The sequence below is a fragment of the Bradyrhizobium sp. OAE829 genome, assembly GCF_040546575.1.
In the GTDB taxonomy this organism is placed as follows: domain Bacteria; phylum Pseudomonadota; class Alphaproteobacteria; order Rhizobiales; family Xanthobacteraceae; genus Bradyrhizobium.
This window is the reverse complement of sequence record NZ_JBEPOE010000001.1, coordinates 8,342,367-8,400,037: the sequence shown is the minus strand read 5'-3', so window position 1 is coordinate 8,400,037 and position 57,671 is coordinate 8,342,367. Positions and strand designations below refer to the sequence as shown.

Genomic DNA, 57,671 nt, shown 5'->3' with positions numbered 1-57,671 from the left:
CCGGTGGCTCCAGTCAGACCCGTGGCACCCGTGGCTCCGGTCAGGCCGGTCGCGCCGGTGGCTCCAGTCAGACCGGTCGCACCCGTGGCTCCGGTCAGACCCGTGGCGCCGGTGGCTCCAGTCAGACCCGTGGCTCCAGTCAGACCGGTGGCACCCGTGGCTCCGGTCAGACCTGTCGCGCCGGTGGCTCCCGTCAGGCCGGTCGCACCCGTGGCTCCGGTCAGACCCGTGGCGCCGGTGGCTCCGGTCAGACCCGTGGCGCCGGTGGCTCCGGTCAGACCGGTCGCACCCGTGGCTCCGGTCAGACCCGTGGCGCCGGTGGCTCCCGTCAGGCCGGTCGCACCCGTGGCTCCAGTCAGACCCGTGGCGCCGGTGGCTCCAGTCAGACCCGTGGCGCCGGTGGCTCCGGTCAGACCCGTGGCGCCGGTGGCTCCAGTCAGACCGGTGGCACCCGTGGCTCCGGTCAGACCCGTGGCACCGGTGGCTCCGGTCAGACCGGTGGCACCCGTGGCTCCGGTCAGACCCGTGGCGCCGGTGGCTCCGGTCAGACCGGTCGCACCCGTGGCTCCGGTCAGACCCGTGGCGCCGGTGGCTCCCGTCAGGCCGGTCGCACCCGTGGCTCCAGTCAAACCGGTCGCACCGGTGGCTCCCGTCAGGCCGGTCGCACCCGTGGCTCCCGTCAGGCCGGTCGCACCCGTGGCTCCAGTCAGACCCGTGGCACCCGTGGCTCCCGTCAGGCCGGTCGCACCCGTCAAGCCGGTCGCACCTGTCGCACCCGTCAGACCCGTGGCGCCGGTGGCTCCCGTCAAGCCGGTCGCACCCGTGGCTCCAGTCAGACCCGTGGCACCCGTGGCTCCAGTCAGACCCGTGGCACCCGTAGCTCCCGTCAGGCCGGTCGCACCCGTCAGACCCGTGGCGCCGGTGGCTCCAGTCAGACCGGTCGCACCCGTGGCTCCAGTCAGACCTGTGGCGCCGGTGGCTCCAGTCAGACCGGTCGCACCCGTGGCTCCGGTCAGACCTGTGGCGCCGGTGGCTCCAGTCAGACCCGTGGCGCCGGTGGCTCCCGTCAGGCCGGTCGCACCCGTGGCTCCCGTCAAGCCGGTCGCACCCGTGGCTCCAGTCAGACCTGTGGCGCCGGTGGCTCCAGTCAGACCCGTGGCACCCGTGGCTCCGGTCAGGCCGGTCGCACCCGTGGCTCCAGTCAGACCGGTCGCACCCGTGGCTCCGGTCAGACCGGTCGCACCGGTGGCTCCAGTCAGACCCGTGGCTCCAGTCAGACCGGTGGCACCCGTGGCTCCGGTCAGACCTGTCGCGCCGGTGGCTCCGGTCAGACCGGTCGCACCCGTGGCTCCGGTCAGACCCGTGGCGCCGGTGGCTCCAGTCAGACCGGTCGCACCCGTGGCTCCGGTCAGACCCGTGGCGCCGGTGGCTCCAGTCAGACCGGTCGCACCGGTGGCTCCAGTCAGACCCGTGGCGCCGGTGGCTCCGGTCAGACCTGTGGCTCCGGTCAGACCTGTGGCGCCGGTGGCTCCAGTCAGACCCGTGGCACCCGTGGCTCCGGTCAGACCTGTGGCGCCGGTGGCTCCAGTCAGACCCGTGGCGCCGGTGGCTCCGGTCAGACCCGTGGCGCCGGTGGCTCCGGTCAGACCGGTCGCACCCGTGGCTCCGGTCAGACCTGTGGCGCCGGTGGCTCCGGTCAGACCGGTCGCACCCGTGGCTCCGGTCAGACCCGTGGCGCCGGTGGCTCCAGTCAGACCCGTGGCGCCGGTGGCTCCAGTCAGACCCGTGGCTCCGGTCAGACCTGTCGCACCCGTGGCTCCAGTCAGACCCGTGGCGCCGGTTGCGCCGGTATCACCGGTCGCACCCGTGGCTCCGGTCAAACCTGTGACGCCGGTGGCTCCAGTCAGACCCGTGGCGCCGGTTGCGCCGGTATCGCCGGTCGCACCCGTGGCTCCGGTCAAACCTGTGGCGCCGGTGGCTCCAGTCAGACCCGTGGCGCCGGTTGCGCCGGTATCGCCGGTCGCACCCGTGGCTCCGGTCAAACCTGTGGCGCCGGTGGCTCCAGTCAGACCCGTGGCGCCGGTTGCGCCGGTATCGCCGGTCGCACCCGTGGCTCCGGTCAAACCTGTGGCGCCGGTGGCTCCAGTCAGACCCGTGGCGCCGGTTGCGCCGGTATCGCCGGTCGCACCCGTGGCTCCGGTCAAACCTGTGGCGCCGGTGGCTCCAGTCAGACCCGTGGCGCCGGTTGCGCCGGTATCACCCGTGGCTCCAGTCAGACCTGTGGCGCCGGTGGCTCCAGTCAGACCTGTGGCTCCAGTCAGACCTGTGGCTCCGGTTGCACCGGTATCACCAGTCGCACCCGTGGAGCCAGTCGCGCCCGTTGCACCTGTCGAGGCAGTTGCACCCGTCGAGCCAGTCGCACCTGTGGCGCCCGTGGCACCTGTCGCGCCGGTGGCACCTGTCGCGCCCGTTGCCCCCGGGGGACCACTCGCAATACTTACGGTTACGCCTTCAGACACGTAGTACGACCTGTTTCCAGAAGACGACCCTGCCGCAAAGCTAGTGACGGTCGCGCCACTGCTATCGGTAATTTGCAAAGCCGTCAGATTTGAGCCCGTCGCTTCCGCGACGGCAAAGTCCCAGGTGCCTGCGGGGAGAGCTACCGTGAAGGCGAAATCCTGATCCCCGTCTGTATTCAGCGGATCACCAGATGCCTCTGGTTGTGTTGATCCAAGTAAGATCCAGCTGGTCGTGTTGGTACCACTGATGCTGGCATCCCTGTAATAAATATAAACGGCCTGATTGCTGGTTCCGTTAATGGTGCCAGTAATGGTAATAACGCCAAGGGGATCTGCCATTGCTCTAACTCTCTTGACTGGGGTTCCGCAACAGTTACGCAACGTTCAATTAGGGTATGCGACGACAGACCCTGCAAGGCTGCCGTTAGCAAGGCGTGAGGAGAAGCTCGTGCCTGCGGAGGATATTCTTGCTTCGAGGGAGTGTTTCTGGCCCGAAACCAGATCCATCTGAAACAAGTTAAATGCTCAATGACGTAAGTCCCCCTCAGATGGTGCTGTTAACGCGATGTTTGGGACAGCGGCGCAACCGACAAAACCTTACCTACCGACCTGAGACGCCGCCGTTATCGTTACATCGTGAGCAACGAAACGCCCGTTACCGGCGCTCTCTGATTTGAAAGAGTATTTCTTGGCCGACACCAGGTCCGTCAGTGACAAGTTAGACGCTGCTTCTGGTGATGAGTTCTGAAGCCGGACCTCAATCGCGTAAGTTCCGGGTTGGATGCTTGTTCTAAAAGCGAAACTGTTGCTCGCATCCGGGGTCGCCTTCGGTTGCAGGAACGGATCCGTAGGCGGTAGAGCAGTCGTCGTCCCCAAGATGGCGAATTCACCTTCGCCGCGCCGAATCCTGATTTCGACGTTGCTGCTTGCCTGAGCTCGCCCGACGACCTCTACGAAACCGTAGCCCCCCACCGGTCCTTTCGCTCCTCCATCGCTATGGCTCGCCTCATCCAACGAGGCCGACCCGTAGCGCTCACCGGTGGCATTAACATTTGTGATATTCGGCTCGGGCATTGATCCTCCAGCAAACTAGGATCCTTCAGCGAAGGATCCTTCAGCGAACTAACAATTTCGAACCAGCAATTTCGCAACACATAAATTGATGCGCAAATTAAAACACATAAATTGATGCGCAAATTCCTTGTACCGCCTTATGCGCAGAGTCAATTACATCGCCGCCAGCACGACAGATGTGCGCGCATGTTCCGCAACAGCCAACGGCAACCTCACTGGCAACTGCCCGCGTTGGTTTGTCTGTAACGCTTCGGAAACAACAATTTACTTTCTCCTTGCCTCGACTGTTTCAATTGGCGAACTTTGAGCGATGCAGACCGATTGAACTGCCTTCGCCTGTTCCCATGGCATCAATCGACGAACGCGCCGGTGCCTTCGGTTCCACGACATACCCCTTTCGAGTTACCTCGAAATGTCTTCGCTGGATGGTGCGCCTGCCCGACGCCTCTTAAGACATTGCGTAAGCCCTTGCGGCGGCCTCGAGGTGGCAAACTAGGGTGTTCTTGCTCTCGGTATTATCGAAGGAACCGAAGATGAGGTAGGCGCAGACCGAATTTGAATGTAGTGTGGTTATGCTGCTTGCGCCCAGATGATAAGCAGCGGTGTCGCTGCCGTATCGTCCAGACTTGAGAGATGCATCGAGAGTAGGCCTTCGCGTGAACCCTAAGCCTCACATCCAACATCCGGACGCGCGCCTCGGGGCAAAGAGCACGTCCAGTGCCACAATGCCGGACGGGCAAGTCAGGCATGACGCAGCTAAGGCGCGCGTGGATGCGCTCGCCGTTGTTGCCCAGCACCACGGCGTCGAACTAGATCGCAAAGCGCTACGCGTTTCCCCCGGCGAGGTACCCTCTCCCGCGGCTCTCGTCACTTGGGCGCGCGAGGGCGGACTTTGGGCAAAGGCGACGCGCCTGCGATGGCGCCACCTGATCCGCATGCAGTCGGACGCCCCAGTTGTGCTCTTGTTTTCCGACGGTGGTGCGGGCGTCCTCGTCTCGCGCGACGCCAATGCTGGCACCATATACTTACGGGATCCGAGCCGTCCCGGTGAAGAGCCCGTCGCCATCGATGAGCTTCGCCTCGCAAACGTCTGGCATGGGGATGTATTGCTCCTGCGGCGTGAGCGAGGCACATCTGCCGATGAGGAGCCATTCTCGTTCTCTTGGATGATGGGTCGCGTTCTGGAAGAGCGCCGCAATCTGCGCGAGATCGCCGCCGCCTCAATTAGCTTGAGTGTCCTGCAGATCGTGCCGCCTTTCCTTATCATGGTCGCCATCGATCGGGTGATTACGCATCAGGCCATGGCGACGCTGGGCATGATCTCGCTGATACTGATCCTCATCACGGCCTACGACACGCTGCTTGGGTACGCGCGTCGCGAGATCATCGAGGTCACCGCGACGCGGATTGACGCGCGCTTGGGTATGCACGTTTTCCGGCGATTGCTGGCACTGCCAATGGACTTTTTCGAGCGCCATCCGACCGGCGAAACGGCCCGCAAAGTCGGCCAAATCTTCAACATCCGCAGCTTCTTCACCGGCAAGCTTGTTAGCACGTTTCTCGACGTATTCACCCTGATCGCTCTTCTGCCATTCCTGTTCTGGATGAGTGCGACGCTCGCCTGGATGGTGCTCGTAGCATCTGCCCTCGTTGCCCTCGTGGTATTCGCATTTTTACCTGCGATAAGGCAAGTTTTTGCGCGCCTTGTGATAGCTGAAAACCGTAAGAATTCGGTGCTGGTCGAGACCGTGTATGGCATGCGAACCGTCAAGTCGCTCGCCATCGAGAAGGTGCGTAACGAGGAGTGGGACGCGCGCGTGGCTGAGGCAGGCCAAGCGCGTCTCGACGCCGGTCGCATCTCGAACGTCGCGCAGACCATCGTGAGCCCAATCGAAGCGTTCATCAATCGCGGCGTTCTGCTCGTTGGCTGCTACATCCTCATTTCTTCGCCTCCCGGGAGCACCGCGATTACCGGCGGTGCCCTCATCGCGTTCTTAATGCTCGGCGCACGAGTAGCAAGCCCGCTGATTGGTCTGGCAAAGCTCATGCAGGATATCGAAGAAGTTCGCCTTTCGGTGAGCGAGGTGGCGGATGTACTCAACCATCCGACAGAAGCCGCGGCGATGCGGACCGGTCTTCGGCCGAAATTTGAAGGTGCGATTGCGTTCCAGGACCTCACCTTCACCTATCCTGGGTCAACCGTGCCGGCGCTTGACCGCATCTCGTTCGAAATTCCAGCGGGAACCATGCTCGGCCTCGTCGGTCGCAGCGGCTCGGGGAAATCGACGATCGCGCGCCTCCTTCAGGGTATCAACCGCGAATATAGCGGTTACCTTAAGATCGACGGCACCGATCTACGGGAGATCAATCTAACGCACCTGCGCAGCAGCTTTGGGGTAGTGATGCAGGACAACTTCCTGTTTCGCGGCACTGTGCGCGATAACATCATTGCCAGCCGACCTGGCTTGACGCTTGAGCATGCTGTTCAGGCAGCCCGTCTTGCGGGTGCCGAGGAGTTTATCGAGCGGCTGCCACGCGGGTACGAGACTTGGCTCGAGGAAACCTCGTCCAACCTGTCCGGGGGACAGCGCCAGCGTCTTGCCATCGCGCGCGCGCTCGTCTCCGATCCGCGCCTTATGATCTTGGACGAGGCGACGAGCGCGCTCGATCCCGAGAGTGAGGCCCTTGTCAACGCGAACCTTTTGCGCATCGCCAAGGGTCGGACGATGATCATCGTCTCGCACCGGTTGTCCTCGCTGGTCGACTGCGACCAGATCCTCATCCTTGACAAGGGTAAGGTCGTCGATATCGGCCCACACGAGGAAGTGCTTGAGCGCTGCGCCGTTTATCGACAACTGTGGCAGCAGCAACACCGGCATTTGGAGGGCGGGCGCCCACGTCCGCTTAAGTCCGCCACGACGCGAGAGTGACGATTATGGCCAGGCGCTCGGTCACCACTCGCGGATTGTCGCCAAACCCAAGGAAGCGCGGGCCCACGCAACCGATACTGGCGGCGCTCTTCGAATTTCAGGCCGAGGTCCACCTGTTTACGTCGCGAGCTTCTTTGAATGGTTTACCAAGCAAGGCCATAGAATGAGTTTCGTTGATCGTCTGATCGCGCCAGTCTCAATATCGGCCCGCGCCCGGCGCGGAATTGAGCTCCTCGAGTCCGGCCGCGCGGCTGAAGGCTTCCATCAACTCGCCTACGCCGCCCGCGGCGGCTGTATTGAGGCGCAGTATCGAGTCGGGCGATGCTATCACGAGGGCACCGGCGTGCCACAAGCGACCACAGAGGCGGTACGCTGGCTCCAACGTGCTGCGGAAGCCGATTCAGCGGACGCCCAGTTTTATCTCGCGCTTCTGTATGTTCAGGGCGTGATCATCCCTGAGCAGTCGAGTGCGGCTCTCTTTGCCGTCGACAATGAAAGTGGCGGCCCAGATTTCTTCACGGCACTTAACTGGGCGCGCCGCGCCGCCGAGGGCAACTCGGCCGAGGGCCAGGCGCTTCTGGGATATATCCTAACTTCCGGCCCCGATACCATGACCGATGAGCTGGAAGCTGAGCGCTGGTACGCGCGTTCGGCGGAAGCCGGCTGTCCTCAGGGGTCTCTTGGCCTTGGGCTCGCCCTGCTTCGCCGGGCACAGGACGAGCGGACACAGAAGGAAGCAGCTGAACAGATCGCGAAAGCGTCAACGGCCGGCATTCCGACGGCACTCTATCTCATCGCTGTGCTCACGGAATTTGGCATAGGCGTGGGCGGCGAACTCACTCGAGCCGTCGAGCTTTATCGTCTCGCTGCCGACAAAGGCGTGTGCCTAGCGCAAAGGCGTTTGGGCGTGGCCCTAATCAATGGTCACGGTATCGAGCGCAACCTGGTCGAAGGCGAAACCTGGCTGCGCCGTGCCGCACTTGCCGGCGACGCAGAGGCGGCCGCTCGGGTCGGCCTTCTCTACGCTCGCGGAGGCGAATTGCCACCTAACTATGTCGAAGCCGTAGCATGGCTCGAGCGTGCCGCCGAAGGAGGCTACGCGCCAGCTGCGAGGACTTTGGGTCAGCTCTACTCGATCGGCACCGCCGTCGGCCGCGATCTGGACCTCGCAAACTTCTGGCTGGAGCGTGCAGCCGAACTCGGTAACGAGGCGTCGAAAGCCGACTTTGCTAATCTCGTGCTCCGCGGCGGCGGCAAATCCGGCGATCAGGCCAAGACTCGTCATTGGTTTCAAGAGGCCGCCGAGACGGGCGACCTCATAGCCGCCTTCAACTTCGCCGTCTGCTTCGCCGAAGGAATCGGGATCGAGCGCGATGAGACCGCGGCGGCGCTGTGGCTTCGCCGCGCGGCAGTAGGCGTCCCGACTGCCCAGTATTGGTACGGTCGGATCTTGATCGAAGGCCGTGGCGTCCCAGAAAACACAGTCGAAGGTCGAATGTGGCTGAGACGCGCCGCGGACGCCGGGATCGTCGATGCGCAAGTTCTTCTCGGCGAGATGCTTGTAAACGGCCGAGGCGGAGCGCCCGACCATCGTGGGGCCCGCGCGCTATTCGAAAGGGCTACTAGTCAGGGCCACGTTGGGGCGATGTTCGCGCTCGGTGCGCTTTATCATGGCGGTCATGATATCGTGGCAGATCCTGGTCTGGCGCAGCGCTGGTTCCGCGAGGCGGCGCAGCGCGGCCATCCACGGGCGCAACTGATGCTCGGCCGATATCTCCTCGGCGGTGCTGCGGGCCGGACTGATCTTGCCGAAGCACGGCAATGGTTCGAGGCGGCTGAAGCCCAAGGGGTGACTGAAGCCGCGCTCGAGTTAACACGTCTTGCTAAAGAACCGGGCGGAGAGGCTCGCAATTTGAAAGGAAGTGCCTCGGCCGCGTAGTCAACAGGAAGGTATGGGGGATCAGAAATGGATTTCTCGCGTGTGGTGGCGCAAGCTAGCAAAGCCTGAACCTGTGCGGCGCGGAGGCACTGGCTAACCTAAAAAGCGTTCGGCGAAAGCTTTAATCCAATATGGTATAGAATGACCAAGTACTACCCGCTCATTGATAAGGCTGTCACCACGCTGGCGCTCAATACCGGCGAGGCTCGGCGTGAGCTTTATGAGCGCACTCGCTCCGCCTTCATCCGGCATTCGGGCAACCAAAATCCGCCGCTCACGAAAACAGAGCTGATATGTGAGCATCTCGCCCTTGAGGAGGCGATCCAGAGGGTAGAGGCCGCCCGCAGCCGCACGGACCCGCCCAGCGGCGAAGCCTTTTCGGCGGCGCCGGTTGGGCAGATTCCAAACGGCGCTCGCTCCCCGGCTCTGCAACCAGTTGCTCTGCAACCAGTATCGGCCGCGGTTACTTTACTCAGCCGCGAGCCTGTCCAACCGCCACAGCGTGAGCAGCCTGTCGTCACGCGCCGCGAGCAAGCAGAAGCATTCCCCCGTACAACGGTGTTCCCTGCCAACATTGAAACAGCGTCGGCTGCAACCCAACCTGCGGATCCGCCGCGGGCGTCATCGCCTCTGCGCAAGCGCTTCCGTTTGTTTTTCAGTCGCAAGCAGGAAACGCCGTCGGTACCGCCGCCGCTTGAGCTCAAGTCTTCGAGCACCGCGCGAAAAGTTCTAGCCAAGCCTGCGGCCGGAAGAATTCGTTGGCCCTCTATCCCCACAGTCCCTGCCATAAAACGATTGTTCAGCGATCGTAATAAAGTCGATGCGCAACCGTCGTCGCTCCTCGAATTCGAGTCCCCGACGGCAGCGCTTGTTGAAGCACCGATCAAGCCCGCGGCGCGAAGCATGCTCTGGACGGTTGTCTCGGCGATCCTAGCCTCGATGGCGGTGGCTGCGCTGTTTCCTATTGATATGGTCGTGACCGGTTCGGGACGTGTCGTGTCGCTTCAGGCAACCAATGTCGTGCAGCCGCTTGAGACGGCTATTGTGCGCGCGATCAACGTGCGCGAGGGCCAAACCGTGCGCGCCGGAGAGCTGCTGGCGCGCCTCGACCCGACCTTCTCCGCGGCCGACGTAAGCGCCCTGCAGACACAGGTGAAAAGCTTTCAGGCAGAGGTCGACCGGCTCACGGCGGAAGCTTCCGGGACGCCGTACCAGCCGACGAGCGCGGATACCTCCACGGTCCTGCAAGTTGCGATGTATGGCCAGCGCCAGGCGCAGTATCGGTTTCAGATTGAGAGCTACAACCAGAAACTCAGCGGGCTTCAAGCGCAGATAACCCGCGCTGAGCACGACGTCGCGGCATTTGGCCAACGCCACCGGATCGCGAGCGTGCTCGAGTCAAAGCGCCGGGAACTCGAGCGGTTGCAGGTCGGCAGCCAAGTGAACCGCTTAATCGCGGAAGACCAAGCCATCGAGATGCAACGCAACTTGACGGACGCGACGGGCGCAGCCGAGCGCGCCCGCCGCGACCTCGACCAGTTGGTGGCCGAGCGTGACGGCTACGAACAGCAGTGGAAGGCGAAGATCAGCGAGGAACTCACGTTGCGCAGACGCAGCCTGAGCGATGCAACTGAAAGCCTGCGCAAGGCGACGCTACGGCGCGAACTCGTTGACTTACGCGCCGACCAGGACGCAGTGGTCCTCAGTGTGGCTAAGGTCTCCGTCGGCTCGGTGATGCAATCCGGCGAGCAGCTGATCACGCTCGTGCCAACCGATGCGCCGCTCGAGGTGGAAATGCGTATCGCCACCGCCGACGCCGGCTACGTCCACGCCGGACAGAAGGTCGCGATCAAATTCGACACTTTCCCGTTCGTCCAATACGGCATGGCCGAGGGGACAGTCCGATTTATCAGCCCCGATAGCTTCGGCGGTGGGCAAGATACGCAGCGTGGAACCGTCGTCAGCCAAGGCGATAGCTCTGCGGTCTTTTACAAGGCCCGCGCGGCCATTGATGAGCTCAAGATGCACGGTGTGCCTGGCGGCTTCCAGCTCAAGCCGGGCATGACCGTTACTGCCGACGTCAAGGCGGGCAAGCGGACCTTGCTGACTTATTTGTTCGCCCGGGTACTGCCAGTGGGCCTTGAGGGAATGCGCGAACCTTGATTTTGAATGGTTCACCAAGCAAAGCCGAAGATTATGCTGTCGCAGCGCTTGTTTCGTAGGCAACGCAGTGCGGCTATCGTGCTCGTCCCATCTCCTGGGCGTCGCTGCGGCCCGAACAGCCGGACGATTTGGAACGAACGTCCGCCGAGCGTAAAGCTCGAAGCGCGCGATCTTTCGTAGCCCCGACACGGTGCAAAAAGTATCGGTGCCAGTTTTGCCGTTTTGCCTCTAGAGTACTTTCCCCAAAAAGCGAGCCGGACAGGAATGATAAAATTGCCGACGACCGTCAAGTTTACTACTGCTATCGGTTATGCCGACAAAATAAGCGCCGGCTGTCTGCCCGGAAGGCAAGGAACCATAGAGAACCGGGGTTACGGCTTCCACCAATCAGATTCGTGCTATCGCGACCGATGCACCCGTCGCGAGAGAAAGAGCATCAACAAAGGGGCGTCCCCGGGCGCCTTCGGCCGCGCGGCAGCTTCACAACAACAGATCGCCATTCGGTCCTAGAGTGTCACCGATGGCTGCGAGATTATCTATGCCGCGACTTGAAGGGTTCAGATCTCGTACAAATCATACGAAGCCCCGCTGCATCGGAGGGGCTGATCGTTCGATGGGCGCTGGATGGAAAGAAATTCGCTTGGCCTACTAATCGCCATTCGGCGAGATGCCGATCCCCTAGCCGCTCGCCGCACGAGCAACTTTCAAATGCACACTGAAAATAAGCCGGCGAAAATTTGCCTTTCCGTTCGCAGTTAACGGCGATAGCGGTCCGTTGCGCTGACGTCGCAATCTGAATTCAACTTAAAATCGCGCTTAGTCCCGATACTAATGGAACCAAAACACCGTGCGGGTAGCCTTGTGACTAAACAAATTTTAGGGAATAATTGGTCGAATTTTTTTAATCGCTAGCATACCCCGATTCCGTTGCGAAGCCCCAAGCTGCAATGGACGGTTAGCATTGGTGAGCTTTCGGGTCCCATCCGCGCGGATCGATCGCAAATATACGAGCATTGAAGGGCTGACTGACTGGCCAGAGGAGGTTAATGCGCTGCCCCCGTTTTCAAAAAGGGCTCAGGTGTCATGATCGTTCAGTGACAGTGTCGAGCTATGCTTAATCATGATTCGGCAAGAATGCGATGATGAATTTAAAGCGCTGTCTCCCTGACTATATCGATTGCTGGGTCAAGATGGATGCTGGCCCGACCGCTCAACAAAATTATCCGGGTCACTACTCATGAATAAGCGCCGCATTTGTCTTTCCATGATCGTCAAAAACGAAACGCCCGTCATCCAGCGTTGCCTCGCATCGGTATTGCCGATTATCGATACTTGGGTGATTTGCGATACCGGTTCCACGGACGGAACTCAGCAAATCATCAAAGATTTTTTTGCCCAGCACGGTATTCCAGGCGAATTGCACAATCGTCGCTGGCAGGATTTCGCTCACAATCGCAGCGAAGCTCTAGCACTCGCCAGGGGCAAGGCCGATTACATCTTCATCATTGATGCCGACGACGAGCTGGAACTGCCGGACGACTACCGTATGCCGCCCCTCAATGTCGATTCCTATACGATCGAGATCCAGCATAAAGAGCTCCGCCACGATCGCACGCAGCTCGTCCGCGCCGCGCTCCCTTGGCGCTACGAAGGTGTATTGCACGAGTTTCTTAGCTGCGGTCGAAACGCAAAGGGAAAACGCATCTTTCCCGAGAACCGCAGCCAAGGGACGCTACCGAACGTGCGCATCCGAATGCACGACGACGGCGCAAGAAGGCGCCAGGCCGACAGCGAACGTTACAGTCGAGATGCAACAATTTTAGCTGCAGCACTTGCGGCAGAAACCGATCCATTCCTTAAATCACGCTATTCATTTTACCTTGCGCAAAGCTATGAGAACTCAGGCGACCCCGACCGCGCATGTGAATATTATTCGAAGCGCGCTCTGCTTGGTTTCTGGCGCCAAGAGATCTTCATTAGCCTCTATCGTTTGGCAAAACTTAAGGCTCAGCTCGGCCATCACAGCGTCGAAGTCATCGATGCATTTGTTGCTGCGGCCCGGATCGATCCCAGGCGCATGGAAGCCCTGCATGGCGCAGCGCGCTACTGCAGGGAGCACGAACGTTATCAAGAGGGATACGATTTTGCGAAGCGCGCGCTCAATGTATGGCCTCGGCCACCTGCAGAGGCGCTTTTCCATGAACAATGGATCTACGATTACGGTGCACTCGACGAGTATTGCGTGTGCGCAAGCCAAATAGACCTATACGAAGACAGCCTCCAAGCGAGCCGACGGCTGTTAGCTGGGGGCAAATCCATTCCAGCTGAAGACAGGCAACGCATGGAAGCTAACGCTCGATTTGCATTCCAGAAAATTGCAGAGAAAGGCATCGCCCATCAGGAAGGTGTGGGGGCAATGACCACGAAGTCGATTGGCCTTTGCATGATTGTCAAAAACGAGGCAAGCGTCATCGTCCGCTGTCTCGACAGTGTACGACCGATGATCGACTATGTCTTGATTGAGGACACAGGCTCAACCGACGGAACGCAGGAAATCATACGAAATTGGCTCACAAAAAATGGCATTGCCGGCGCCGTCGTCGAAGAACCATGGCAGGATTTTGCATACAATCGATCCCATGCGCTGGCCTGCCTTCGGAAAGCGGAGCATATCGACTACGCGTTCATCATAGACGCCGACGACACGCTCACTCTCGATCCCGGGTTCGACGTCGCCGCATTCAAGACAACTATGGATGCAGACTTTTACGATGTCCCGATCAATCACGGCGCAATCAGGCATTACAGGCCGCAAATTTGCAGCAACAGAAAAGATTTTTATTTTCGCGGTGTTTTGCACGAGTTTCTCGAAACCCCACCCGGCTCTCATAGCCGTGTGACTGCCTCGGGCTTTTCCATCCAGATCCACGGAGGCGGTGCGCGCAGTCAGGATCCACAGAAATTCCGAAAAGACGCCGAGTTGTTAGAACGCGCGTTGCAAAACGAGACAGACGCGTTTCTCCGCTCCCGCTACACATTTTATCTCGCTCAAAGCTATCGCGATTTCGGCGAGAAACAGAAAGCGCTCGACCTATACCTGTCTCGAGCCGAGATGGGCTTTTGGCAGGAAGAGATCTATGTAGCACTATTGGGCGCAGCACGTCTGAAAGAGGAACTCGAGTTTCCTGAGGACGATGTCATCGCTGCGTATCAGCAAGCCACTGAATCGCAGCCTGCAAGAACGGAAGCATTGCACGGTGCGAGCCGTTACTGTCGGTACAAAGGCAGAAACCAGTTAGGCGCCGAAATCGCTCGTCGCGGAATAGACTTGCCGTTACCTCCCGGCGCTCTCTTTTCTGAAGGCTGGATCTATGAATGGGGCCTTCTCGACGAGCATGCCATCAACGCCTATTGGGCGGGCGATTACCACAGCTGCATCGCCGATTGTCTGCGCATTCTCGAACGCGCGAAAATAGACGAAGCTACGAGAACGCGCGTCATCGCTAACGCCCGTTTCGCGCAGGATAAACTTCGGGAAGTCAAACCCTCGTCGTTTCTTGATGCAAGCAAGGCACCATTCGCAACACCTCCTCCCCCAAAAGTGCTGATCGCAATTCTGGCAAAGAGTAAGGCCGGCCACTTGCCTTTGTTTTTGGAGTGCATCGAGGCGCTGGACTACCCGCCGGAATATATCTCGCTGCACATCAGGACCAACAACAATAAAGATGCGACCGCAGAAATCCTGCGCGATTGGGTAGCTCGGGTTGGCGCGCGCTATGCGCATGTCGAGTTCGATGACAGCGACGTCGCGGAGCGCGTTCAAGACTTCGACGACCACGAATGGAACACTACGCGCTTTTCGGTATTAGGTCGAATCCGCCAGCACAGCATGGGTCAGTCCTTAGCGCTGGGTTGCGACTTCTATTTCGTTGTCGACGTCGACAATTATCTGCGTCCCCTCACCTTACGAAATCTAGTAGACCTTAACCTGCCGATCGTAGCGCCGCTTCTCAGATGCGTCGATACCGACAGACCCAACTATTCCAACTATCACCAGATCGTCGATGCGAACGGGTATTTTCTAGACAGCGTCGAGTACCACAAGATTCTCGAGCGCGCCTCACCGGGTCTCCATGAGGTTGCGCTTGTCCACTGCACCTATCTAATCCGGGCCGATACGATACCTCGCCTGACTTACGATGACGCGTCGTACCGCTATGAATATGTGATCTTTTCTGCCAGCGCGCGAAAAGAGGCCATATCGCAGGTGCTCGACAACCGCGAAGTCTATGGATGGATGACCTTCGGCTCCGATGGCGAAGCAATAAGGCCGCTGCTCGCGGCCGAGCTCGCCCAACAGTCGCTCAAGAAAGCGCTCGCGAATACGCCTCATCCACCATCGCAGAACGCAGAGCGAACCATACGATTGAAGGAATATCCGCCTCTCGCATCGATTTACAACACGCCGTCGGACGACTACGTCAAAGGCCGCCGGCACGCACTCGGGCAAAAGCCCTACCTGCTCGAGACCGATGCGCTAGGCTTTATTCGCGGAACCAACTCGCCCACGAAATCAACACACACGCTCGTGGTCTTGGGCGACAGCGTTGTCGAATGCATGTATCTCGACCCGGATGACAGGTTCTGCGCAAAGCTCGAAACACTTGCGCGCGGGGAATTCGGCGTAGATGTGGCGGTCAAAAATGGCGGCTACAGCGGAGCCACCACGCTTCACATGCTGAACGTCTTTATCAATAAAGTTATTCCCATGAAGCCTGACCTGGTTATCTTGATGACCGGTATTGTCGATGTCGATGTCGCCCACGTTCCGGCCAGCTTTTGGAGTCGGGACTGCTGGATCGAACCGATCGTCGAACTCAGCAAAGACAATCGATGGCGCGACAATAATAACCTCCCCGCACCTTCGTTTGCCGATCGCCGGCGGTTGCTTGACCTTTTTTCGGCCGCTGCTCGCGCGTTTGGCATTGAACTTTGGTTTGCAACAATTCCACATCGTCGCGGTAATGGTGTCGACCCGGGCAAAACTCGAGCTCGACTTTCCATCAACGAAGTCACCCGCGCTGCCGCGCGCGCAGGAGCACTTACCTTATGCGATCTCGAGGTCGAACTGGCAGAACGCTACGACATGTTCCAGGACGACTTCCATCTCAACCAGGCCGGCAGCGAAACTGTCGCACGTTCCCTGCTCGCAAGGTGCGTTGAGTTTCTTCAGCCTTCCACCACAAAAATTGCCGCCAAAGCAAAGCCCGTTCAATCAATCGGCGAAACGAATGTCATAAATTTGGATCGCAGCACCAAACGCTGGGAACTTTTCAAGGATCGCAACAAAAACCTTGGCCCATACACGCGCTATTCGGCGGTTGATGGCCACATGGTCGATCGGTCGTCTTTGGAAACTGAAGGCATAATTGCACCGGGGCTGGACTATAGTCCTGGAGCCTTGGGTGCCGCCCTCTCCCATATTCGGCTTTGGCAGAAGGCTGTCGATCGAAATGAACCCGTGACAATATTTGAGGACGACGCTTATAGCCATCCCGCATTTAATGAGCATCGACGCACCGTCGCCGCACAACTTCCAGATGATTGGGATGTGTTGTTTTGGGGTTATATTTACGATCCGCTGTTTATTTGGATCGACTTGGGCTTCTCATCGGCTGAAATCCAGTTCTACGATCGAGCGCCGGCATTCACGTGGAACGACACAGCGAACGGACGTTCGATTTACTCGCCTGTGAGATTGAAACACGCTTTTGGCTTACAAGCATACTCAATCAGCCCACGTGGAGCGAAACGGTTCTTAACCGCCCTCTTGCCTCTAAAGAAGCAAGTTATCCCATTTCCCGGGACGTCAATCGTAAACCAGGGCCAAGGCATCGATGGCGCCATGAACTTAGTGTATCCGAAAACTCAGAGTTACATATGCATTCCTCCGCTTGTGATCCACCGAGACGATGGCATGAGCGATCGATTGAAGGGGCTCGATGCAGACTTCCGTCCACTGCTAGATGAGCCCATTTCTCATTGATTGCATTCAGAAGATGACTGCGGCTGCGATACAGATGGCGGACATGAAGGCAGAGGCCCAGGGTCGTAGCGGGTTGCGATAAGCCGCCAATTCTTGAGCCTGCGGAACAGGTTTCGATCTTGTGGCGCTGGCGATAGAGATGGGATCACGTTCGACTAGGTTTGTGCGGTTAGACCTCGATGGGATGCAGCCCACGATGCCGGGTTCGGCAAGAGATGCAGCCATATGCCCTTGTCAATGGCGCCGAGTAACTGGTTCGCGGACGGCAGGTATCGAGGAAAAAGCCGCGCCCTCCCAACAATCCGGAGAGGATGATTTTTTTCCTTGGAGGATTTCGGTTTCTTTGCACCGATTCGGTGTAGGGTGTCTGAGCGGACCGCACCCTGGTGTCGGGACATGAGCCATCCAACGCCGAGGACAGCCGTTGCTTATAAAACGATTGTGCGAAAGGCTGGATTCAGGAAGGACTTTGATCCAGCCATCCTTGTCGACCGTTTCTCGACCGTTTCGCAGCAGCTCGGCTTAAAAGTTGTACGAGCGAGCGGTAATAACTCGAGGAATTAAAGCGCAAATGTCATCGGCTCCCCCGCCCCTCCTTATCGCCCCCATCGAGCTCGCCGGCGATTGGGGCCACATGATCCCCGACGCGGCTATGCATGTGGTTCAGCGAATGCGTTCGGCTTGCTTTGATGGTTTGCGGCTTGTCTCGGACGACCAGCCGGATCGCCTGCGGGTTGAGGAGCGCACTTCAGGCGGTCCCGCCGTTTGGCTGCATCCGGATGGAACCACTACGGGTTGGATCATTGTGGCTATCGGCGAGCGGGACTGGTCTAGGCTTGCCTATCAGTTTGGCCACGAGCTCGGTCATGTGGCGGCCAACTCATGGCGCCCCGACGCCAAACCCGCAGCGCCCAGCCAATGGTTTGAAGAGGCCATGGTCGAGGCATTTTCGCTGCGCGGCTTGGGGCTCCTGGCAGATAGCTGGTCAAAGGATCCGCCGTTCAAGGACGATAGCGGGTTCGGGGCAGCCCTGGCCACCTACCGGCAAAACATCGTCGAGCGCTACGGCAAGCTCGCGATCGAACAAGGCAATCCAAATAAGCTCAGCATGTGGTTTAAGCAACATCGCCAGGCAATGGAAGGGCAGCCGGGTCTGAATGCTTTCGCACAGGCAGCATCGCTCACCATCCTCGCGGAGTATGAACGCAACCCCGCCGGCATCGAGGCGCTTGGGGCGCTGAACAGATGGGAAGGCCGCAGCGCGCTACCGATGGAGAAGTATTTTGAGGCCTGGAAGGCAAGCTGCAAGGACTTGAAAGCCTCGGCGGAGTTGCCTGATCGGCTTCAGGGACTGCTTGAGAGCTAGGGCACCGCGAAACGATCGGGAATTTAAGCCGGCCCATTTGAATTCCAGTGTGCTTTGAGGTGGCCGACCGATTTTTGAAAGGGTGGCTTGCCCGGGTAAGAAGATGTCCAGCCTAGGGCCGCGAGGCCAGCGCACGCTCGACTACGCTACATCGCCCAGTAACGTGGTCGGTCAAATGCACCATGATCGTTCAGCCACTCGATAGCAGTAACCTATCTGAGACCGAGGCCGTCGCATGATCGAGAGTGCGAACAATCCTGGAGAGTTCTTTCGGCGCGCGAAATCGATTTGGAGCTTGCGCCTTCGGACAGGGAACCAGCATCCAATCTCGCCTTTGCGCAACGACCTTCATTCTCGCTGAGATGCCCTCACCGAGATCAACCAGTGCGAAGCCCGCCGGCGCGAACCGGCGAGCGCGATAATCAGAGTCCGGTTTGGCTTATGGCTTTCGCAGGCACAAACCAACGGTCGGGGCCGTCCCGCATTTGGCGCCATCAGCGGTACCGCCACCTGGGCAGAACACCGACACCAACATTTCCGTCGATTCGCAGCTTACCGACCCGTCGGCCTGAACGGCTCGAACGGCGACGCCTGCGTCGCCCTTGTCGCCCTTGGGACCCTTGTCACCGGTGTCACCCTTGGGGCCCGCTTCACCCTTGGGGCCGAGCTCGCCCTTTGGACCCGCCTCGCCCTTGGGACCCGGCGCGCCCTGCGGGCCTTGGGGCCCTTGTGCGCCGGGCTGGCCCTGCGCTCCCGCGATACCCTGCACGCCTTGCGCCCCTTGAGGGCCGGCCGGACCCTGCGGACCTGCATCGCCCTTAGGCCCAGGATCCTTGCCGCATGCGCCAAGTGCCAGAGCCATACCAATCGCGAGTATCGGGAAAATCCTCATGCGACGCCCCCCTGTTATTTCCGCCGTCAATGGCGGTTGCCAACAATATGCCTCCAACCATGTCGAAGCTCCAGAGAGTTGACGACCGTCCAAAGGTCGAATGAACGCCGCAGCACACGGATGGCGCGTGTCGCCCTATCTTACCGCGATCGCCCTGATGAACAGCGCGCAGGCCGCAGTGGATGCAATCGTCCGGACATGATTCCTCAACGTCCAGTCGGTCAGAGTGCGCGCCCGTAGCGGCGCGGCCTCGGTACTTGCGGATGGACGGCGGCCAGCGCGTTGTTCAAGGGCACGTTGACGACGGCTGTGCACACGAACATGCCGATCACATAGAGCACGCCGCCGGCCAGCATCGCCGTCGCGCCCGGCTCGCCCCACCGAAGCCCGCCTGCAACCGCCAGCAGCAGGCTCGCAACCGTTGTGCCCAGGAAGAGCGGGATGAACAGCGAATGCACGATCACGGCGTTGATCGCGTTCATCGCCGTGATGCCTGCCACCTGCCTTGCTGACCTATTTGTTCGCCCGGGGTACTGCCGGTTGGCCTCGAGGGAATGCGCGAACCTTGATTTTGAATGGTTCACCCTAAGAAAGCCAAAGACGGTCCGAGCTAGGCGGGTGAATATCTCCTCGGCCGCGCCGCGGGTCGTACAGCCGCAGAGTTTTGTCCCCGATCAGGAGGGATAATTGGCTTCCATGCCCGGCGGCGCGGCGTTGGTGAACTCGCTCGAGGGGCAGCGCGGTTCTAACCTCCGAACGAGTCCGCTCGGGTGGCTGCTTCATGACCGCCGCTTAGTCGGTCACGGCAACACTACGGGCGCGGGAGTGCGCATAGCTTGTTGCCTCGAGAATTGAACGACCAAGCCTTCGTTGATTAGGCTTGATCCTACATCCATGCCACTCGGAGTGTGCTGCAACGACGGCCGAAGTTGCAACAGCCCTGCCTTCCATCCCCGGCGGACAAGAACAAGATGAAAGTCTGACCGGCCAGCGTGAGCAAATCGCCTGGACGTGGCATGATAGGACCGTGGGTCTCGTCGTAATCTTGGTGGCGGTCTTTCCCATCATTGGGAGCGCGCAGGTGAACTGCGAAGCAATACCTCACGGACCCGTGCGCACCGATTGCTACCTGGCGCACAGTATCGTCGTCGAAACCAAGCAGAGTGTTGTCGGTCGCATGATTGCGACTTCGTGGTTCAGCGCAAGTAATCGCACCGCCTCGCGGCTCTCCGAACTCAATTTGGAGAACCGCAAGGAAATTAGATCGCGCCAACCCGCTCGATGGGTGGCCTAACCCATCAAGCCAACTAGTCTCACGACCCAGCGGATTGCTAGGACGGTTCGGCACGCAATTTGATTGCCTCGATCTGGTTCGCATTAACAGATTTGGCAACATAAAACCTTTTATATTCTTTGACTGCCACCAGGCGTTTCAAGACCTTCTCGATACGTCTGTCGATTTCCGCCTGAATCTTCAATTCCTTTTCCATGATATGCGGTTGGCAAGCGCGCTCGATCTGATCAAGTTTCAGTTTTTCAGCGGCCTGAAGCGATGGAACGATGAAGCCTGAGCCGACGAGGTTCAGCTCTTTCGCCAACACGGTTAGCTTATCGAAATCAACGGCCTGATTGACAGTCTGGCTGTCGGCTTTCGCTTCGACGGGCCCATAAATTTGCTCTAGGTGTCTCTGAACGATCTTGCAGACACTCTGCACGGCTTCGGACTGCGACTTCACGGCAGGACCCAAATCCAAACCGGCGATTTTGGCGTCAAAGTCCCGCTGCGCCTGGAGTGCCTGCCGTAATCCAGCCTCGAGACGGCGCTTTTTCCAGTACAGGCTAACCAGGTCAAATATCGCTGCTTCTTCTGAGATGCCATCGGGACAATATTCGTCCCGATAGGCTTGCAGTAGATCGTCGAATTCCTGCTTATTTTCCTCGGGTAAAACCACGTCAGTGGAGTAAACACCGTGCGTGAGAGCATTTTTGGAAGTATTAGAGTTGGACATTATAATCTCCTAGTGAGTTTTTGTGAAAAATTAGGTGCGAATACCAAAATAATATTAAATCTATATTTCAGTAATTAAGAGTATAATATAATATTATTACTTAGCAATTATTGCGTAAAAGAATTTTTAGTCTTGGAAATGACCAAGCGCAACTATTGCGAGCATTAGCCATAAAACTCGCAAAAGTTGCATCTTTCAAAAACGACGTCCGTTGGGCTCGGCTCGATGGCGCCTCGGCCAGGTCTTGCCAATTTGCAAAACGAAGCCAATTTGACGGCCTTAAAACGGATCTGAATAGCCTCACCGAGGATATCGACTTTGCCGAGTTGCGAGCGCGCTGAAAGGTGCGGGATCGCATCCAAGGCCCCGTTATTTCTTCGGCAATGCAGATGGCTTTGTGGCCGCGCACCAGCGGCGCTTATCTCGCCGGTCTGCTCGACGAGGCGCTGCGGCTGATCGCGCCGAACGCGCCCTCTCCTGCGCTCGCGTCGTTTTCGCAGCTGGTCATGACGCTGATTGCAGCCCGTGCGCCACGCGATCGCGCTGGAGCCGAAGCAAGCCGCGCGCATGCTGACGCTATTCAAGCGGATGCTGCCGAAGAATTTGGCGGCGCTGGAGATGTGAGTGCCGATCACGCCCAACTCAGCAAGAACAAGTCGGCAAGAGCAAGTCAGCAAGAGCAAGTCAGCAATAGCAAGTCAGCGATAGCCGGTCACGTCGGCGGGCCGGCCGGCGTCCTGGACCTCGACGACGTATCGCCACGCATCGGGCCGGCTGCCGTCGAGATCGGTAAACCCATAGATGGCTGCCAGTTCGCCGCTCGACAGCGATTTTCCGTTCCAGCGTGCAACGTCGGGATCGCCGGCAAGTGCGGCGACGGCGCGGCCCACGAAGGCCGGGCTCTCCGAGATCGCAAAATGCGGCTGGACCTTGGTAGCGTCGCGCCAGTTCGCTTCAGTGACGCGGTAGGCATCGAGCATGGCTTCCGAGCGCAGCCAGCCCGGCGTCAGCGCAACAGCCGTTCCGCCGTGCGGCGCCAGTTCATGGGCCAAAGCGAAGGCCATGCGATTCACCGCGGCCTTGGCCAGATCATAGAAGAACGAGACCCGGTAGTTCGTGGCGTTGTAGGCGCCGGTACCGTCGGTCATCTCGACCACCAATCCGCCGCGTGTCTTGATCAGCAAGGGCGCGGCGAAATGGCTGGTGATGGCGTGGGTATCGATGGCGAGGCGGAGCATACGCAGGCCATAGTCGAGAGAGGATTCCCAGACCGGCTTGTTCCACTCCATCCGGGTGGCGCCCCAGATGTCGTTGACCAGGATATGCAAGGCGCCCTGCTCGAATGCGATGCGATCGACCAGGCCCTGCACCTGTGCGGGTTCGAGATGATCGACCTGAACCGCGATGCCATGGCCACCGGCCGCATTCACCAGATCGGCGGTTTCCTCGATCGTCTCCGGCCGGTTCATCTCCGACGGCGCCTGTCGCGTCGTGCGTCCGGTCACGTAGACCGTCGCTCCGGCCGCCCCCAATTGTACGGCAATGCCGCGGCCGGCGCCGCGGGTGGCGCCTGCGACCAGCGCGACCTTGCCCGCAAGCGGGCCCTTCAATCCAGTGGCTTTCATGGACGGCATCGCTCCCTGAATGCGAAGTCATCGCATCTAAGGAAATAATCCCACTTCGTAAAGAGAACGGGCGTCGCGCCCTGGGGGCCGGTGCAGCAGCTGGCTACTGCTCGAACACCGCCGCACATGCCGGGCTCAGGCTTCCCTTCTGCCGGCGCAGGCAGGCGGTGATGGCGCGCGCGTTGGGGATTTCGCCGGCGCACAGGCGGTAGACGTCGGGCGTGCAGGCCCGGCGTTGCTCGGGCGTGCCCTGTTGGGCGTTAGCCGACCCTGCTGCGAACAGCGCGAGGAGCAGACCGACCATCGAAGCGCGGCGGACCCGGCTGCGTACCGCTCCTGCTCGCGCCACGTGCGTCTTCATGTCCGCATCTCCCTGGTCGAGCCCGGCTTGACAGCACGGACGTCATCCGACCGAATACGCGGAACAATTTTTGTGGAATGTGATTTTTCTCACACTTTTTGCCAGGCGTTCGGGTCTACCGTGCCCCTCGGGGAATCAACCATTTAGTAACCACGCTTGCCGCGATTGGCCGATCGATAAAATTGGATCGATCCGTTCAATCTGGAAACAAACCGGTTTTGAGAACGTGCGCTCTGCAACCCCGGAGAGCGCGATGAGCGAAGTTGAGTTCGACCTATTGCTGGACGCCGTGAAAACGGCCATTGCGCCCATACCGGAGGATGATTTCGTGGCCCAGACCCTGCCCTTTCGTCGAACGCCGCGCCCCGCCAACGACAACCGCGCCCCCTGGCCGCTGGTTCCGTTTCCTGAAGGCTGGTACGCCTCCTGCTAAGCGCCTGGACCTGACGACGGGCTGAAGTTCGTCCGGCCTCTCATATAATCGACCTAAGTTATTGATTATATGGATGGAGGCCACGACCAGAATTGAACTGGTGTACACGGTTTTGCAGACCGTTGCGTAACCACTCCGCCACGTGGCCCCATCGGGGCGGATCAATACAGCCCGCCAATGGGTTAGGCAACCTTCCTCGTTTCCCCATCGACAAAGTTCTGCAACTCCAAATCCGTGGATTTCCGAAACGCGCGATCCGCCTCGCTGTTCGATCAGTCGAGCTCGAACGCATTCTTGTAGTCGAGCTTCAGCGACGCCGGCTGGTCTTCCTTGAGCAGGAAGCAATTGCCGACCACCAGCACTTCGACATCGCTGCCCATGAAGCAGCGGAAGGCGTCTTCCGGCGTGCACACGATCGGCTCGCCGCGGACATTGAAGCTGGTGTTGACCAGCACCGGACACCCGGTTTCGGCCTTGAAGGCCGTCAGCAGCGCATGAAAGCGCGCATTGGTGTCGGCATGCACGGTCTGTATCCGCGCCGAATAATCCACGTGCGTGACGGCCGGAATGTCCGAGCGCGGGACGTTGAGCCGCTCGATGCCGAACAGCTTTTCATCACCGGGATCGGCGGGCCGGCGGTGCTTCTCCAGCACATCGGCGACGATCTGCATGTACGGACTGTCGCCGTCGAGTTCGAACCATTCGGCGACATCCTCGCGCAGCACGGCCGGTGCGAAGGGACGAAAACTTTCGCGGAACTTGACCCGCAGGTTGAGCGAGCTCTGCATCCTCGGTGACCGGGGATCGCCGAGGATCGACCGCGCCCCAAGCGCGCGCGGGCCGAATTCCATCCGTCCCTGGAACCAGCCGACTGCTTTCTCCGCAACCAGCGCTTTGACGGTGCTTTCGATCAGCGCGGCATCGGTGAGCGCCGTGAACACCGCCCCCGCCTGCACCAAGCGCTGCTCGATCTCGGCTTGTGCGAATGACGGCCCGAGATAGCCGCCCGCCATGGCATCGCCGGCGGGTGTCGCCCGCGGCTTGCCGGCAAATTGATAATACGCCGCCAACGCCGCGCCGACCGCGCCGCCGGCGTCGCCCGCGGCGGGCTGCACCCAGAGGTTCTTGAAGGTGCGCTCACGCAGGATTTTTCCGTTGGCGACGCAGTTCAGCGCCACGCCGCCGGCCAGGCACAGATTCTGCGATTGCCCCTCGCGGGCCAGACTGCGGGTCAGCCGCAGCACGATCTCTTCCGTCACCTGCTGCACGGAAGCGGCCAGATCCATGTGGCGCTGGTCGAGGCGCTCGGACGGCTCGCGCGGTTTGCCGCCGAACAGCTTGTCGAACCGCCCGTTGGTCATGGTCAGGCCGGTGCAATAATCGAAATACTGCAGATCGAGCCGGAAGCTGCCGTCGTCCTTGAGATCGACGAGATGGTCGAGGATCAGTTTGGTATATTTCGGCTCGCCATAGGGCGCGAGGCCCATCACCTTGTACTCGCCGGAATTGACCCTGAAGCCGGTGTAATAGGTGAAGGCCGAATAAAGCAGCCCCACCGAGTGCGGGAAATTGATCTCGCGCGTCAGGTCGAGCGCATTGTCCCTGCCGTAGCCGGCCGACGTCGTCGTCCATTCGCCGACGCCGTCCAGCGTCAGGATCGCGGACTCGGCAAACGGCGAGGCAAAGAACGCCGAAGCCGCGTGGCTCTGGTGATGATCGGCGAACAGCAGTTTCGCTTCCCAATCGATGCCGCCGTCGATCTCCAGGAGATGGTCGCGGAGCACGCGTTTTTGGAACAGCTTCTCCTTTAGCCAGACCGGTATCGCCTTCCGGAACGACTGAAAGCCGCGCGGAGCGAATGCCAGGTAGGTCTCGAGCAGGCGTTCGAATTTGAGAAACGGTTTTTCGTAGAACACCACGTGGTCGAGTTCGCTTGCGCTGATGCCCGCCGCCGACAGGCAATAACGGATCGCGGCAGCCGGAAAATTCGGGTCGTGCTTCCTGCGCGTGAAGCGCTCTTCCTGTGCGGCGGCGACGATCTTGCCGTCCACCAGCAGAGCCGCGGCGCTGTCGTGGTAGAATGCCGAGATGCCGAGGATGCGCACGTCGCCACTCAAAACACGGTGCAGACGAACGGCGTCAGCGCTGAGCCGTTGCTCACGGCCGGCAATCCTTCCATACGGGCATCACGCGAACCAAAAAGCGTTCCCGGACAGGCAAATGGCTCGCGCAGGCACGAAATCATGCGGACCCTAGAACTGCTGCCGCATGGATTGCGATGGTGGTCGCGGATCGGAGCGCGGCAGCCAATAGGTCGGCGATGAACGATCCCTTGCGAGATTGAGGAAATCCTTGCCGAACAAGCGCATGGCCAGCCCAATCGGCAGGATCGTGCCAAAGAAAAGCAAGGCCATGATGACGGGGTTGACTACGCGGTACATCAGAAGCCCGAGCTTCAGCCATGCCCGGTTGGCGGGGTTCAGGGTCTGCGGGCGCCACAGGGTCAGGCCCGCAAACACCACGGCGGCGCCCAGCCAGAACGGCGCATGAGACGAACCCGCATACAGACCGTAACCGCCGATCAGCGCAAAAACCGCGGCCATCGTGAACCCGAAATTGCGGTCGCTTGGCCCGACGACAACCTCGTCATGTTGTGACTCAAGCGATTGCATCGGTACTTTCCACTGACGTTTTCGGCTTTGGCGACAGGCAACCGGGCGCTTCGACCGATCGCTCGCAAGCCTCGCTAGCATTATTTGGCGCGGGCTTTAACCCCCTTGCGGCGGCGGTAATCGCGCTTCTTCGGCTTGGGTGCGAGTTCCGGCATGGTGGTCTGAACCTCGCGATATCGCGTCAGCAGCCGTTCGAAACTGCCGTTGAGCGTCTCGGCGATATCGGGCCGCTTCTCCAGCCCTGCCAGCAGCATCGCCGCGGCCTCGATCGTGGAGAGCCCGTCGGCACGCGGCTCCTTGCGGAGCTTTCCATAGCGCGAGGCGCGCTTGGGCCCAAGAATCACCCGCTGGCATTTCAGCATCCACGCGTTGCGCCACCACAGCGCCTTGGCTTGGCTCCATGTGCCGTCGAGTAGCACGATGCCCTCGATATCGCCGAGGATGGCGCGCTGATGCGGTTCAATCTCGCCCTTGCGGTTGATCGCGACGATTTCGTTCTCGGTGTCGAGTTCGCTGACCTTGGCGGAACCAAGATACAGCACCGCCCAGCGCGAGGGATCGTCAACCGGCCGCCCCAACGCCTTGGAAAGGCTCGGCCAGGACAATCCGATCTTGAGCACGGCGTCGCCAAAATGGAGCGCCGTCAGGCGCGCCGTACCCAGCGTCCGGTCCTGCTCCTGCGGATGCTGCAGGATCAGGAGAGAAACCTTGTTCTCGATCGGCGTGATGCTGTCACAGATGCACAGAGGCAGCGGTTTGCCGCAATCGGCGCACTCCGGCACTTCTTCTGCATCGGGTGTGGCTTTGGCTTCGGATTGTTTTGACATCCGCCCGCTATACGCTGCGCCGCCCACCCCATCAACAATTCAGGGCCGATCCTTCCTATTATTCCGCCGGCGCCTGGATTGCGGCCGGTTCGGACCACCGCCGCCGCAACCGGTCGATCAGGAGGTAGATCACGGGTGTCGTGTACAAAGTGAGGATCTGGGACACGAACAATCCCCCGATGATGGTGATTCCGAGCGGCCGGCGCAGCTCGGTGCCCGGGCCGGTCGCGATGACAAGGGGAATGCCCGCGAACAGCGCCGCCAGCGTCGTCATCAGGATCGGCCGGAACCGGGCGGTGCAGGCCTCGAAGATCGCGTCCGCCGACGACAGGCCGCGGTGGCGCTCGGCGTCGAGCGCGAAATCCACCATCATGATGCCGTTCTTCTTGACGATCCCGATCAGCAGAATGATGCCGACAAAGGCGATCACGGTCAGCGGCGTGTTGGTCATCTGCAGCGCGAGCAGCGCGCCGAGCCCCGCCGAAGGCAGCGTTGAGATGATGGTCAGGGGATGGGCCAGGCTCTCATAGAGCACGCCGAGCACGATATACATCGCCAATAGCGCGCCGAGGATCAGCAGCGGCTGCCGGCCGCTGGTCTTGTTGAAGTCGCCGGCATTGCCGTCGAAACTGCCGCGGATGCCCTCCGGCATATGCAGCTCGTCGACCGCGCGCTGGATGTTGGTGGTCGCGACCTCGAGCGGCACGTTGGGCAGCAGGTTGAACGACACCGTCGTCGAGGGGAACGACTGCGAGTGATAGACCGCCAGCGGCGACAGGCCGCGCTGATAACGCACGACGGCCGATAGCGGCACCTGCGCGTCGTTGGCGCCGGCGACGAAAATGCGTTCGAGGTTCGACGGATCGGCCTGGGAATTTCGGGTCGATCTCCAGCACCACCATGTACTGGTTGCGCTGGGTGTAGATGATCGAAATCTGCCGCTGCGCGAACGCGTTGTTCAAGGCGTTGTCGATGTCCTGGACGCGAACACCCAAGCTCGACGCCGTCTTGCGGTCGATCACCAATGACAATTGCAACCCGCCGGGATCGCGGTCTGAGGACACGTCGGTGATGCCCTCGACGGTCTCCATGCGCTTGCCGACGATGGGGGCCCATTTCTGCAGCAGATCGAGGTCGGTGCTCGACAGCGTGTACTGATAGTCGGAATCGCTCTGCCGCCCGCCGGTCCGGATATCCTGGGCGGCAAACATGAACAGGCGGATGCCCGCGACGCGGTAGAGCGCCCGGCGCAGGCGATCGATCACGTCGGCAGTCGACTGCCCCGCCCGCTCCTCCGGCGGCTTCAGGCTGATGAACATGGTGCCGCGGTTGGAGCCGCCGCCACCGGGACCGCCGCCGCTGCCAAGCGAGGAGCCGATCCCGGCGACCGCAGGGTCGGCCATGACGATATCGGCCAATTGCTGTTGCAGGCCGAGCATGGCCTGAAACGAGATGTCGGGGGATGCACGGGTCGATCCAATGATGAAGCCGCTGTCATCGGTCGGGAAATAGCCCTTCGGCGTCTTGATGTAGAGCGTCACCGTCAAGGCGATGGTGGCAAAGAAGACGACCAGGGTAAGATACGGAAACTCCAGCACCCGCCGCAGCGTCCAGGTGTAGAACGACACGGTGCGCGACAGCGTGCCCTCGACCAGCCGGTCGAACCAGGTGGCGCGATTGGAAGTCGCCTCCTTGATGAAATGCGCGCAGATCATCGGGGTGACCGTAAGCGAGACCACGGTCGACACCACGATGGCAAAGGTCAGTGTCAGCGAGAATTCGCGCAGCAGCCGCCCGACGATCCCGTCCATGAAGATCAGCGGCGTGAAGGCCGCGATCAGCGACAGGCTGATCGACAGCACGGTAAAGCCGATCTGCTTGGCGCCTTCCAGTGCCGCGGCGAGCGGCGCCATGCCCTGCTCGAGATTGCGGTACATGTTCTCGATCATCACGATGGCGTCGTCGACCACGAAGCCGACCGAAATCGCCAGCGCCATCAGCGACAGATTGTCGATCGAGAAACCGGCAAGCCACATCCCGGCGCAGGTACCGGCCAGTGCCAACGGCACCGAGACGCCGGCGGCAATCGTCGGCGTCAACCGCCGCAGGAACGCGAACACCACCACCATGACCAGGAACGCGGTCGCCAGCAGCGTAAATTGCATATCGAGTACGCTGGCGCGGATGGTGCCGGTGCGGTCGACCAGCGTGGAAATCTCGATGCCGCCCGGCAGCCATTGCTGCAATTCCGGCAGCAGCGCCCTCACCCGGTCGACGGTATCGATGACGTTGGCGTCGCCCTGTTTGGTGATCTGGATCAGCACCGCCGGCTGCTTGTTGAACCAGGCGATCGAGCGGCTGTTGCGCACGGAGTCTTCGACGTCGGCCACGTCGGAGAGGCGGACGAAATTGCCGCCCGAGCTCTTGATGATGATGTCGCGGAATTCGGCCGCCGTGCGCATCTGCTTGTTGGTCGAGATCGTCTCGCTCTGGCGGCCGCCGTTGAAGATCCCGACCGGGCCAAGCGGGTTGGAATTGACGATCGCCAGCCGGACGTCGTCGGTCGCGATCCCGGCGTTGGATAGCGCGACCGGGTTGAGCGCGATCCGTACCGCGGGCTGATCCGCGCCGCTGACGGTGACTTCGCCTACTCCAGGCACCTGCGAGATACGCTGCGCGATCACGGTGTCGGCGACGTCGTACATCGCGCTCGTCGTCAGCGTCTTCGAGGTCAGCGCCAGCACGAACACGGGCGCCGCCGACGGATTGGCCTTGCGGAACCGCGGCAGTGACGGCAGGTCGCTCGGCAGATCCGCCAGCGAGGCGTTGATCGCCGCCTGCACGTCACGCGCGGCGCGGTCGATGTTGCGACCGATCGCGAACTGCAGCTGGATGCTGGTGGTGCCGAGCGAACTGGTCGAGGTGATCTGGTCGATGCCCGAGATTTGCCCGAGCCGCCGCTCCAACGGGGCCGCAACCGTCGACGCCATGATCGAAGGGTCGGCGCCCGGGCGCGTGGCGGAAACCCGGATCGACGGAAAGTCGACGTTGGGAACCGCCGACACCGGCAGAAACACGTAGGCGACGACCCCGACCAGAAAGAGCCCGATCGCCAGCAGCGTGGTGCCTACCGGCCTGCGGATGAAGGGCTCCGAGATCGAGATCGATGCCATTACTGCATCCCCTCGGTAGCGCCGGCGACCGGCGGCCCGGCAGGCCCCGGCTTCGGCACCGCCTTGTCCATTTTGCGGTTGAGGCGGTCGAGCGCCAGATAGATCACGGGCGTGGTGTAGAGCGTCAGCAACTGGCTCAGCAGCAACCCGCCGATGATCGAGACGCCGAGCGGGAAACGCAATTCCGCGCCGGTGCCGCTTTCGAGCGCCAGCGGCAGCGCGCCGAACAAGGCGGCCAGCGTCGTCATCATGATCGGGCGGAAGCGCAACAGGCAGGCCTGCACGATCGCTTCGTTCGCGGACATGCCCTTGTGGCGCTCCGCTTCGAGGGCAAAGTCGATCATCATGATCGCGTTTTTCTTGACGATGCCCATCAACAGGATGATGCCGATCAGGCCGATCACCGACAGGTCCTGGCCGCACAGCATCAGCGCCAGGATGGCGCCGATGCCGGCCGAGGGCAGCGTCGAGAGAATGGTGATCGGGTGGATGTAGCTCTCATAGAGCACGCCGAGCACGATGTAGATGGTGACCAGCGCGGCCAGGATCAGCCATGGCTGCCCGGCCAGCGACTTTGCAAATTCGGCCGCATCACCTGCATAGACGCCGACGATGCTGCCGGGCATGCCGATCCGGGTTTCAATCGACTTGACCGCCTCGACGGCGTCGCCGAGCGCTTCGCCCGGCGCCAGGTTGAAGCTGAGCGAGATGGCGGGGAATTGTGCGTGATGCGAAATCGCCAGCGGCGCGGTGGTGCGCGTCAGCGTCGCGATCGCCGAGATCGGCACCTGCCCGGCCGGGCTTCCCGGCGTCGCCGACGCGCCCGGCACGTAGAGCTTAGAGAGGATCGAAGGATCGCGCTGATACATCGGCATCGCTTCCAGCACCACGCGGTACTGGTTGGCCTGGCCGTAGATGGTCGATATCTGCCGCTGCGCAAAGGCGTCGTTCAGCGTATCGGTCACGACCTGCAGGCTGACGCCGAGCTGGCCGGCGCGCTGGCGGTCGATGTCGAGCGCGGCGCGCAAGCCGCCCTCCTGCGCTTCCGACGAGACGTCGCGGAACAGCGGATCCTGCCGCATTTCGGCGACGAGCCTGTTGGCCCATTTGGTCACTTCGGCGGAATCGGTGCCGGTCAGCGTGTACTGGTATTGCGAGCGGCTCGACTGGGTCGAGATCTGCACATCCTGCACCGGCTGGAAATAGATGGTCATGCCGGGGATCGAGGCCGTGCGCTGCTTCAGCCGGTTGACCACGACCAGGATGTCGTCATGCCGCTCGCCGCGCGGGCGCAGCGTCATCACCAGCCGCCCGACATTGGTGGTCGGATTGACCGAGCCTGCGCCGATCACGGAGACCACGCCGACGACATCCGGATCGGCCTGGATAGCGGCGGCGGCCGCCATCTGCCGGCTTTGCATCTCGGCAAAGGAAACGTCGGGCCCGGCCTCGGTCACCGCCGTGATCGAAGCGGTGTCCTGCAGCGGCAGAAAGCCCTTTGGCGCGACCACGTACATGACCAGGGTCGCGACGATGGTGAGGAACGTCACGGCGAGCGTGGCGCGCTGGCGCTGCAGCACCCACAGCAGCGTGCGGTGATAGAGTTCAACCGTGCGATCGATGAAGCGGCTGACGGCGGCCAGCCCAGGAACGGCGTATTCCTCGTGGACGTTCTTGAGCAGCCGCGAGCACATCATCGGCGTCAGCGTCAGCGAGACGACCGCCGACGTCACCACCGCGATCGTCAGCGTCAGCGCGAACTCGCGGAACATGCGGCCGACCAGGCCGGACATGAACAATAGCGGGATGAACACCGCGATCAGCGACACCGTCAGCGAAATCACGGTGAAGCCGATCTCGCTGGCGCCCTTCAGCGAGGCCTCCATGACCGACTCGCCGTCCTCCATGTGGCGGACGATGTTCTCGATCATCACGATGGCATCGTCGACCACGAAGCCGGTGCCGATCGTGAGCGCCATCAGCGACAGATTGTCGAGGCTGAAGCCCGCGAAATACATGATGCCGAAGCTCGTGATCAGCGACAACGGCAGCGCCACGCCCGCAATCAGCGTGGCGCGCAGCGAGCGCAGGAACAGCAGCACGACCAGGGTTACCAGCACCACTGAAAGGATCAGCGTGAACTGCACGTCATGGACGGAGGCGCGGATGGTGACGGTGCGGTCGCTGACGATGGTCAGCTTGACGCCCGCCGGGATCGCGCGCTGCACCTTTGGAATTTCCTCGCGGATCTGGCGCACCACCTCGATCACATTGGCGCCGGGCTGCCGCTGGATGTCGATGATGACGGCCGGCGTGCCCTGATACCAGCCGCCGGTGCGGTCGTTCTCCAGCCCGTCGATGATGATGGCGACGTCACCGATCGTGACCGGCGCGCCGTTGCGATAGGCGATGATGATCGGCTTGTAGGCCTCCGCCGCCGCGATCTGGTCGTTGGCGGCGATGGTGTAGGATTGCTGCGCGCCGTCCAGCGATCCCTTCGGGCCCGAGACGTTGGCCCCGGCAATGGCGGCGCGCAGGTCCTCCATCGCAATGCCGTAGGCGGCGAGCCGCGCAAGGTCGGCCTGCACCCGGATTGCAGGCTTCAATCCGCCGAGCACCGCGACGCGGCCGACGCCGGAAATCTGGCTGAGCCGCTGCCCCAAAATCGTGTCGGCGATATCGCTCATCGCGCGCAGCGAAATCGTCTCCGACGTCAGCGCCAGCGTCAAGACCGGCGCATCGGCCGGGTTGACCTTGGCATAGGTCGGTGGGTACGGCAGGTTTTTCGGCAGGATGCCGGCCGCCGCGTTGATCGCGGCCTGCACGTCCTGGGTGGCGCCGTCGATGTCGCGGTTGAGATCGAACTGCAGCGATATCTGGCTGACGCCGAACGAGCTGGTCGATTGCATCGACGACAGCGACGGGATCTGGCCGAGCTGACGCTCCAGCGGCGCCGTGATCAGCGACGCCACCACGTCGGGGCTGGCGCCGGGCAGTTGCGTCGTGACCTGCACGGTCGGGAAATCAACCTGCGGCAGCGCCGACACCGGCAGCGCCCAATAGCCGAGCGCGCCGCCGATCAACAGCGCGATCCCGAGCAACGAGGTCGCGATCGGCCGGCGGATGAACGGTTCGGAGACGCTCATGGTTGCGTCCTCATGGCTGCGATTTCGCAGGCCCGCCCGACTGTTGGCCGGCCGGTGCAGGCCCGGTCTGTCCTTTTTGATCGCCCTCGCCGCGTTCGCGCCTGCCGCGGTGTTCGCTGTCTTTGGCTTGTCCTTCCTTGGCCTGGCCTTCTTTTGCTTGGCCGCCCTGACCGCCCTTGCCGTCGGGGCTGCGGCTGCGCTTGCGCGGCGCGAGGTCGGCGGTCGGCGCCCGGTCATCGGTGCCGATCAGAACCTTGGCGCCATCGGACAGATTGGCAAAGCCCGTGGTGACCACGCGGTCGGAGGTCGAAAGCCCGCTCGCGATCACGGCATCGTGCTCGTTCTGCTGCGTCACCACCACCGGCTTGGCGGTTGCGATATCGCCAGGGCCGATCACGTAGCTGAACGTCCCGGCGGGACCGCGCTGGACCGCCGAAGTCGGCACCACGATCGCCTTGTCGAGCGTTTCGACCTTCAGGCGCACATTTACGAATTGGCCCGGCCAGAGCTGGAATTTGGCGTTGGGAAATTCCGCCTTGAGTTTCAGCGTTCCCGTGGTCGGGTCGACTTGGTTGTCGATGCCCTTCAATGTGCCGGTGTCGACCACGGTGACGCCGTCATTGCCGAAGACGTCGACGGCGAGTGCGCCCTTGGCCGCGGCGGCATTGACCCGCACGATCTGTTGCTGCGGCAGGCTGAACTGTACCGCGATCGGCTGCAGCTGGGTGATGATGACAAGGCCGGTCGCGTCCGCCGCCTTGATGATGTTGCCCTGGTCGACCTGGCGCAGGCCGGCGCGACCCGACAGGGGTGCGATGATCTTGGTGTAGCCGAGCGTTGCCGCCGCATTGTCGATCGCGGCCTGGTCGGCCTTCACCAGCGCTTCCTGCTGGGCCACCAAGGCGCGCTGCGTATCGGCCTGCTGCTTCGATCCGGCGTTGGACGCCGCGAGCTGCTGGTAGCGCGCGAGGTCGAGTTTCTGGTTGGCGAGCTGGGCTTCGTCCTGCGCCTTCTTGGCAACCGCCTGATCATATTGCGCCTGGTAGATCACCGGATCGATTTCGCCCAGCACGTCGCCCTTCTTGACGTCCTGGCCTTCGGTGAAGTTGACCGAGATCAACTTGCCATCGACCTGGGCGCGCACGAGAACGTTGTTCAGCGCGCGGACAGAGCCGACGCCATCGAGATAGACCGGCACGTCCTGGATGCGTGGCGTCGCCGCCAGCACCGGCACCGGAAGATCGAGGCGCGCGCCGCCGCGACCACCGCCGCCGCCGTTCGGTTTGGGCTGAAACGCGTACCAGCCGATGTAAGCCAGACCGCCGAGGATCACGAGCGTCACGGCCAAAGAGACCATGCGCTTGAGCACGCGCGACCAGAAACTCGGCTTGCGCACTTCCGGGGGTTTGGTGTCTTCCTCTGACTCCGGCTTAAAGAGCATCGACCGGCCTTTCCATCCTAGGCTCCCAGCCGCCCCCCAGCGCCTGATACAGGCTGACGATCGCGAGAAGCCGGGCCAATTGGGCCTGCGACAGCGAATCTTCCGCCTGGAATAACGTCAATTGCGTATTTAGCACAGTTACGATGTCGGCAGTTCCGGCCCGCAATTGCTGCTCGGACAGCTGAAACGCCCGCCGCGAGGACGCCACCACCTCGCGCTGCAACCGTAGCCGCTCCGTGGTCTGGCGGATCGACATCAACGCATTGTCGACATCGGCAAAGGCCTGCACCACCGTCTTGCGGTAGGTCTGCAGCAGTTCATCCTGCCGGGCCTTGGTGAGTTCGAAATTGCCCAGAATCCTGCCTCCGTCGAAGATCGGCTGGGTCAGGCTGCCGACCATGCTGAAGAACGCGGCGTGCGGCTGAAACAGCGACGTCAGCGCGGAGCTCTGATAGCCACCCTGCCCGGTCAGCTGAATGCTCGGGAAAAACTGCGCACGGGCGTTGCCGACATTGGCGGTGGCGGACGCCAGCTGCGCTTCCTGGCGCCTGATGTCGGGGCGTTGCGTCAGGAGCTCCGACGGCAGTCCGGGCGTGACGCGGGGCGAGGCTATCTGGTTCAGCGTGCCGCCGATGACGCGCACCGATTCCGGCGGCCGCGACACCAGCGTCGCCAGCGCATTGATGTTCTGGTCGAGCGTTTGCCGCAGCGGCGGCACCAGCGCGCGTTGGTTGGCCACGACGGTTTCCTGCTGGGCGACGTCGAGGTCGTTTCCAGTGCCGGCCTGCAGCCGCTGCTTGATCGCATCGAGGATGCGGATCGCGCTGGCGATATTGCGCTCTGCGGTGCGAATCCGGTCCTGCGCCGCGAGCACCTGGAAATAGGCGTTGGCAACCGTGGTCAGCGTGGTCAATGCGATGACGTCGCGGTCGAAGCGGTTGGCAACGGCGGTCTCTTCCGCCGCCTGGGCGGCGTCGCGATTCTTGCCCCAGAAATCGAGTTCATAGCTGGCGCTGAGCGAGGACGAATAATTGACGACCTCGCGGCCGCCATTGGTCAGGCCGCTCGCGCTCGAGCCGGAGGTTCGGGAATAGCTTTCCGAACCGGAGCCGCTCAGATTCGGCAGCAACGCCGCGCCGGTAATCCGGGCCTGCGCGTCGGCCTGCACGAAGCGCGCGGTGGCGGCGGCGATGTCCAGATTGACGGTCTGGGCCTCTTCCATCAGCGTCGTCAGTTCCCGCGAGCGGAAACCGCGCCACCAGTCGAGCGTCGGCGGTGCGTCCTGCGGCTTGGTCAGGCGGGCGGCCTTGTAGCCTTCGGGGACGTCGAGCGCGGGATCAGGCAGATCCTTGGTCAGGATGCAGCCCGCCGAACTGGCGACCAGCCCTACGACCGCGAACGACCGCGCCAACCGGCTTACACCTGGAAACCGCATTCGCCAGCCTTCAACCACAGCCCCCGGGATTCGCTGGGTCACACTCGTTCTCCACCGGGCAAATCCCGGCGTGGCTCGCGATGAACGCTTGTTTGACTGGTCTGCGACCCGTTCACGGGGTGATGCTTTCCGTTGGAACCGAGCCGTCATACTACCCTTGCGATCAGGGCGCGGACAGTCCTGCCTACCGCTCGGCCCAAGTTTGAAAACGAAGGCTTGGCGCAGAGAGAAAATGCTACTTTCCCTTATTTTATCGGCCTTACTGCGATTCCAGACCGGGGACTTCCTGGAAATCTTACGAAGATTTCATGGGGATTTCCCGGTCTAATAGTTCCAATACCGTCGCGCGCGAGCGCGCCAGCGCCGGGTCCTAAGTCGGTCGATGATCCAAGGCAGGTTTTGAGTCGTTAAACTAGGCGGCATCCGCCGGCGCCGCTCCGTCGATTTCTGCATGAGTGCTCGATGATGATATACTTCACAGCCTACTTTACGACATTGGCCATCTTCATGCTTTGCGACATGGCGTGGCTTGGAACGATGGCCAGCCGCCTCTACCGCCCGACGCTCGGCGATATCATGCTCGCGGATGTGAACCTGCCTGCCGCGATCGCCTTCTATCTGATCTACCCGATCGGGCTCGTCATCTTCGCCGTCCTTCCGGCGCTGAAGTCGGGAGGCGTTGCGCAGGCGATGCTGTACGGCGCGCTGTTCGGCTTCTTCACCTACGCGACCTACGACCTGACCAATCAGGCGACGCTGCGGAACTGGACCACCCAGCTCACCTTGATTGACGCGGGTTGGGGGACCTTGCTTGGGGCGATTGCCGCAGCGGCAGGTTTCTGGGTGACAATGAAATTCGCCGTCTGATCCGGGATTACCCCTTGGGAAACGGAAAGAACGGTCGCGTGCGCGCCTGAAGCGCTCGAAATTGCTCGCCACGCGAGCGCAACATGTGTTGTTCCAGCGGCGGAATGCCCGAGACATAAACCAGCACCCAATACATGCAAGCGGGCGCCAGCAGCGCAATCCAACCAAAGGGGTTCGCGCCCGACAGGTCGATCGCGATCAGGGGATAAGCGAGCCAGCAGAGCCATTCGAAGAAGTAGTTCGGATGGCGCGACAGGCTCCAAAGTCCTTCCTCACATATCTGCCCGCGATTGCCCGGATCAGATTTGAAGCGCCGCAATTGCCAGTCTGACACGGCCTCGCCGGCGAGAGCGCCGACAAGAAGCGCAATGCCCAGCAAATCCACCGTACCGAGACCCGGCCGGGGATTATGTGCCGCAAGTGCAACCGACAACGTCAGGATCAGGCCAACCGCCGCCTGTGACTGCAGTTGCAAGAACATCCGCAGATCTGCGGTGGTCCCCCATTGCCTGATCAATTCGCGATAGCGCGGGTCGTCCCCGGCTTTCCGGGTGCGCGCCAGAATATGGCCGCCCAGACGCAGTGACCAAAATGCGATCAGGACCGCGACCACGATTTGCCGCGCGCTTGGCGCGTGAGTTCCCGACAGCGGGATCAGGCATGCGACGACCGCCGTGCCCCCGACGCCGAACGTCCAGAATACGTCGATCCAGCCGGTATGGCCCGTTGTCCGCTGCACTTGCCAGGCTGCCGACATAATCGCCGATAACGCGAGGCCCATCGCGGCAGCAAGGAAGACCAGCTGGAGCAAACTCATCGCACGGCTTTCCCAAGGACGGACGCGATTACATCCTGATAAGCGGCTGAAGCAGACGGCCGAGGATGCCGTTCAGTTTCAGTTTACCCTGCATCGCGACCAGACAGATGCAGGCCTCCGCGGAGTCGATCATCACCTCGTGGTCGGTCGAACCGTCACCAAAATCAAAATCGCCGGGCCCAAAACGTCCGCCGGCGTGAACGAAGCTCCCTGACAACACGCACGTCATCTCAAAGCCACTATGGGTGTGCTCGATCATCCTGGTACCCGGCTGCGACTTCAAAAGAAAAACCCTGGTCGCGCTCGCGTCCGGCAACCGGACAGGACGCAGATGCACCTTGGGTGCTATCCACTGCCACGAACTTGAAGGGTAGTCGCGCACGAACGGAGGGAGCCCGGGCACGTCATCGAATCCCGCGACCACTTTCCTCGCCCCGGTCGCGACCGCAGAAGCGAGCCCGTCCAGCTGTGCCTCAATGGCGGCGAAGGCACCTGGCGACATAGGGGTCGCCGGCAGGTCGGATAGTACCGTCCCCCCCACGTGTTCCATCGCATGCACGACGCGGCGGCAATGCGGACAACCGGTCAGATGGGTTGCAACGGCGACATGCTGTCCAAGGTCGAGCGTACCGGCCGCAAACGCCGTCAACAGTTCATCCGAAGGATGGTGAGCAATCGTCATAACAAATCACCCAACAGGCCGCGCAACCGGTTCATCGCCAGCCGCAACCTCGATTTGACCGTCCCAAGCGGAATCTGGAGTGACTGGGCGATTTCCGCATGCGCCTTCTCGTCGAAGAAGGATAATTCGATCACCCGCAGCTGATCGTCCGGCAGCGTGGCCAAGGCGTTGCGGACCCGCGATTCCGTTTGTGCCGCAGCCAGTCCGGCATCCGGCGATGGGCCATCGTCGACCTGAAACTCAAGATCGATGTCGTCCGTACCTGTAGTTCGTGTGCGCTTTTCGCGGCGTAGCGCGTCGATGCGCAGATTGCGCGCGATGGTGAATATCCATGCGGAGGCACCAACGCTGTTGGGATCGAAAAGATTGGCCTTTGTCCAAACCGCCAGCAGAGCATCCTGCGCGAGTTCGTCGGCACTTTGCTCGCTGGCACCGGAACGGCGCATGAAGGTCTTTATCCGCGGCGCAAAATGCGTGAACAGGCGCGCGAAGGCTTCGCGATCCTTTTCCCTGGCGACAGCTGCGATCAGGGCAGCCCATCCAGCTGCGTCCGACATCGCGTCGTCCGGTTTGTCATTCAGCATGCAGCGCGAACGCTCCCATTCGCAGACAGGTCTGCGGGGTGAGTACCGGATCGCGGGCGCGCTGGCCAGAGCGCTCTTCCGCCGAGGAAATAGTGCGGCAGCAGACATAGTGTCGAAACGGACCGGCGGCGGGTTTGGATCACCGGTGATCCAAACTCGTCCTCGGTTCGTTTTGCTTACAGGGGCTAGCTATGCGGTCCGTTGAATAGCTGTTTGCGGAGTGTAACGGTGCAGGATGTCCGTTTGAGAGTGGCCGTGGTCGGAACCGGAATTTCCGGCCTGGCGGCTGCATGGCTGCTCAGCCAAAGACATGACGTAACCGTGTATGAGCAGTCCGACCGGATTGGTGGGCATTCAAACACGGTGATCGCCTCAATCGACGGGAGGCAAGTCCCCGTCGATACCGGCTTTATCGTGTTCAACCGCGCCACCTACCCGAACCTTGTCGCCCTCTTTGACCATCTTTCGGTTCCGACCAAACCTTCCGAGATGTCGCTTGCCGTGTCGCTTGGAGACGGCGAGCTGGAATATTCCGGCGACGGGATTGGCGGCCTGTTTGCACAGCGGAGCAACTTTTTCCGACCCCGCTTCTGGTCGATGTTGCGCGACCTCGTGAGATTCTACCACCAGGCGACACGCGATGCGGATCTCCTGACGGACGAATCAATCAGCCTCGGCGAATACCTCGCAGCGAACGGATATAGCGAAGCGTTCCGGAACGACCATTTGTTACCAATGGCGAGTGCGATCTGGTCGGCAACGCCAGACGAAATCCTGGCCTTTCCTGTCGCAACATTCATCCGCTTTCATCGCAATCACGGCTTGCTACAACTGACGCGGCGGCCGCAATGGGAAACTGTGGATGGTGGCAGCAGGGTTTATGTGGAGCGCCTCACCCGGTCGTTTGCGGAAGGTATCAGGCTCGATACCGGTGTCGTTGCCGTGCGGCGTAAGAGCGATGGCGTGGAAGTGGCGGACTGCCGTGGCGAAACAGAACGGTACGACCACGTCGTCATGGCGACGCACGCCGACCAGGCGCTCTCGACCATCGCCGATCCGACTGCCGACGAGGTCAAGCTGCTGGGCGCCTTTCGCTACAGCCGGAACCTCACCGTCCTTCATTCGGATCCGGGGTTCATGCCGAGACGCCGAGCGGCGTGGTCCAGCTGGAACTATACCGGCGAGCGTTTGGCCGACGATAGCGGTGTCGGCGTGACCTATTGGATGAACCGGCTGCAACACATTCCGGAAAGTACTCAGCTCTTCGTCACGCTCAACCCGGCGCGCCCGCCCCGCGCCGGGACACTACATCACAGCGAGGTCTACGAGCATCCGATTTTTGACGCGGCCGCGATCGCGGCGCAGCGACGGCTTTGGTCGCTGCAAGGGATTGGAAACCTGTGGTTCTGTGGCGCTCATTTCGGCGCCGGCTTTCACGAGGACGGATTGCAGGCCGGCCTTGCCGTCGCCGAACAGCTCGGTGGACTCCGCCGCCCCTGGAGCGTGCCCAACGAATCCGGCCGGATTACGCTGGCCACCGGGGCCGCCCGCGCGACCGTGCCGGAGTTGCAGCCGTGACCTTTCGATCCGCGCTCTATGTCGGTGCGGTGATGCATCGGCGACTGCGGCCGGTAGTGCACCAGTTTCGTTACCGTGCGTTCTGGCTTCTGATCGACCTCGATGAACTGCCGCGATTGGCGGCGCGGCATCGACTGTTCTCGTGCAACCGGTTCAACCTTTTCGCCCTGCATGATGCAGACCATGGTGACGGCGGCGCGACGCCGCTGCGCGTCCAGGCCGAGAAGTTGCTCGAGCAGGCCGGAATCGACATCGCAGGCGGCCCCATCAGCCTGTTCTGCATGCCGCGCACGCTCGGTTATAGTTTCAACCCGATCAGCATCTATTTCTGCCATCAACCCGCCGGAAATCTCGCCGCGATCATCTACGAAGTTCACAACACGTTCGGCGAGCGCCATTCCTACGTAGGTACAGCTGAGGCAACGACCGGCTCAATCCGGCACAACTGCCGCAAGGCGTTCCATGTATCTCCGTTTATGGATTTGGACCTGGTCTACGATTTCCGGCTGTCCGCGCCTGCGGAGCGCATCGCAATCGGGATCAACGCCAGCGAAGGCGGTCAGCGCATACTCAACGCCTGTCTTGCCGGCGCACGCCGGGATGTGACCGACGGCGCGCTGCTCAGACTCTTCCTTGCGATCCCGCTGATCACCGCCAAGGTCACACTGGCAATTCACTGGGAGGCGTTGCGCCTGTGGCTGAAGGGGGTGCGATTGCGCAGCCGGCCCTCTCCCCCGGCACGAAGCATCACGGTTACGGATAGCCTATCACAACGCCGGAAGTCCCATGTCGCTTGAAAGCCAACACGCCGCGCCTGCCTCGGCAAGTACGCCAGCACCCCGCGTGTCGCTGAATTCGTTCATGCAGCGCATGCTCCGCAAGATCGACTGCGGTGAGATTTTGGTGCAAACGCCCGGCGGCCGGCGTGTCCTGATCGGCGGCAAGCGGGCGGGCGAACAGACCCATGTTACAATCCATCGATGGAAATGCATGCTCCGTCTGCTAACCGGCGGCGATCTCGGATTCGCCGAGGGATATCTTGCGGGCGAATGGTCGACGCCGAACCTGCATTCATTCCTGAGCGCGGCGGCGCGTCGTTCGACCGATGAGGCGTCATTCGAGGGGTTGAGGCCACCTCAACCCATGACCAGGTTTCGTCATGCGCTGAACCGCAACACCAGACGCGGCAGCCGGCGCAACATTGCGGCTCACTACGATCTGGGCAACGATTTTTACCGGTCGTGGCTTGATCCCAGCATGACGTACTCGTCTGCGATCTACTCGTCGCCTGGCGAAACCCTCGATCAGGCCCAGCGCAACAAGCTCGATCGCGTGACCGAATTGCTTGCACTCAAAGGTGGCGAGCAGGTGCTCGAGATCGGCTGCGGCTGGGGCGGGCTGGCCGCTCATATGATCCAGCATGCCGACTGCCACGTGACGGGATTGACGCTATCGACCGAGCAGCTTTCCTATGCGCGGCGGCAGCTGGCCGAGCGAGGTTACGCAGACAAATCCGACTTCAGGCTGCAGGATTATCGCGACGAAAGCAGAACCTACGATCGCGTCGTATCGATCGAGATGCTGGAAGCGGTCGGTGAGGCCTATTGGCCCACGTTCTTCGCAAATCTGCGGGAACGGCTCAATCCGCAGGGCGCCGCGGTGCTACAGGTGATCACGATCGATCAGAGCCGCTTCGCGAACTACCGCCGCCGACCGGAATTCATTCAACGCTACATTTTTCCGGGAGGCATGTTGCCGACCACGGAAATCCTCGAACAACTGGTCGCCAAATCCGGATTGCGGCTGGCGTCTTCGGAATTCTTTGGCGACAGCTACGCCCAAACGCTCGCCGAATGGCATCGCCGCTTTCTGGAAGCCTGGCCGTCGATCAGAGCGTTCGGGTTCGACGATCGCTTCAGGCGCATGTGGGAGTATTATTTGGCCTACTGCCGTCTGGGCTTTGAAATCGGCGTTCTGAACGTCGGGCTCTACAGGATCGAGCCGCAGTCCTGACCCGTTGAACTTGCCAACGCCAATCGCCGCGATTTTTGCGGTGCGATGGTCTCGCACGCAGCCACGCGTATCCCGGCAAGTTTATCCTACGCTGCAGCCGGCCAGTGGAACAATTTGCGAACCGCGTGCCTTGCAGCGATACCATCCCGGCCGCACGCTTGTGCCCCTCGCAGCGGTCCTTTAGGGTTCGCTCAACGAACAGGCAAAGCAAACCGGCAACTCCAAATGACCTTCAACAAAGACGTCATCGAAGCCATCGGCAACACGCCGCTCATCAAGCTCAAGCACGCTTCCGAAGCGACCGGCTGCACCATTCTCGGCAAGGCCGAATTCATGAATCCCGGCCAGTCGGTGAAGGACCGCGCCGGCAAATGGATGATCCTGGAAGCCGAGAAGCGCGGCGACCTCAAGCCCGGCGGCCTGGTGCTGGAAGCGACCGCCGGCAATACCGGTATCGGTCTTGCCGTCGTGGCGAGCGCGCGTGGCTACCGGACAATGATCCTCATCCCGGAGACCCAGAGCCAGGAAAAGAAGGACATGCTGCGGCTCTGCGGCGCGGAATTGATCGAAGTGCCGGCGCTGCCCTACGCCAACCCGAACAACTACCAGCATCTCGGACGGCGGCTCGCCGCGCAGCTGCGCAAGAGCGAGCCGAACGGCGTGCTGTTCGCCGACCAGTGGAACAACCTCGATAACGCCAAGGCGCACTACGAATCGACCGGCCCCGAGATCTGGCAGCAGACCGGCGGCAAGATCGACGGCTTCATCTGCTCGGTTGGCACCGGCGGCACGCTGGCCGGCACCAGCCGTTATCTGAAGGAAAAGCACCCGGGCATCGTCAACGCCTGCGCCGATCCGTATGGCTTTGCGATGTACGAGCTGTTCAAGAACGGCACGGCCAAATCGACACCGGGAGACTCGATCACCGAAGGCATCGGGCTCGGGCGCGTCACGCCGGTCATTGAGACCGCGAAGGTCGACGACGCCTTCCTGATCTCGGACGAGGAAGCCGTAAAGGTGATTTACGACCTGACCGAGCACGAGGGCCTCTGTCTCGGCGGCTCGACCGGCATCAACATCGCCGGCGCGATCCGGCTCGCCAAGCAGCTCGGGCCCGGCAAGACCATCGTGACCATCCTTGCCGATACCGGCGGCCGCTATCAGTCAAAGCTGTTCAATCCGGCTTTCATGCGAGCCAAGAATTTGCCGGTACCGGAATGGCTGGAGAGGCGCCCGAAGGTCGATCTGCCGTTCGAGAAGGTGTGAGACGGGGCGCAGCAGCCACCCCTCATGGTGAGGAGCCCGTCTTCGCGCGTCTCGAACCATGAGGCCCGCGGCCCATCCTTCGAGACGCCGCTGCGCGGCTCCTCCAGCGACAACGGCGAAGCCATTGGGCGGGGATGAGGTCGGTGGGCTTGGCTAATGCCGCAAGATCTGGCTGAGGAACAGCTTGGTCCGCGCGTGCTGCGGGTTGGCGAAGAATTCCTGGGGCGTGTTGGACTCGATCACCTGGCCGGCGTCCATGAACACGACGCGATTGGCGACTTCGCGCGCAAATCCCATTTCGTGCGTGACGACCAGCATGGTCATGCCTTCATTGGCGAGGTCGACCATGGTGTCGAGCACTTCCTTGACCATTTCCGGATCGAGCGCCGAGGTCGGCTCGTCGAACAGCATGACCTTGGGGTTCATGGTCAGCGCGCGGGCGATCGCCACGCGCTGCTGCTGACCGCCTGACATCTGCCCCGGATATTTGTTGGCCTGGTGCGGGATCTTGACCCGCTCCAGATATTTCATCGCGGTCGCCTCGGCGTCCTTCTTTGGGATATTGCGCACCCAGATCGGCGCCAGCGTGCAGTTCTCCAGCACGGTCAAATGGGGAAACAGGTTGAAGCTCTGGAACACCATGCCGACTTCGCGCCGGACTTCGTCGACACGCCGCAAATTGGGGCCGAGCTCGATGCCCTCGACGACGATCTCGCCTTCCTGGAATTCCTCCAACGCATTGATGCAGCGGATCAGCGTCGACTTGCCCGAACCCGAGGGACCGCAAATGACGATACGCTCGCCCTTGGCGACACCGAGGTTGATGTCACGCAGGACGTGAAAGTCCCCGTACCATTTGTTCAGCGCCTTGATGCCGACGATCTGATCTGTGCTCATGCCCGTTCACTCAATTGCGGCGATGCGCGTTCAGCCTGTTCTCGACGAACAGCGAATAGCGCGACATGCCAAAGCAGAAGATGAAGTAGATGATCCCGGTGAACGCAAAGCCGGTGAATAGTGTCGTCGGCGTCGCCCAGTTTGGATCGGAAAACGACGCGCGCAACGATCCCAGGAGATCGAACAGTGCGACAATCGAAACCAGCGAGGTGTCCTTGAACAGGCCGATGAAACTGTTGACGAGGCTTGGGATGACGTGGCGCAACGCCTGCGGCATCACGATGAGCCCGGTGGTCTTGGCCCAGGACAGGCCGAGCGCGCTCGCCGCCTCGCCCTGCCCGCGCGGGATCGCCGCCAGGCCGCCGCGGATGTTTTCCGCCTGGTAGGCGCCGGTGAACAGCGCGATCCCGATCAGGGCGCGCACCAATCCGTCGATGGTGAACCCGGTCGGAACGAACAGCGGCAACATATAGGTTGCGAAGAACAGCACCGTGATCAGCGGAACGCCGCGCCAGAACTCGATGAAGGCGATCGAGAAAATCCGGATCAGCGGTATCGACGAACGCCGGCCGAGCGCGAGCGCAACGCCGATCGGCATCGATGCGACGATGCCGGTGACCGCCACCACCAGTGTGACCAGCAATCCGCCCCATAGCCGCGTATCGACCACGGGCAAGCCGCCACGGTCCAGTCCCATGACCGCGATGACGATGCCAATGCCGGCGAAGGTCGCAAGGCAGGTGATCAGCGGACGGGAGCCCGCGCGCAAGCCGCCAGTGAACCAGAACACCAGGGCGCAGACGATGATGGTGGTCAAAGCAAAATCGGCCCACAGCGGACTGCCGAAAGCCTGAACCTGGTCGCGCAGCCAGGTCAGCGGCAACAGCAGCCAGGAAACCATCGTCGAGAGCAGCACGATCAGTTGACCGAGCAGCCAAAGCAGCGGTCCGATCACCGCCGTCGCCCCACCCGCAGCCGCCAGCTTGCGCCCGCTGTCGCCGATGCTGTCGTTGAACCCCGACAAAAGTCCGGCGGTCCAGCTGACACCGAGGCCGCGCAATCCGCCGCCATGCAGCAGGAAGAACGCGATGACGGGCAATGCGATGAAGAACAGTCCGGCGTTGAGGCCCTTGGCCGGCGCCTTGGGAATCAGCAGCGGCAACAGCAGGATCGCGGCCATGAGGAAGACCAGATTCACCCGCCAGCGCTCCGGCTCCGGATAGAAGCCGTAGATGAACTGACCGATTTTCGCCTGAATGAACGGCCAGCAGGCGCCAACCACATCTCCGGCGTTCTTGGCGAGACACGCGGTGCGGTCGTTGCCGGTCCAGACCGCATCGATCAGCACGAATCTCAGCGCGGGCACGGCGATGAACCAGAGCAGCAGCGCGCTCACGATGGTGATCAGGATGTTGGTCGGCGAATTGAACAGCCGCGTGCGCAGGAAGCCGATAAAGCCGGTGGTCTTGATCGGTGCCGGACGCTCGCCGACGAGTTCGCCGCGCACGAAAACGGATGGTGTGGTCTCGCTCATCACCCCATACTCCGGCCGATACGCCATCCGTAGAAACTCATGATCGCGCTCGTGACCAGCGAGATCACGAGATAGACGCCCATGGTGATGCCGATGATTTCGATCGCCTGCCCGGTCTGGCTCAGCGTGGTCCCGGCAAACACCGAGACCAGGTCCGGATAGCCGATCGCCACCGCCAGCGTGGAGTTCTTGGTCAAGTTCAAATACTGGTTGGTCAGCGGCGGCAGGATCACGCGCAAGGCCTGCGGGATCACGATCAGCCGCAGCACCGAGCCGCGCTGCAGCCCAAGCGAGGAGCCGGCTTCCATCTGTCCCTTGTGAACGGACAAGATACCGGCGCGCACGATTTCGGCGATGAAGGCGGCGGTGTAGGTCGACAGCGCCAATGTCAGCGCGACGAATTCCGGAATGACCCGTGAGCCGCCGGCGAAGTTGAACCCCTTCAGGGCCGGTATTTCAAACTTTACGGGCGCGCCGAAGATTTGCGTCGCGAGTAGCGGAAGAACGATCACCAGGCCCAGCGCATAGGGCCAGACCTTGATCACCTTGCCGCTCTCGAACAGCAGACGTCGGGAATAGCGCCACAACGCGATCGCAGCGACGATCGCGATCAGTAACGCGATGACGAACGGTTCAAAACCCGGCTCGCCGATCGGCTTGGGGATGACCAAGCCGCGATTGCTGAGAAAGAAAGTGTCGAGCACCGAGATGCTCTGCCTGGGATTGGGCAGCGCAGCGAGCACCGCCAGATACCAGAACAGGATCTGGAACAGCAGCGGCAGGTTGCGGATCAGCTCGACATAGCCGCCGGCGATGCGCGACAGCAACCAGTTCGGCGACAGGCGGCCGAGCGCCACCAGGAAACCAATCACGGTGGCGAAGAAGATTCCGATCACCGAGACCAGCAGCGTATTGAGCAGGCCGACCAGGAAGACGCGGATGTAATTGTCGGACCCCGAATACGCAATCAGGTTCTGGCTGACGTCGAAACCCGCCGTGTTGACCATGAAGCCGAAGCCCGCGGTGATCCGCTGCGCCTGCAGATTGGCGCGGGCATTGGCGACGATCTCGTAGGCGATCCAGGCCAGGGCGGCGACGAACACGAGCTGGATGACAAAACCGCTCCAGCCCGCGCTGCCACCAAGCGCCCTCTGCAGTTTTGGGAGCAACTGCGACGGTGGTTTTCGGGGTTCGATGGCCATCGCCGCAGCCCTCCGCTGGCGATCAGCGGATCGGCGGCGCGTACTGGATACCCCCCTTGCTCCAAAGCGCGTTGATGCCGCGGGCAATTCCAAGCTTGGAGCCGGCGCCGACGTTGCGCTCGAAGGACTCGCCGTAATTGCCGACCGCCTTCACGATCCGCGAGACCCAATCCTTGGTAAGCCCGAGCTGTTCGCCAAGATTGCCGTCGGTGCCGAATACCCGCTTCATCTCCGGCTTGTCCGACTTCGCCATCTCGTCGGCGTTCTTCTGGGTAATGCCAAGCTCTTCCGCGGTGATCATCGCGTAAAGCGTCCATTTCACGATGTCGAACCACTGGTCGTCGCCATGGCGCACCATCGGGCCGAGCGGCTCTTTCGAAATCACTTCCGGCAGCACAACATGATCGGCTGGGTTCGCGAGTTTCAAACGATCGGCATAGAGGCCGGACACGTCTGTCGTGAAGACGTCACAGCGTCCGGACTCATAGGCCTTGACGGCCTCGTCGTTGGTACCGAATGCGATCACCTCGTACTTCATGTTGTTACCCTTGAAGTAGTCGGCGAGATTTTGCTCGGTGGTAGTGCCTTGCTGCACGCAGACCGACGCGCTGTTCAATTCCAGCGCGGAATTCACCTTCAGCGCCTTCTTCACCATGAAGCCCTGGCCGTCGTAATAGGTCACGCCAGTGAAATTGGCGCCAAGCGAAGTATCGCGCGACAGCGTCCAGGTGGTGTTGCGCGACAGCACGTCGATTTCGCCGGACTGCAGCGCGGTGAAGCGATCCTTGGCCGACAACGGCACGAACTTGATCTTGCTCGGATCGTTGAAGACCGCGGCTGCGATCGCTCGGCAAATATCAACATCCAGCCCGGTCCAGTTGCCCTTGTCGTCCGGAGACGAGAACCCCGGCAATCCCTGGCTGACGCCGCAGGAAAGCATGCCACGGTCCTTGACCGTTTTGAGGGTTTGCGCCGAGGCGGCCTGGGCCGAAAGGCCGGCGGCAACGGCAAGGGTGAAAACCAGGGATACGCGTTTCATGGGCAAGGCCTTTCAGGGGTCGTGCGGGAACGTTGGCTTGTCGTCCTCGAACGCAGTTGGGCCAACCCGATGATCCCCCGCCCAAAAAAGCGCCAATCTGACCCGGCAGTTTGACACGCAATACGGTCGGACAGGGATCGTAGGTCGCGGCAGGCCCCTCAACGTGCGGCGACTGGTAGTTGTGCCGTATCACAATCCGACTGGCGAGCCGGGTCAAGGGGTTGACGGCCGACTTCTGCATTCTGTGAGTAATTAAACCGGCCCCGCCCCCACCGTCCGGCGGTGTTTTGGCGATCTGTCGTGGCTGCGGCAAAACGTCTTTGATGGCGCGAACGCCTGAGTTTTTCGGCCGCCAGACCGTCCAACCCGAAAAAACCCCAAACCAGGCCGGTCACCTCAGGCCGCGACGCAAAGGCCCTGGAGCACTACGAAAGTCTGGTCATTCCGCGCGAGTGCGCGAGTTTATTGCACCGCGACCAAATCGGCGGCAGGCAGCCTGAGGCTGCGGCTTCCCATCGGGGCCGTGAATGTCGATGACCTCAGCCGTTGGCCAGCCCCGCGATTTCTTCAAACCATCTCGCGATCTGCTGTTGCTCAGTGACCGATGACGGGCGCGCGCCGCGACGGTCTTATCCGTAGAAATCCGTAGTCTTGCAGGCGCGGACTAACCGCGCGTTCACCATGACGGCGAATGCCGCCTTTCTCGCCACCAAATCCTTCAGCCCTCAAGTTCCCTTATACCATTGCCCCGTTAGTCATGCCGGGTGGGACGGCCGTCGACGCCATGCGGATGATGGCGCCCAGCGTAAGAGTAGACAGTAAAGCGTATGAATGCGGCTCGTATCGTAGTTCTGGCCAACGCTCTCCGTGCGGGCGGCGTTGCGGCCCATCTCGCCCGCGGATCGGACGAGAAACCCGCCGCTGCCAAGCCGGTCGCGCAGCTGCCGACCACGAAGCTTCTCGTCGCCAAATCCGGCTCGATCGCGCGCCGATCGGAAATCATCCTGACCAACATCCGCGTGCTGGCGATCGACCAGGCCCCCAAGAAAAAAGAGGGCATGAACGCGCTGGTCGGCAAGGCCCCGAAGCGGGGCTCAAGCATCAACGTGGTTCGCAACGGCATTGCGAGCCAATCGACGGCACAGAAGTGACCGAAAGGACGCGGGGAATGAAGTTCGGGGGTAATCAGTCACCGATGCGAACGGCTGCGGTCGGGGCCTTGTTGTTTTCGGCCATCGCCACGCTGGCGCTCAGCCCGTTGGCATCTGTCGTGGCGGCCGAGCTCGACAGGGATCTGGCCAGGGAGCTGTCCAGGGATTCGGGCAACGATCCGGTGACGACTTCTGCGATCGGCCCGGTCAAGCAACGCTTCCTCTCCCTCGGCGTCGGCAAGTCCGTGGTAGTCGATCTGCCGCGCGACGTGAAGGATGTGCTGGTCGCGGATCCCAAGATCGCCAACGCCGTCATTCGTTCGGCGCAGCGCGCCTATATCATCGGCGCTGCGGTCGGCCAGACCAACGTGGTGTTCTTCGATGCCGACGGCCAGCAGGTCGGCTCCTACGACATCGCGGTCAAGCGCGACCTCAACGGTGTGCGGGCGGCGCTCCGGCAAACGCTGCCGGGGATCAATATCGAAGGCGTCGGTGAAGGCGTCATCCTGACCGGCTCGGTATCGAGCCCGATCGAGGCCCAGCAGGCCGGCGACCTCGCCGCGCGGCTGGTCGGCAGTGCCGACAAGGTCGTCAATTCCATCGCCGTACGCGGCCGCGACCAGGTGATGCTGAAGGTCAACGTTTCCGAAGTGCGCCGCGACATCATCAAGCAGATGGGCGTCGATCTCAGTGCCAGCATGAATTACGGCACCGCCGTCGTGAACTTCAACAACAACAATCCCTTCACCGCCTACGGCCGTCCGCTGGTGGCTGACAATGGCCTCGCCGCCTCGAGCATCCTCAAGGGGCTGCCGACGGTCACCGCGACGATGCGCGCGATGGAATCCGCCGGCGTGGTCCGCACGCTGGCAGAGCCGAACCTGACGGCGATATCCGGCGAGTCCGCGACCTTCATCGCCGGCGGCGAATTTCCGATCCCCGCCGGTTATTCCTGCGATCCCGTCACGCATATCTGTACGACGCAGATCCTGTACAAGAAATTCGGCATCTCCCTGAACTTCACGCCTGTCGTGCTCAGCGAAGGACGGATCAGCCTGCGGGTGATGACCGAAGTCTCCGAACTGTCGACCGACAATGCCATCACCCTGAACCAAAACGGCGCTGCGCTGACGATTCCCTCGATCAGGACCCGTCGCGCCGAGACCACGCTGGAAATCCCGTCCGGCGGTTCGATGGCGATGGCCGGCCTGATCCAGCAGCAGACCAAGCAGGCGGTCAACGGATTGCCGGGCGTCAACCAGCTCCCGATCCTGGGCGCCCTCTTCCGCAGCCAGGACTTCGTCAACAACGAGACCGAATTGATGGTTCTCGTCACGCCCTATGTGGTCCGAGCGGTTGCCCAGAAGGAATTGTCCCGGCCCGATGACGGGTTTGCACCGGCGTCCGATTCCCAATCGACGCTGCTGGCCCGCATCAACCGGATCTATGGCCTTGCCGCCCGCGTCGGGCCGGTCGGCGCCTATGAGGGCAATTTCGGCTTCATCATTGACTGAGACGGCACGGCTCCACGGACGGGGATGAGGACAGAACGATGACAACCCAAACGAAAGTCGATCGCCGTCACAGCTGGCGACTGCTCGGCGCGCTGGTCGGCCTGTCCGCTGCGCTGGGGGCCTGCCAGCAGACCGGCGAGATCGTGACCGCGACCGTTCCCACCGATTACCGCCAGCGGCATCCGATCGCCGTTCAGGAAGGTAACCGCTCGATCGTCATTTTCGTCGGGCAAGGCCGCGGCGGCCTCTCGGCCCCGCAGCGCAACGACGTCATGGGACTGGCCCAGACCTGGGCCCGCGAAGGCACCGGCGCGATCATCGCCGACGTGCCGGTCAACACCGCCAATGCCCGCGCGGCCGAGGCAACGTACCAGGAAATCCGCGCGATGCTGACCGCAGGCGGCGTGCCGTCAACCGCGATCAGGCTCCGTCATTATCAACCGGATAGCCCACAAACGCTTCCGACCATCAAGCTGATCTATCCCAAGATCTCCGCGGTGGCCGGCCCTTGCGGCTTGTGGCCGGAGGACCTCGGTCCCAACATCTACGACACCGGTTACAATGAAAACCGGCCGTACCACAATTTTGGCTGCGCCACCCAACGCAACCTCGCCGCCATGATCGACAACCCGGCGGACCTCGAGCAGCCGCGGCCCGAAACCCCCGCCTACACGATGCGGCGCAACGCAGCCTTCGACAAATACCGCAAGGGTGTGTCGACCACGACCACCTATCCCGAATCCGACAAAGCCAAACTGAGCGATACAGGTAAATGATCAACCGGTCCCGAAAAGACTCCGAAGAAGAGCACGACCTTACGCCGCCCGCCGATGAATACATTTCGCCGGCGCCGCGCGTGTCTGTGCAGGCCTTTTGCGCAACGGTTGCGACTGCCGCAACGGTGAGGTCGGCCAGCGAAGACCGTCGCCTCGGCAAGGTTCATCTGTCCGTTCATATGGGCGGCATCGCGGCCGCCATCGATGCCTATCACAAGGCCCCGACGCCGAACGTGATCATGCTGGAAACCGAAGGCTCCAGCGACATGCTCGACGGCCTCGACGAACTCGCCACCGTCTGCGACGCCGGCACAAGGGTCGTCGTGATCGGCAGCGCCACCGATGTCACGCCCTATCGCGAACTGGTGCGGCGCGGCGTCAGCGACTACGTGGTCGGGCCGGTCGAAACCCTCGACGTGGTGCGCGCGATCTGCAGCCTGTTTTCCTCGTCCGAAGCCGTTGCGGTCGGCCGGATCGTTGCCGTCGTAGGCGCCAAGGGCGGCGTCGGTTCATCCACGGTAGCGCACAATGTGGCCTGGGCGATCGCACGCGATTTGGCGCTGGATTCCGTCGTGATCGACCTCGATCTGGCGTTCGGCACCGCCGGCCTCGACTACAACCAGGACCCGATACAGGGCATCGCCAACGCGCTGTTCCAGCAGGATCGGCCCGACAGCGCGCTGATGGAGCGCCTGCTCGCGAAATGCTCCGACCGTCTCAGCCTGCTGGCGGCCCCCGCGACGCTCGAACAGGTCTACGATTTCGGCGCGGATGCCTTCGATGCGATCTTCGATACGCTGCGCATGACCACTCCCTGCATCGTGCTCGATGTCCCGCATCAATGGTCGGCGTGGACCAAGCGCGCGCTGGTCGGTGCGGACGATATTCTGATCGTTGCCGAGCCTGATCTCGCCAACATGCGCAATGCCAAGAACATGTTGAACGTGCTCAAGGCAGCCCGGCCCAACGATCGGCCGCCGCTCTATTGTCTCAACCAGGTCGGGATGCACAAGCGCCCGGAAATCACCCCGCGCGAATTCGCCAAGGCGATCGAGAGCCAGCCCATTGCGACCATCCCGTTCGATTCAAAGATGTTCGGCATGGCGGCCAATAACGGCCAGATGATCCAGCAAATCTCCGCCGGTCACCGTACCACCACGATGTTCCTGCAGATGGCGCAACGCCTGACGGGTCACGCCGTGACCAAGAGATCACGCGGTTCGCTGCTAGCGCCGATCATGCCGATCATCAATAGGCTGCGCGCCGGCGGCAGCCGCTAAGGCGCGGCGGGCGACGCCGCCGCCCGTTCGCCCGCGGTCAATTCGAGCGTCCGGACCCAGCGCCTGGTGCCTTGCCGCCCATCTCGGCGCGCGCATTCTCCTTGCGCGACAGCATCAGCTTCAACTGCGCGACGTTGGCTGCCGCTTCCTCGGGCGGAAGGTCGGCCTTCGCGATCTTTTCAGCCTCGGCCGTATTGCCGCGCAGGCCGACCACCAGCGCCAGATTGGCCCGCACGCGCGGATCGTTACCCGCACGGCCATGGGCGCGGCGCAACGTCTCCTCCGCCTTCGGCAGGTCCTTTGAAAGCACGTAAGACAGGCCGAGATTTGACAGCACCGACGGTTGGTCGGGCGTGATCTTCAGGGCGCTCGAATAATACTGCCGCGCCTCCTCGAAGCGGCCGAGTTGGTCGAGCACCGCGCCTTGCGCGGAGAGTATCCGCCAATCCGGATTGTCGGGGGTGTGGGCGCGGCCGAGCACGTCGAAGGCCTGCTGGAAATTGCCATTGTCGGCGAGCGCCCGGCCGTAGCCGGCGAGCAGCGCCTTGTTGCCGGAATGGGCGATCGTCGCCTGCTCAAGCACCGCGACCGCCTGCGACTTCTGTCCGGTGGCGCGGAGCGCCTTGCCGTATTGCAGGGCCGCGTCGGCATCCTTCGGGTTGGCGCGATAGCGCGCCTCGGAAACCTCTACGTCGCGGCGCGGGTCGGCGGCGCGGCTAGTTTCGGCTTTCTCGCCGAGCGAGCCAGTAACGTCCGACGACGTCAACGCAGTCTGGCAGCCGCTAAGCCCCAGTGCGAGAATCGCCGCGGATGATGTACACGCAAGAAGTCGCGCGAATTCAGATGGTTGGAACAATTTCTGGAACATTTACTGGACCCGCGTCGGCGACTGCCCAGAATGCTCACAGCTTAACCCTAAATTCGGGTTAAGCAGGCCGTCTTTACGGTATTGGGCGGCTGCAACGACCTGTTCAGCATCGGCCACGCGCCTACGGGCCGGGCTCTGATCCCGGCCTCGCCGCATTCCTGTACTAGTCGACGAATTGAGCGCCGAGTTCGCAGCCGATCCGCCATGCGAGCTTGCACTGGCGCGGCCGCTGACCGGTCGAGAAAATCACGGTGAACTCGGGGGGAATCTCCGGATATTCGGCGATAATCTTCACTCCGCCGTCCGACACGTCCGTGATCATGCAGTCGCGCGGCAGTCCGCCGGTCCCAAACTGTATCTTCGCAAAGTTTCTGCACACACGTCGTTCGCTTCTGCGGCGATTCGCTAACATCTTTGCCCCTGGCCCTGATCGAGAAAATTGGTGTCTCTCGTTTACAGAAGAATTGTTGGAATTGGCCTAGCGGAACCGATCGCAATGTAATCGAAATGTAGCGGTTGTTTTCCAGCTCTGCTTACCCTGCGCTTTCACAGACGCGCTCGCGGGTTCGGCAAGCCACGCCGACCGCGCCATCGATAGCTGCCTTTGGCTCCTGCCGGCACGTTCTCTGCCCGCCGCCACGCCAGCAATTTTCGACAAATTAAAGGGTTGATCCGCAGCCTTTTGGCGATAGCCTGAACTTTCGACTCGCGCTGCCGGAAATTATTCGCATGGGAACCGTTGTTCTTCTCGACCTGATGGGTGGCGTTGCGCTGCTGCTGTGGGGCCTGCACATGGTCCACAGCGGGATCCTGCGCGCGTTCGGCCCTGACCTGCGTCAATTGCTGGCAAAAGGGCTCAACAACCGCTTCACCGCCTTTGCGGCCGGCCTCGGTCTGACGGCGCTGCTCCAAAGCAGCACCGCGACGGCGCTGATCACAAGCTCGTTCACGTCGGAAGGCCTGGTCAGCCTGGTGCCGGCGCTTGCCATCATGCTCGGTGCCAATGTCGGCACCACGCTGATCGTGCAGATCCTGTCGTTCAAAATCGCCGCCGCCGCCCCCGTCCTGTTCATCATCGGTCTGGTCGCCTTCCGCACCGGGCCGCGCTCGCGCATCAAGGATATCGGCCGCGTCTCGATCGGGCTGGGGCTGATGCTGCTGGCTCTGCACATCCTGCTCGACACGCTGGCGCCGGCCGAAAACGCGCCGGGCATGCGTGTGTTCATGAACGCCATCACCGGCGATCCCGTGCTCTGCATCGTCGTCGGTGCCGTCGTCACCTGGGTGGTGCATTCCAGCGTCGCCAGCGTGCTCTTGGTGATGTCGCTGGCATTTGCACATTTCATTACACCTGTAGCGGCGTTGGCGCTGGTGCTCGGTGCCAACCTCGGCAGCGCGATCAATCCGATTGTCGAAGGCGCCCGCCGCGACAACCCCGCCAGCTACCGCCTGCCGCTGGGTAATCTTGCCAACCGGGTGATCGGGATCGCACTGGTGGCGCCGTTCCTGAACCCGATCGCGGAACTGTTGCAGTCGTGGCAGCCGGACCCCGCCAAGGCCACGGCCCAGTTCCACATCGCGTTCAACGTCGCGACCGCGATCGTCTTCATCGGCCTGCTCGACGGCACGGCGCGGCTGTTGAAAAAGCTGCTGCCGACGCGCGTCCGGGAGACCGACCCGCTCCGGCCGCGCTATCTCGACGAGAGCGCGCTGGAGACCCCTTCCCTCGCGCTGGCGGACGCCGCGCGCGAAACGCTGCATATGGGCGACCATGTCGAGGTCATGCTGCGCAAGGTGATGGCGGCGATGATGACCAACGACCGGGCGCTGGTCGACCAGGTGTCGCAGATGGACAACAGCGTCGACAGCCTCGACGAGGCGATCAAGCTCTATGTCACCAAGCTCACCCGTGGCAGCCTCGACGAGCGCGAGGGACAGCGGGCGATGGAGATCGTCTCCTTCGCCATCAACCTCGAACATATCGGCGACATCATCGACAAGAATTTGAGCGAGCTTGCGACCAAGAAGATCAAGCGCCGGTTCCAGTTCTCGGCCGAGGGCGCCGAAGAGCTCTCGGCCTTCCACAAGCGCACGATGGATTCGCTGCGGATCGCATTCGGCGTCTTCATGTCCGGCGACGTCAATGAGGCCCGCAAATTGCTGGCCGAGAAGGCCGCTTTGCGCAACACCGAGCTTGCCGCCACCGAGCGGCATCTCGACCGGCTGCGCGAGGGCCGGCCCGAGAGCATCGAGACCACCTCGCTTCATCTCGACGTGCTGCGCGATCTCCGGCGGATTCACTCCCATATCTGCTCGGTCGCCTACCCCGTGCTCGATGCCGCCGGTGAACTGGCGGCCTATCGTGCTACCGAAAGCGACATGGCGGCGCTGCCCGCACCGGCCGCGGGACGCAGCGGTTAGCGATCCAGCGTCTTCGACGCGCTGGCGCGGTTCTTCACGATCAGCATGATGTTTCGGATGTAGATGATGGTGGCCAATGACTGGCCGAGGATGATGACGGGTTCGCGCTTGGCGACGCCGTAGACCAGCGTCATCATCCCGCCGCCCATCGAGAAGAACCAGAACGCCATCGGCACCACGCTCTGTCCGGCGCGCTCGCTCGAGATCCACTGCACCAGGAAGCGCGCGGTGAACAGCAATTGCGCGACCAGGCCGAACGCCAGCCAGAAATCGAACTTGGCGACGAACACGTCGTAAAGGTAATCGCCGAGCGCCTGCCCGTATTGAATCAGCATCAGGTCACCTCGGTCGCAACGGGCGTCGACTTCTTGCGGCGGATCAACCACCAGACGCCGGCCAGATCCATGATCCCGATCCATAGCCGATCAAAGAAGCCATAATTTGATACGCCTGAATGGCGCGGGCGGTCGATCACATCGACGTAAGCAATGTCAAAACCTTCACGGCGCACCAGCGCCGGCAGGAAACGATGCAGCCCGTCGAAATAAGGCATCGACAGGAATACCTCTCGCGGAAATGCCTTCAGCCCACACCCGGTGTCGCGGGTGCCGTCGCGCAAAATCCCGTTGCGCACGGCATTGGCGATCCGCGACTGCATTTTCTTGAAACCGGTGTCCTTGCGTCCGACCCGCTGGCCCGCGGCAAGGCCGATGCGGCCGCCGCCGCTTTCGACCGCCAAAATCAGATCCGGCAGAAACGCCGGATTGTTCTGTCCGTCGCCGTCGAGCGTCGCCACGATGGCGCCCCGCGCCGCACGAACGCCGCTGCGCACCGCAGCCGATTGTCCGGAGGATTTTTCATGCCGGAGCTGCCGGAGATTGCCGTGCACCTTCATCAGCGCTTTGAGCCGCTCGGCCGTGGAATCGGTCGAGCCGTCATTGATATAGATGATCTCATAGGCCCAGCGGCCATCCAGCGCGGCCGTGATTTCCGTAATCAGCGGCGCGACGTTGTCGGCCTCGTTGCGCACGGGCACAACGATGGAAACGGCGACCGCGGCTGGGTCGGAAGAAGGCAAATTGGCACTCATCGGTTGGGCTGGGGTTGGAACGGCTTGCATGGACCTGAAAC

41 protein-coding genes, 1 tRNA gene and 1 pseudogene (1 of these 43 only partly in view) are annotated in these 57,671 nt (G+C 61.7%); 16 read left to right on the top strand and 27 right to left on the bottom strand.

All coding sequences use genetic code 11. The annotated features are described in order from the left end of the window. Together ABIE49_RS40150 and ABIE49_RS39905 are read right to left on the bottom strand one after the other, a co-directional pair. On the bottom strand, positions 1-2,519 hold the 5' portion of the coding sequence (locus tag ABIE49_RS40150) for a collagen-like protein (RefSeq protein WP_502915973.1). It extends 1,318 nt beyond the left edge of the window; 2,519 of the gene's 3,837 nt are visible here — the first part of the coding sequence; its start codon is at positions 2,517-2,519; the stop codon falls past the left edge of the window. Positions 2,520-3,116: 597 nt separating this feature from the next. Beyond that, positions 3,117-3,593, bottom strand: coding sequence for a hypothetical protein (locus ABIE49_RS39905; protein ID WP_192735857.1), 477 nt, complete (start codon positions 3,591-3,593; stop codon positions 3,117-3,119). Positions 3,594-4,360: 767 nt separating this feature from the next. Between ABIE49_RS39905 and ABIE49_RS39900 the strand changes: the two genes are divergently transcribed. From ABIE49_RS39900 to ABIE49_RS39880, 5 genes are all read left to right on the top strand, one after another. Further along, positions 4,361-6,523 carry a peptidase domain-containing ABC transporter gene (locus ABIE49_RS39900; RefSeq protein ID WP_354067361.1) on the top strand — a complete coding sequence of 721 codons (2,163 nt, stop codon included), beginning with the start codon at positions 4,361-4,363 and terminating at the stop codon, positions 6,521-6,523. 163 nt (positions 6,524-6,686) lie between these two features. Next, entirely contained in the window at positions 6,687-8,462 is a 1,776-nt protein-coding gene (locus ABIE49_RS39895) for a tetratricopeptide repeat protein (RefSeq protein ID WP_192735855.1), read from the top strand. A gap of 141 nt (positions 8,463-8,603) precedes the next feature. After that, a complete protein-coding gene (locus ABIE49_RS39890) occupies positions 8,604-10,625 on the top strand; it encodes an HlyD family type I secretion periplasmic adaptor subunit (protein WP_354067359.1) in 2,022 nt (673 codons plus the stop codon). A gap of 1,237 nt (positions 10,626-11,862) precedes the next feature. Beyond that, a complete protein-coding gene (locus tag ABIE49_RS39885; protein ID WP_210337256.1) occupies positions 11,863-16,671 on the top strand; it encodes a glycosyltransferase family 2 protein in 4,809 nt (1,602 codons plus the stop codon). 634 nt (positions 16,672-17,305) lie between these two features. Beyond that, positions 17,306-18,037, top strand: coding sequence for a hypothetical protein (locus ABIE49_RS39880; RefSeq protein ID WP_354067357.1), 732 nt, complete (start codon positions 17,306-17,308; stop codon positions 18,035-18,037). A gap of 439 nt (positions 18,038-18,476) precedes the next feature. On the opposite strand, the gene ABIE49_RS39875 is transcribed toward ABIE49_RS39880, so the two are convergent. The 6 genes from ABIE49_RS39875 to ABIE49_RS39850 all read right to left on the bottom strand — a co-directional run bounded on the left by ABIE49_RS39875 (position 18,477) and on the right by ABIE49_RS39850 (position 22,924). Further along, positions 18,477-18,929, bottom strand: a complete 453-nt coding sequence (locus tag ABIE49_RS39875; RefSeq protein ID WP_192735853.1) for a collagen-like protein — start codon at positions 18,927-18,929, stop codon at positions 18,477-18,479. 221 nt (positions 18,930-19,150) lie between these two features. Next, the gene (locus tag ABIE49_RS39870; RefSeq protein ID WP_354067355.1) at positions 19,151-19,411 is read right to left on the bottom strand and encodes an anthrone oxygenase family protein; all 261 of its coding nucleotides are present in this window, start codon (positions 19,409-19,411) and stop codon (positions 19,151-19,153) included. An 849-nt stretch (positions 19,412-20,260) separates the two neighbouring features. Then, positions 20,261-20,938, bottom strand: a complete 678-nt coding sequence (locus tag ABIE49_RS39865) for a hypothetical protein (protein WP_192735852.1) — start codon at positions 20,936-20,938, stop codon at positions 20,261-20,263. A 164-nt stretch (positions 20,939-21,102) separates the two neighbouring features. Next, positions 21,103-21,573 (bottom strand): hypothetical protein, encoded by a 471-nt coding sequence (locus tag ABIE49_RS39860; RefSeq protein WP_192735851.1) that lies wholly within the window; start codon positions 21,571-21,573, stop codon positions 21,103-21,105. 63 nt (positions 21,574-21,636) lie between these two features. Continuing rightward, positions 21,637-22,563 (bottom strand): SDR family oxidoreductase, encoded by a 927-nt coding sequence (locus tag ABIE49_RS39855; protein WP_192735850.1) that lies wholly within the window; start codon positions 22,561-22,563, stop codon positions 21,637-21,639. Positions 22,564-22,666: 103 nt separating this feature from the next. Continuing rightward, the gene (locus tag ABIE49_RS39850) at positions 22,667-22,924 is read right to left on the bottom strand and encodes a hypothetical protein (RefSeq protein ID WP_192735849.1); all 258 of its coding nucleotides are present in this window, start codon (positions 22,922-22,924) and stop codon (positions 22,667-22,669) included. Positions 22,925-23,177: 253 nt separating this feature from the next. Between ABIE49_RS39850 and ABIE49_RS39845 the strand changes: the two genes are divergently transcribed. After that, on the top strand, positions 23,178-23,357 hold the full coding sequence (locus tag ABIE49_RS39845; RefSeq protein WP_192735848.1) for a hypothetical protein: 180 nt from the start codon (positions 23,178-23,180) through the stop codon (positions 23,355-23,357). A 74-nt stretch (positions 23,358-23,431) separates the two neighbouring features. On the opposite strand, the gene ABIE49_RS39840 is transcribed toward ABIE49_RS39845, so the two are convergent. The 8 genes and pseudogenes from ABIE49_RS39840 to ABIE49_RS39805 all read right to left on the bottom strand — a co-directional run bounded on the left by ABIE49_RS39840 (position 23,432) and on the right by ABIE49_RS39805 (position 36,051). Beyond that, positions 23,432-23,505 (bottom strand) — tRNA-Cys (locus ABIE49_RS39840). Between the two features lie 124 nt (positions 23,506-23,629). After that, positions 23,630-25,462 (bottom strand): carbamoyltransferase family protein, encoded by a 1,833-nt coding sequence (locus ABIE49_RS39835; RefSeq protein WP_192735847.1) that lies wholly within the window; start codon positions 25,460-25,462, stop codon positions 23,630-23,632. A gap of 147 nt (positions 25,463-25,609) precedes the next feature. After that, the gene (locus ABIE49_RS39830; protein WP_192735846.1) at positions 25,610-26,029 is read right to left on the bottom strand and encodes an SxtJ family membrane protein; all 420 of its coding nucleotides are present in this window, start codon (positions 26,027-26,029) and stop codon (positions 25,610-25,612) included. Positions 26,030-26,109: 80 nt separating this feature from the next. Continuing rightward, positions 26,110-26,856, bottom strand: a complete 747-nt coding sequence (locus ABIE49_RS39825) for a tRNA-uridine aminocarboxypropyltransferase (RefSeq protein ID WP_192735845.1) — start codon at positions 26,854-26,856, stop codon at positions 26,110-26,112. Between the two features lie 58 nt (positions 26,857-26,914). Then, positions 26,915-30,029, bottom strand: a pseudogene (locus ABIE49_RS39820) (efflux RND transporter permease subunit). Beyond that, complete coding sequence (locus ABIE49_RS39815; RefSeq protein WP_192735843.1) at positions 30,029-33,175, bottom strand: efflux RND transporter permease subunit; 3,147 nt, start codon at positions 33,173-33,175, stop codon at positions 30,029-30,031. Before ABIE49_RS39815 ends, ABIE49_RS39820 begins: the two are co-directional and overlap by 1 nt. A gap of 10 nt (positions 33,176-33,185) precedes the next feature. Beyond that, on the bottom strand, positions 33,186-34,616 hold the full coding sequence (locus tag ABIE49_RS39810) for an efflux RND transporter periplasmic adaptor subunit (protein ID WP_192735842.1): 1,431 nt from the start codon (positions 34,614-34,616) through the stop codon (positions 33,186-33,188). Then, positions 34,606-36,051 (bottom strand): efflux transporter outer membrane subunit, encoded by a 1,446-nt coding sequence (locus tag ABIE49_RS39805; RefSeq protein ID WP_192736110.1) that lies wholly within the window; start codon positions 36,049-36,051, stop codon positions 34,606-34,608. Before ABIE49_RS39805 ends, ABIE49_RS39810 begins: the two co-directional genes overlap by 11 nt. Before the next feature lie 462 nt (positions 36,052-36,513). On the opposite strand from ABIE49_RS39805, the gene ABIE49_RS39800 reads away from it, so the two are divergent. Then, positions 36,514-36,918: a DUF2177 family protein gene (locus ABIE49_RS39800; RefSeq protein WP_192735841.1), complete on the top strand. Its 405-nt coding sequence runs from the start codon at positions 36,514-36,516 to the stop codon at positions 36,916-36,918. Between the two features lie 7 nt (positions 36,919-36,925). Here the strand turns inward: ABIE49_RS39800 and ABIE49_RS39795 are convergent, their stop codons facing one another. The 3 genes from ABIE49_RS39795 to ABIE49_RS39785 are packed head-to-tail and all read right to left on the bottom strand — an operon-like array spanning position 36,926 to position 39,001. Beyond that, positions 36,926-37,735, bottom strand: a complete 810-nt coding sequence (locus tag ABIE49_RS39795) for a DUF1295 domain-containing protein (protein ID WP_192735840.1) — start codon at positions 37,733-37,735, stop codon at positions 36,926-36,928. 28 nt (positions 37,736-37,763) lie between these two features. After that, positions 37,764-38,417 carry a ChrR family anti-sigma-E factor gene (locus tag ABIE49_RS39790; protein WP_192735839.1) on the bottom strand — a complete coding sequence of 218 codons (654 nt, stop codon included), beginning with the start codon at positions 38,415-38,417 and terminating at the stop codon, positions 37,764-37,766. Beyond that, positions 38,414-39,001, bottom strand: a complete 588-nt coding sequence (locus ABIE49_RS39785) for a sigma-70 family RNA polymerase sigma factor (RefSeq protein ID WP_192735838.1) — start codon at positions 38,999-39,001, stop codon at positions 38,414-38,416. The genes ABIE49_RS39790 and ABIE49_RS39785 overlap by 4 nt, the downstream gene beginning before the upstream one ends. A 228-nt stretch (positions 39,002-39,229) precedes the next feature. On the opposite strand from ABIE49_RS39785, the gene ABIE49_RS39780 reads away from it, so the two are divergent. The 4 genes from ABIE49_RS39780 (at position 39,230) to ABIE49_RS39765 (ending at position 43,858) form a co-directional block, all read left to right on the top strand. Then, positions 39,230-40,579: an NAD(P)/FAD-dependent oxidoreductase gene (locus ABIE49_RS39780; RefSeq protein ID WP_192735837.1), complete on the top strand. Its 1,350-nt coding sequence runs from the start codon at positions 39,230-39,232 to the stop codon at positions 40,577-40,579. Next, complete coding sequence (locus tag ABIE49_RS39775) at positions 40,576-41,376, top strand: DUF1365 domain-containing protein (RefSeq protein ID WP_192735836.1); 801 nt, start codon at positions 40,576-40,578, stop codon at positions 41,374-41,376. The genes ABIE49_RS39780 and ABIE49_RS39775 overlap by 4 nt, the downstream gene beginning before the upstream one ends. Before the next feature lie 64 nt (positions 41,377-41,440). After that, on the top strand, positions 41,441-42,592 hold the full coding sequence (locus tag ABIE49_RS39770; protein ID WP_354067349.1) for a class I SAM-dependent methyltransferase: 1,152 nt from the start codon (positions 41,441-41,443) through the stop codon (positions 42,590-42,592). 225 nt (positions 42,593-42,817) lie between these two features. Beyond that, on the top strand, positions 42,818-43,858 hold the full coding sequence (locus ABIE49_RS39765; protein ID WP_192735834.1) for a cysteine synthase A: 1,041 nt from the start codon (positions 42,818-42,820) through the stop codon (positions 43,856-43,858). Between the two features lie 153 nt (positions 43,859-44,011). Here ABIE49_RS39765 and ABIE49_RS39760 read toward each other — a convergent pair whose 3' ends face one another. From ABIE49_RS39760 to ABIE49_RS39745, 4 genes are read right to left on the bottom strand one after another with little or no spacing between them, the layout of a single operon-like run. Further along, entirely contained in the window at positions 44,012-44,755 is a 744-nt protein-coding gene (locus ABIE49_RS39760) for an amino acid ABC transporter ATP-binding protein (protein WP_192735833.1), read from the bottom strand. Between the two features lie 10 nt (positions 44,756-44,765). Beyond that, positions 44,766-46,289: an amino acid ABC transporter permease gene (locus ABIE49_RS39755; protein WP_192735832.1), complete on the bottom strand. Its 1,524-nt coding sequence runs from the start codon at positions 46,287-46,289 to the stop codon at positions 44,766-44,768. After that, on the bottom strand, positions 46,289-47,491 hold the full coding sequence (locus tag ABIE49_RS39750; protein WP_192735831.1) for an amino acid ABC transporter permease: 1,203 nt from the start codon (positions 47,489-47,491) through the stop codon (positions 46,289-46,291). The genes ABIE49_RS39755 and ABIE49_RS39750 overlap by 1 nt, the downstream gene beginning before the upstream one ends. A gap of 22 nt (positions 47,492-47,513) precedes the next feature. Beyond that, a complete protein-coding gene (locus tag ABIE49_RS39745) occupies positions 47,514-48,530 on the bottom strand; it encodes an amino acid ABC transporter substrate-binding protein (protein WP_192735830.1) in 1,017 nt (338 codons plus the stop codon). Positions 48,531-49,357: 827 nt separating this feature from the next. On the opposite strand from ABIE49_RS39745, the gene ABIE49_RS39740 reads away from it, so the two are divergent. Genes ABIE49_RS39740 through ABIE49_RS39725 form a run of 4 tightly spaced genes read left to right on the top strand, consistent with a single transcriptional unit; the run spans position 49,358 to position 53,251 of the window. Next, positions 49,358-49,681: a hypothetical protein gene (locus ABIE49_RS39740; RefSeq protein WP_192735829.1), complete on the top strand. Its 324-nt coding sequence runs from the start codon at positions 49,358-49,360 to the stop codon at positions 49,679-49,681. Between the two features lie 17 nt (positions 49,682-49,698). Continuing rightward, positions 49,699-51,195 carry a type II and III secretion system protein family protein gene (locus ABIE49_RS39735; protein ID WP_192735828.1) on the top strand — a complete coding sequence of 499 codons (1,497 nt, stop codon included), beginning with the start codon at positions 49,699-49,701 and terminating at the stop codon, positions 51,193-51,195. 38 nt (positions 51,196-51,233) lie between these two features. Continuing rightward, positions 51,234-51,971: a CpaD family pilus assembly protein gene (locus tag ABIE49_RS39730; protein ID WP_192735827.1), complete on the top strand. Its 738-nt coding sequence runs from the start codon at positions 51,234-51,236 to the stop codon at positions 51,969-51,971. After that, a complete protein-coding gene (locus ABIE49_RS39725; protein WP_192735826.1) occupies positions 51,968-53,251 on the top strand; it encodes a CpaE/TadZ family protein in 1,284 nt (427 codons plus the stop codon). Before ABIE49_RS39730 ends, ABIE49_RS39725 begins: the two co-directional genes overlap by 4 nt. 37 nt (positions 53,252-53,288) lie before the next feature. Here the strand turns inward: ABIE49_RS39725 and ABIE49_RS39720 are convergent, their stop codons facing one another. Both ABIE49_RS39720 and ABIE49_RS39715 read right to left on the bottom strand, forming a co-directional pair. Further along, positions 53,289-54,119: a tetratricopeptide repeat protein gene (locus tag ABIE49_RS39720; RefSeq protein WP_192735825.1), complete on the bottom strand. Its 831-nt coding sequence runs from the start codon at positions 54,117-54,119 to the stop codon at positions 53,289-53,291. A gap of 163 nt (positions 54,120-54,282) precedes the next feature. Continuing rightward, on the bottom strand, positions 54,283-54,531 hold the full coding sequence (locus tag ABIE49_RS39715; protein WP_192735824.1) for a PilZ domain-containing protein: 249 nt from the start codon (positions 54,529-54,531) through the stop codon (positions 54,283-54,285). A gap of 317 nt (positions 54,532-54,848) precedes the next feature. Between ABIE49_RS39715 and ABIE49_RS39710 the strand changes: the two genes are divergently transcribed. After that, the gene (locus ABIE49_RS39710; protein WP_192735823.1) at positions 54,849-56,540 is read left to right on the top strand and encodes a Na/Pi cotransporter family protein; all 1,692 of its coding nucleotides are present in this window, start codon (positions 54,849-54,851) and stop codon (positions 56,538-56,540) included. Here ABIE49_RS39710 and ABIE49_RS39705 read toward each other — a convergent pair. Together ABIE49_RS39705 and ABIE49_RS39700 are read right to left on the bottom strand one after the other, a co-directional pair. Next, complete coding sequence (locus tag ABIE49_RS39705) at positions 56,537-56,875, bottom strand: lipid-A-disaccharide synthase N-terminal domain-containing protein (protein WP_192735822.1); 339 nt, start codon at positions 56,873-56,875, stop codon at positions 56,537-56,539. The genes ABIE49_RS39710 and ABIE49_RS39705 overlap by 4 nt on opposite strands. Continuing rightward, the gene (locus tag ABIE49_RS39700; RefSeq protein WP_192735821.1) at positions 56,875-57,630 is read right to left on the bottom strand and encodes a glycosyltransferase family 2 protein; all 756 of its coding nucleotides are present in this window, start codon (positions 57,628-57,630) and stop codon (positions 56,875-56,877) included. The genes ABIE49_RS39705 and ABIE49_RS39700 overlap by 1 nt, the downstream gene beginning before the upstream one ends. Between the last annotated feature and the right edge of the window lie 41 nt (positions 57,631-57,671).

Bases quoted from the DNA above. Each gene is read 5' to 3' on its own strand.
- ABIE49_RS39760 (WP_192735833.1), bottom strand. From the start codon at position 44,755: ATGAGCACAGATCAGATCGTCGGCATCAAGGCGCTGAACAAATGGTAC.
- ABIE49_RS39895 (WP_192735855.1), top strand. From the start codon at position 6,687: ATGAGTTTCGTTGATCGTCTGATCGCGCCAGTCTCAATATCGGCCCGC.
- ABIE49_RS39785 (WP_192735838.1), bottom strand. From the start codon at position 39,001: ATGCTGAATGACAAACCGGACGACGCGATGTCGGACGCAGCTGGATGG.
- ABIE49_RS39905 (WP_192735857.1), bottom strand. From the start codon at position 3,593: ATGCCCGAGCCGAATATCACAAATGTTAATGCCACCGGTGAGCGCTAC.
- ABIE49_RS39885 (WP_210337256.1), top strand. From the start codon at position 11,863: ATGAATAAGCGCCGCATTTGTCTTTCCATGATCGTCAAAAACGAAACG.
- ABIE49_RS39720 (WP_192735825.1), bottom strand. From the start codon at position 54,119: ATGTTCCAGAAATTGTTCCAACCATCTGAATTCGCGCGACTTCTTGCG.
- ABIE49_RS39855 (WP_192735850.1), bottom strand. From the start codon at position 22,563: ATGAAAGCCACTGGATTGAAGGGCCCGCTTGCGGGCAAGGTCGCGCTG.
- ABIE49_RS39715 (WP_192735824.1), bottom strand. From the start codon at position 54,531: ATGTTAGCGAATCGCCGCAGAAGCGAACGACGTGTGTGCAGAAACTTT.
- ABIE49_RS39765 (WP_192735834.1), top strand. From the start codon at position 42,818: ATGACCTTCAACAAAGACGTCATCGAAGCCATCGGCAACACGCCGCTC.
- ABIE49_RS39770 (WP_354067349.1), top strand. From the start codon at position 41,441: ATGCAGCGCATGCTCCGCAAGATCGACTGCGGTGAGATTTTGGTGCAA.
- ABIE49_RS39725 (WP_192735826.1), top strand. From the start codon at position 51,968: ATGATCAACCGGTCCCGAAAAGACTCCGAAGAAGAGCACGACCTTACG.
- ABIE49_RS39825 (WP_192735845.1), bottom strand. From the start codon at position 26,856: ATGTCAAAACAATCCGAAGCCAAAGCCACACCCGATGCAGAAGAAGTG.
- ABIE49_RS39790 (WP_192735839.1), bottom strand. From the start codon at position 38,417: ATGACGATTGCTCACCATCCTTCGGATGAACTGTTGACGGCGTTTGCG.
- ABIE49_RS39755 (WP_192735832.1), bottom strand. From the start codon at position 46,289: ATGAGCGAGACCACACCATCCGTTTTCGTGCGCGGCGAACTCGTCGGC.
- ABIE49_RS39865 (WP_192735852.1), bottom strand. From the start codon at position 20,938: ATGTCCAACTCTAATACTTCCAAAAATGCTCTCACGCACGGTGTTTAC.
- ABIE49_RS39830 (WP_192735846.1), bottom strand. From the start codon at position 26,029: ATGCAATCGCTTGAGTCACAACATGACGAGGTTGTCGTCGGGCCAAGC.
- ABIE49_RS39710 (WP_192735823.1), top strand. From the start codon at position 54,849: ATGGGAACCGTTGTTCTTCTCGACCTGATGGGTGGCGTTGCGCTGCTG.
- ABIE49_RS39875 (WP_192735853.1), bottom strand. From the start codon at position 18,929: ATGAGGATTTTCCCGATACTCGCGATTGGTATGGCTCTGGCACTTGGC.
- ABIE49_RS39845 (WP_192735848.1), top strand. From the start codon at position 23,178: ATGAGCGAAGTTGAGTTCGACCTATTGCTGGACGCCGTGAAAACGGCC.
- ABIE49_RS39795 (WP_192735840.1), bottom strand. From the start codon at position 37,735: ATGAGTTTGCTCCAGCTGGTCTTCCTTGCTGCCGCGATGGGCCTCGCG.
- ABIE49_RS39750 (WP_192735831.1), bottom strand. From the start codon at position 47,491: ATGGCCATCGAACCCCGAAAACCACCGTCGCAGTTGCTCCCAAAACTG.
- ABIE49_RS39890 (WP_354067359.1), top strand. From the start codon at position 8,604: ATGACCAAGTACTACCCGCTCATTGATAAGGCTGTCACCACGCTGGCG.
- ABIE49_RS39700 (WP_192735821.1), bottom strand. From the start codon at position 57,630: ATGAGTGCCAATTTGCCTTCTTCCGACCCAGCCGCGGTCGCCGTTTCC.
- ABIE49_RS39730 (WP_192735827.1), top strand. From the start codon at position 51,234: ATGACAACCCAAACGAAAGTCGATCGCCGTCACAGCTGGCGACTGCTC.
- ABIE49_RS39735 (WP_192735828.1), top strand. From the start codon at position 49,699: ATGAAGTTCGGGGGTAATCAGTCACCGATGCGAACGGCTGCGGTCGGG.
- ABIE49_RS39745 (WP_192735830.1), bottom strand. From the start codon at position 48,530: ATGAAACGCGTATCCCTGGTTTTCACCCTTGCCGTTGCCGCCGGCCTT.
- ABIE49_RS39705 (WP_192735822.1), bottom strand. From the start codon at position 56,875: ATGCTGATTCAATACGGGCAGGCGCTCGGCGATTACCTTTACGACGTG.
- ABIE49_RS39740 (WP_192735829.1), top strand. From the start codon at position 49,358: ATGAATGCGGCTCGTATCGTAGTTCTGGCCAACGCTCTCCGTGCGGGC.
- ABIE49_RS39805 (WP_192736110.1), bottom strand. From the start codon at position 36,051: ATGCGGTTTCCAGGTGTAAGCCGGTTGGCGCGGTCGTTCGCGGTCGTA.
- ABIE49_RS39870 (WP_354067355.1), bottom strand. From the start codon at position 19,411: ATGAACGCGATCAACGCCGTGATCGTGCATTCGCTGTTCATCCCGCTC.
- ABIE49_RS39815 (WP_192735843.1), bottom strand. From the start codon at position 33,175: ATGAGCGTCTCCGAACCGTTCATCCGCCGGCCGATCGCGACCTCGTTG.
- ABIE49_RS39850 (WP_192735849.1), bottom strand. From the start codon at position 22,924: ATGAAGACGCACGTGGCGCGAGCAGGAGCGGTACGCAGCCGGGTCCGC.
- ABIE49_RS39810 (WP_192735842.1), bottom strand. From the start codon at position 34,616: ATGCTCTTTAAGCCGGAGTCAGAGGAAGACACCAAACCCCCGGAAGTG.
- ABIE49_RS39800 (WP_192735841.1), top strand. From the start codon at position 36,514: ATGATGATATACTTCACAGCCTACTTTACGACATTGGCCATCTTCATG.
- ABIE49_RS39880 (WP_354067357.1), top strand. From the start codon at position 17,306: ATGATCCCCGACGCGGCTATGCATGTGGTTCAGCGAATGCGTTCGGCT.